Source organism: Pseudomonas sp. GG8 (genome assembly GCF_052976945.1).
Genome location: NZ_JBRIIP010000001.1, coordinates 568124 through 620177 on the forward strand (window position 1 = coordinate 568124; position 52054 = coordinate 620177).

Consider the following 52054-nt stretch of genomic DNA (forward strand, 5'->3'; position numbering starts at 1 on the left):
TATTTATTGCCCTGCCTGTGTGGGTGTTGCTGGCTTCCGGATGGAGTGTCCTGCGCGACAATCAGCCTTACAGGCTTCATGCGTTACTGGCCATCTATACCTTTGTGCCAATAGGGGTAGTGTTTTTAGTTTCGTTTAAACATTCGTTTTTTGTGCCCCGTTATTTCATGTTCGCGGTGATCGGGTTGCCGCTGATCCTGTCCATCGCACTGGATCGACTGGCGCATCGGTATCGAACGCTTGCCATTGTATGCCTGACAGTTTTAGTCAGTGGGGAGGGGGTAGGGCTCTACAACGTTTATAACCAGACGAATAAATTGAATGACACAGTCAATCAACCAGACAATCAGATCGACAAGACGACCGATTACATTAATCAGCACTTCGCTACGGGTGACCGCATCGTGGTAAACGATATTTATTGGTACTTGAGCGTTGCCTACTACAACAAAACCGGGACGATTCCGTTGCTCTACACCCCGCCGTTGCCGACTGGGGAGTCTGGACGTCCTGGCGAACAGGCTGAGGGTGCTCTGTTGTATCAAGATGCGGACGCGCTGTATGTCGATAACCTTGGCTCACTGCCTTCCGAGACAAGGCGGGTATGGGTGGTCCAGGGCAGTGAACCGGACGAAGCCATGACAGTCCCGAAAAACTGGCTGCCAGTCAGCGCGTTGACCACGGGTGACACGCAAGTCTGGCTTTACGCCGTCTGCACAACGGCCGTGTGTGGGCCGTTGAGAGCAGCCAGTAACTAAGTGCAGTGTCAGTAACGTTGAGCCTCGACCATCGTTCCTCGTCGGGGCTCAACGCATCAATCGGCCTCAGGCTGCGGCAGTGTTGGGCTCAAAACTGTCGGCTCGCGCCATCTGCCACATGTTCGAGTAGAACTCGCCATCCACTTCGCCGGTCAGCAATTCGCCAGGCTTGAGGAATACGTGGGACTGGGAGAACAGTTTGATCTCTGTGGCGGACATCCGTCGGACCAGATGCTTGGCCTCAAGCTGCGAAGGGTGATCGAGGCCGGCTGCAGCCAGCATTTCGGCCAATGCCTTGAGCGTGCTGCGGTGGAAGTTGAACACCCGCTGCGCTTTGTCTGGCACTACCAGTGCCCGTTGACGCAATGCATCCTGGGTGGCAACGCCGGTCGGACATTTGTTGGTGTGGCAGCTTTGCGATTGAATGCAGCCAATTGCGAACATGAAGCCGCGTGCCGAGTTGGCCCAATCGGCACCAATCGCCAGCACGCTAGCGATATCGAACGCGCTGACAATCTTGCCGCTGGCACCCAGCTTGATTTTGTCCCGCAGGTTCAGGCCGACCAGGGTGTTGTGCACGAACAGCAGACCTTCACGCATAGGCACGCCCATGTGGTCGGTGAATTCCACGGGTGCCGCGCCGGTGCCGCCTTCTTTGCCGTCGACCACGATGAAGTCTGGAAGGATGCCGGTCTCGAGCATGGCTTTGGCGATGCCCATGAACTCCCACGGATGCCCCAGGCAAAACTTGAAGCCCACGGGTTTGCCACCAGACAGTTCGCGCAGTTGAGCAATGAAGTGCATCAGTTCGCAAGGGGTCGAAAACGCACTGTGTCGCGAGGGTGAGATGCAATCTTCGCCCATCATGATGCCGCGGGTTTCGGCGATTTCCTTGGTCACTTTGCCTTTGGGCAAGATGCCGCCGTGGCCCGGTTTGGCGCCTTGGCTCATCTTGATTTCGATCATTCGCACTTGCGGATCTTTTGCCTGTGCGGCGAAGCGCACCGGATCGAAACGGCCATCCGATGTCCGGCAGCCGAAGTAGCCGCTGCCCAGTTCCCAGGTCAAATCGCCGCCGTTTTCCCGGTGATACGGGCTGATGCTGCCTTCGCCGGTGTCGTGGGCGAAATTGCCGAGTTTGGCGCCCTGATTCAGCGCGCGAATCGCATTGGCGCTAAGCGAGCCGAAGCTCATCGCCGAGATATTGAAGACCGAGGCCGAGTACGGTTGTTTGCACTGCGGACCACCGACCAGCACGCGAAAGGCGTGGGGATCGCTCAACGGTGCGGGGCGCATCGAGTGGCCGATGAATTCGAAACCTGTCTGATAGACATCGATCAGCGTGCCGAAAGGCTTGTCCGCCGTTTCATTTTTGGCGCGCGAATATACCAACGAACGCTGGGCCCGAGAGAAGGGCAGAGCGTCGCTGTCGGACTCCAGCAGGTATTGGCGGATCTCCGGGCGGATGCCTTCGACCAGGTAACGGATGTTGCCCAGAATCGGGTAATTGCGGCGTATCGCGTGCGGGGTCTGCAGCAGATCGCCGATGCCGATCAGGCTGAGTACACCGGTGACCAGGGTGAATGGCCAGAGCCATTCGTGGTGCCAGAACGGAATGCTGGCGAAGGTGAAACATACGCAAAACACAAAAAAAGCGTAACGACTGAGGAGGGACAGGCTCATGCGGAATCCTGGGGCTTTATGACGGTTAATGACGAAAATGCTGGCGCTGTTCCGCGCCTATCAATCAGTGGTTTCACCCCGGGTCTCTATGTACCGGCAATGAAACCTTCCCTCGGTGCAGACGAATGTAGCGCCGATAATACTCTGTCAGCTCAAAGTGTTTCGGCGAAGATCACGCTAAGCCCATCGGATAACGGCCTGTCTCTGCTTCCGGGGAGGCGCGAGCGGGCCGTACATCCTCACCTGACTGCACTCACCCCATCCAGCGTCGAGAACGAGGTGTCTTTGGCGGTCAGCAGGAAATCACGCATGTACGGCGCATCGAGCATGTCGGCGCGGATGCCGGCATACAGCGTGGCGAACAGGCCTTTTTCGCCTAATCGCTTGGCTTTCACATAGCCCCGCGAGCTGTATTCATGCAGCGCCCAATGGGGCATGCCACACACGCCGCGTCCGCTGGCGACCAGTTGCATCATCATCACCGTCAGTTCTGAGGTTCGCACCTGCGCCGGTTCAACATCGGCCGGCTCCAGAAAGCGGGTGAAGATGTCCAGACGGTCGCGCTCAACCGGGTAGGTGATCAAGGTTTCCTTGAGCAGGTCTTCCGGGACAACATACGCCTTGTTCGCCAGCGGATGCTGATTGGCCACCGCCAACATGGCTTCGTAGGTAAACAATGGGACGTAGGTGATGCCCACCAGCTCCAGTGGGTCGGAGGTCACCACCAAGTCCAGATCGCCGCGGGCCAGTGCCGGCAGCGGCGCGAAGGAAAACCCGGACGACAGGTCCAGCTCGACTTCCGGCCAGGCATCACGGAACTGGTCGATGGTCGGCATCAGCCACTGGAAGCAACTGTGACACTCGATAGCCATGTGCAGGCGCCCCGCAGTTCCGCCCGCCAGACGGGCGATGTCACGCTCGGCACCCCGCAATTGCGGGAGGACTGAATCAGCCAGCTGCAACAGGCGCAGCCCTGCACTGGTGAACCGTACGGGTTTGGTTTTGCGCGTGAACAGCGACATACCCATGCGCTCCTCCAGCTCCTTGAACTGATGGGACAAGGCAGATTGCGTCAAGTGCAGGCGCTCGGCCGCTTCCACAAGGCTGTCGGCCTCGCGCAAGGCGTGGAGGGTTTTCAGGTGGCGGATTTCCAGCATGGAGGTCTCCATGAATAAACTTTGTGATCAACACGAATACAATGAGTTTGTCTCATGTTGGTCGAGCTGTCGACAATAGCGCCATCTTTTATTGGGAGGACGTTGTCATGGCCTTGGCCCACACGCTTGGATTTCCGCGCATCGGCGCAGACCGTGAATTGAAAAAAGCGCTGGAAGCGTACTGGAAAGGCGACCTTGATCAAGCGGGCCTGCGTGCAGTCGGTCGTGAGTTGCGTGCTACCCACTGGCGTTTGCAGAAAGACGCCGGGATTGACCTGCTGCCAGTCGGCGACTTTGCCTGGTACGACCAGGTGCTGGCGCATTCGCTGACTTTCGGCGTGATCCCTGAACGCTTCGCTGGCGCCAAAGGCGATGCTGGCTTGCCAACCCTCGATACGTTGTTCGCCATGGCTCGTGGCGCCAGCGATCATTGCTGCGGCGATAGCCACGGCAAGGCGCAATACGCTCAAGAGTTGACCAAGTGGTTCGATACCAACTACCACTATCTCGTCCCTGAATTCACTGAGGACCAGCGTTTCCAGCTGAGCTGGGAGCAGTTGTTCGAGGAGGTCGACGAAGCCCGGGCGCTGGGTTATGCAGTCAAACCGGTATTGATCGGCCCTTTGACGTACTTGTGGCTGGGTAAAGCCAAGGGCGACAGCTTCGACAAACTTGATTTGCTGGAACGCCTGCTGCCGTTGTACGGCGAAATTCTCGGACGTCTGGCGGCGCAGGGCGTTGAATGGGTGCAGATCGATGAACCGATCCTGACCCTCGACCTGCCACAAGACTGGAAAAACGCGTTCGAGCGGGCATATCACAGCCTGCAATACTCGCCGCTGAAAAAACTGGTCGCCACTTATTTCGGTGGCCTTGAAGACAACCTTGGGTTGGCAGTGGCGCTTCCAGTAGCGGGTTTGCACATCGATCTGGTGCGTGCGCCGGAACAACTGGCGGCAGTGCTTGACCGTCTGCCGACCTATAAAGTGCTGTCGTTGGGCGTGGTCAACGGGCGTAACGTCTGGCGCTGCGACCTGGACAACGCACTGGAGCAACTGCAACACGCGCACGTCCGCTTTGGCGACAATCTGTGGGTCTCTGCTTCGTCCTCGCTGTTGCACAGCCCGGTGAGTCTCGACCGCGAAGACACGCTGGATGCCGAACTGAAAAGCTGGCTGGCCTTTGCCGTGCAGAAGTGCGAAGAAATCGCGGTGCTCAGCGCGGCCTTGAACGATCCGCAGGCTACGACAGTGCAGGCCGCTTTGGTTGAGAGTCGCGCTATACAGCTCAGCCGCCAGCAATCACCTCGTATTCACAAACCCCACGTCGAGGCACGTCTGGCGGCGATCACTACGGCTGACAGTCGGCGCCAGTCAGTTTTTGACGAGCGCATTGAGCAGCAACGTGCGCGGCTGAATCTGCCGCTGTTTCCGACGACTACCATTGGCTCGTTCCCACAGACCGCGTCCATTCGTCTGGCGCGTCAGGCGTTCAAACAGGGCACCTTGTCGGCCACTGATTACACCGAAGCCATGCACTGTGAAATTCGCCATGCGGTGGAGACTCAGGAGCGCTTGGGGCTGGATGTACTGGTGCATGGCGAGGCTGAGCGTAACGACATGGTCGAGTACTTCGCCGAGCAATTGGACGGGTATGCGTTTAGCCGGTTTGGCTGGGTCCAGAGCTACGGTTCGCGCTGCGTGAAGCCAGCGGTGATATTCGGTGACGTGAGCCGTCCGCAGGCGATGACCGTTGAATGGACGCGCTACGCGCAGAGCGTGACCGGCAAGGTCATGAAGGGCATGCTCACAGGCCCGGTGACCATGCTGATGTGGTCGTTCCCGCGTGAAGATGTTTCACGCAAGATTCAGGCGCAACAGCTGGCGCTGGCGATCCGTGACGAAGTGCTGGATCTGGAGCAGGCGGGAATCAAAATCGTGCAAATCGACGAAGCAGCCTTCCGCGAAGGATTGCCGCTACGCCGTGCACAGTGGCAGGAATATCTGGAGTGGGCGGTGGAGGCTTTTCGCCTGTGCGCGTCTGGCGTGCGTGATGAAACCCAGATCCACACCCACATGTGTTACAGCGAATTTAACGACGTGATCGAATCAATTGCTGCCATGGACGCCGACGTAATTACCATTGAAACGTCACGCTCGGACATGGAGTTGCTGGAGGCCTTCAACGCATTCGACTACCCGAATGACATCGGGCCGGGGGTCTATGACATTCATTCGCCGCGCGTGCCGGAGACCGCCGAGATGGTCAAACTGATGACCAAGGCGGTCAGGCACATCCCTGCTGAACGGTTGTGGGTCAATCCGGATTGCGGCCTGAAAACCCGCGGCTGGGTCGAGACAGAAGCCGCGTTGGCGAACATGGTGGCGGCGGCACGGCAACTGCGGTGCGAATGGGTTTGATCGCAGGCTGAACCCCGACCACCGGGCAGCATTCATCAAATTGTCATGAAACTGTGGCAGCGCGCTTTGAAAAACATCATCAAACTTCGCACCTACTGGGGATTTGCGGCTTGGTGTTTTTCATGCGGGTGTTAATTTTCTGGATCGCACTGTTGTGCGGCCTGCCGTCTTTTGCGGCTTCTCGATGCGATGTCAACGTCCCCACGCAAGTGGCCGACCTCAAAGAGGTGCACCTGGCGTATCAGAGCATCGGGCGTAACTCCGATCCGGCCCTGGTTTTGGTGATGGGGCTGGGAGGCCAGTTGATTCACTGGCCGGACGAGGTGGTGGTCGCGCTCTGTCAGCAAGGCTTTCGGGTCATCCGTTACGACAACCGCGACGTGGGTTTGTCCACCTGGACACAGGCGCCAGCCAGTCCCAACCTCACCTATGAAGTCCTGCGCTACAAGCTTGGCTTACCGGTTTCTGCACCGTATAGCCTGACAGATATGGCCGACGACGCCCTGGGCTTGATGGATTCGCTGCATGTTCGGCAATTCCATGTGCTGGGCGCGAGTATGGGCGGGATGATCGCTCAGCACCTGGCGGACATTGCGCCTGATCGCGTAGAAAGCCTGACCCTGATCATGACCAGTTCCGGCGCGCAGGGGTTGCCTGCACCGAGCCCGGCGTTGCTGCAACTGCTGGCCAGACGCAGTGCGCCGAGTCGCGAGGTGGCCATAGAACAACAGGCCGACTTGCTTGCCGCACTGGGCAGCCCTCAGGTGTTGGATGATCGCAAGAAGCTGTTGCAGCAGGCGGCAACTTCTTATGACCGCGCCTTCAATCCTGATGGCGTAAAGCGCCAGATTCTGGCGATTCTGGCCGAGTCCAGCCGTGTCGAACTGCTCGACCGTTTGCGCCTACCAACGCTGGTGGTGCACGGCACCGCCGATCCGTTGTTGCCGGTGATGCACGGCATCCATGTCGCTGCGCATATCCAGGGCAGTCAGTTGCGCTTGATTCCGGGGCTGGCTCATCGCTTTCAGGAAGCGTTCAAGGCGCCGCTCCTGGCGGCGGTTCTGCCGTATCTGAAAGCACATCAACACGACGGCAGTCACGTCGCGCAGTTGTAGCTCAGGTGAAAAGGACGCCGACGAAGGTGTAAGGTGCGAGCTTTCCCACTGCAATACGTGAGCGAGGGTTCCATGAGCACACCCCTGAAAATCGATTTCGTTTCTGATGTGTCCTGCCCTTGGTGTGTGATCGGCCTGCGCGCTTTGACCCAGGCGCTGGAAGGGCTGGGTGATGAGGTCAAGGCCGAGATCCATTTCCAGCCGTTCGAGCTCAACCCGAACATGCCCGCTGAAGGTCAGGACATCAACGAGCATATCTTCGAGAAATACGGTTCGACGCCCGAACAGTCCCGGCAGAATCGCGAAGTGATTCGCCAGCGCGGTGCCGAGCTGGGGTTTACCTTCTCACAGGGTGACCGACGCATCTACAACACCTTCGACGCCCACCGCCTGTTGCATTGGGCTGAACTGGAAGGCAAGCAGCAAGCGTTGAAAGAGGCCTTGTTTGCAGCGTACTTCACGGATCATGCCAACCCTTCGGATCATAACGTGCTGGCAGCCGTGGCTGAACGGGTGGGCCTGGACCGCCAGCGTGCCGAAGCAATTCTGGCTTCAGGCGAATATGCCGCCGAGGTCCGTGAGTTGGAACAGCTGTGGGTGTCGCGTGGGGTCAGTTCAGTGCCGACCATCGTCTTCAACGACCGCTATGCTGTGTCTGGCGGGCAACCGGTGGAAGCGTTCACCGACGCCATTCGTCAGATCATTGCGGAGGCTGCCGAGCCGCAATAACGCGTCTACCGGACAATCTTATCCACGTGGATGGCCAGTTTTTTCAGGCGATACCATAGGCTGCGCTCGGAGACCCCGATCAAGTGTGCGGCAGCGGCCTGGACGCCGTGGGTTTCATGCAGGGCGGCGAGGATGTAGGCTTTTTCCACTTCGGCGAGGGCCGCATCCAGATCTTTCGGGATATTTGCCCCTTCGCTGACTAGATTGATGACGCTGCTGTCTAGCGGGCGCGAGCCGAACAGGTAGGCCGGTAGGTCGCTTTCTTCAATGATGTGGCTGGAGGCGACGATGGTGGCGCGCTCTACACAGTTTTGTAGCTCGCGAATATTGCCCGGCCAAGGGTAATTGGTCATCGCCAGCATGGCTTCCGGGCTGAAACCGGTGATGCGTTTGCCTGCTGCGGCGCCCAGGGTGTGGGCAAAATGCATGGCCAGTGGTGCGATGTCGTCGGCCCGCTCGCGCAGGGGGGGCAGGGGGATCGGGAACACATTCAGGCGGTAGTAAAGGTCCTCACGGAACTCCTTTTTCGCCACGGCGTCGAGCAGGTCTTTGTTGGTCGCGGCAATCACCCGCACATCAACTTTGCGCTCACGTGAATCACCCACGGGCTCGATCACCCGTTCCTGTAAGGCACGCAGGATTTTCGCCTGCAGTGCCAGCGGCATGTCGCCGACTTCATCAAGAAATAGTGTGCCTTTGTCGGCCTGCATGAACCGTCCGACGCGATCAGCCACTGCGCCAGTGAAGGCGCCCTTGCGATGGCCGAACATTTCGCTCTCAAGCAAGCCTTCAGGGATTGCCGCGCAGTTGACCGCAATAAAGGGCTGGTCCGCGCGGTTGCCGTGTTTGTGGATCGCCCGTGCGACCATTTCTTTGCCGGTCCCGCTTTCGCCGGTCAGCAAGATGGTGGCGTTGCTTTCTCGCACCGAATCCACTGCCTGCAGCACCCGCTGAAAGGCCGGACTCTCGCCCACCAGGCTGTCGATCTGCTGATGCTGATCGAGTTCGGCGCGCAGACGTGCGTTGTCACGCAGGATGTCGCGAAATTGCAGGGCCTTGTTGACCGTGATGTCGAGTTCATCGATATCAAAGGGCTTGCTGATGTAGTCATACGCGCCGTTGCGCATCGACTGCACGGCATTTTTCACCGTGCTGTAAGCGGTCATGACGATCACCGGCAGCAGCGGGAAACGGAGTTTTATTTCAGCCAGCAATTGCGGGCCATCCATGCCTGGCATGCGCCAGTCAGTGATCACCAGATCGATCTCTTCGCGTTCGAGCACCGCCAAGGCATGCAGGCCGTTGCCGGCAGTGAACACCTGGATATCATTCTGGCTCAGGGCCGAAGCCAGCAGTTCGCAGAGCTTGGGCTCATCATCAACCACCAGCACGTTATGGCTCATGACCACTCTCCATCATAGGCTGGGATATACAGATTGAAGGTCGCCCCGACCCCCACCTGGCTGACGCATTCTACCCGGCCATCGTGGTTTTCCATGATCGAGAAGACCTTCGCCAGGCCCAATCCTGTGCCGGATGCCTTGGTCGTGACAAATGGGCTGAAGATACGTTCGATCATGTCCGGTTCAATACCGTGGCCTGTGTCGGAAATACTGATGACCGTAGTGTCTTCAACGATAGCAATACCGATCGTCAAGCGACCGCCCGAGGGCATCGCGTCGATCGCATTGAGGACCAGGTTCAGACAGGCCTGGGTCAGTTGCCGGGCGTCGGCATAAATCATGGCATTGGCATCGTGCTCGACGATCACCGCTTCGATATTATGGGTCGATAGTTCCGGCGCACAAAACCCCAGCAAGTCATCCAGCAGAGGCCTGGCCCGTTGCGTGGAGCGGATCGGCGCACTGGGTTTGGCGAAGTCGAGGAACTCGGTGATCAGGTCGTTGATCCGGGTGACCTCTGAAATCACATACTCCAGGTGGCGCTTGTCGGTTTCCGGCAGCTGCGCACGGCGGTGCAGCAATTGGGTGGCCGTTTTGATGATGCCCAGCGGGTTGCGGATCTCGTGGGCCAACCCCATCGCCACTTCGCCCAAGGTATGCAGACGGTCACGGCGGCGCAGTTGTGCTTCCAGATGCTGAAGCTCTTTGAGGCGTTCGGTCATGTCGTTGAAGGTCACGCTGAGTTCAGCCAATTCGTCAGTGCCGATGACCTCGACGCGCTGACGGTAATCGCCAGCGGTCACAGCCCTTACGCCTTCGGACAAACCGCGCAGTGGCTTGGTCAGTCGTTGTGAAATCAACCAACCGACGCTCAGCGACAGGGCCGAGCCCAACAGCAGGATCAGCATGAATAAATTGGTCTGATTGACCAGTCCGACCAGAGAGGTATGCCGTAGCAGGCCGCTGAAAATGATGCCTTGAAGCTCCCCGGTGTCATTGAAAATCGGCGTGTAAAGACCGGCATAGCTGGTGGTGAACTGCTCGCTGGGCTCTTTAGTCTCGCGCAATGTCTGTTCGATTTCGGGTGGCACGATCGCCGGGTGGTTCATAAAGCGCTGTGTTGAAAAAATCTCGCTGAAGCCGCCCGTGTCTTTCATGTACAGCCGCAGGTCGAGGGAGTGCACATCAGCCACGCTGGTAAGGAAGCTGTTGTCCAGATAGGTCCCGACCAGTAACTCATAATCGACGTCATCCTGAGTCGACTGATAGGTCGAAACAACGACGCCCGTGAACACGCTGCCGTTATGGATGGTTTGCATTACAGCGTTGGGCGCGATACTGATCTGCTCGATGATATTGTCGGCAACGGTGGAGAAAACCACTTTGTGGTCACTGCTGCGGATCAGCGCGACAACTTCGATGCCCATCGCATTAGCGAGGTCGGTGGTCAATTTGTTGTGCCGGGCGGCAGAGGGGGCCGACGGGCGGGTATTTTGCAGGAACAACTGAGAGACCCTGTTGTTAACCCGCAGGATTTCGCTGATCTCGTCCTGGACGATCCGGGTCGATTCCTGCAACCAAACACTGACGTTACTTTCAAAAATCTGCGACACGGTGGTCGCCGCCAATTCGGCGGCGATCATTGTCGGAATGACGCTGACCAGCCAGAACGCGAGGACCAGTTTGCGCTGTACGGTCCAGTGCGAAAGGGTAAACGTTTTTCGGGTGCGGCTTTTTTCTTCGCTCATCAACGCTCGCTTATTGCAGCAGCCGTGCCAGGGTCGAATCGCTCCTGTGTACAGCGAGTTTGCCCCGTTTCAATACAGTGCTCCAGCGCCCCGGGAAAACAATTATTGCAGGCGGCGCTGCTTGCCCAAAGACGGAAGAAGGCAGGTGGGGTGAGCATGTTGAGCTCAGGCCAGTTGCCGATGATCATTCAGAGGAACAGCCTGGAGGGACGGTTGCTCGGTCAGGCTGTCGATAAAGTCTGCGCTCAGCGTGATCACCTTACGGTACTGCAGGTCGACGGTAATCATGTGATAGCAGTTGTCGAGCAGTACTTTAGTGACCTTGCCGCCAAGGTGCTTCTCGACATAATCAGCATTCCAGCGGCTGGTGATGTCGTCTTCGATGGAGTGCAACACTAACGCAGGCGTGGTGACCGAAGGCATTTCTCGTTTCACGACGGCAACCAATCGATGCAGTTCGCGAACATTGACACCTGACATGGTCAGTAATCCGGCATTGCTGCTTTCGCCGGCTTTCATCTGGCGTTCGACGATAGCCCGCAAGCGCTTGTCTTTGATGCCGTAAGGCGATGTTTCGTTGAAACGGCACAGGTGCACGCCGAATGGAATGGCCATCAGTAGCGGTGTCAGTACCGCAGCTTTTGGCATGTTCCAGCCGTCGTAGCGCAAGGTCGTCGAATACAGCAGCAGGCCGGCGATTTGCCCCGGATGCTCGGCAGCCATGTGCATGGACATCACGGCGCCCATCGACAGCCCGCCGACGAACACCTGCGCGTGGCGTTGGCGGATGCCGACAAAGGCCTTGCGCGCGCTCTCGTACCAGTCTTTCCAACCTGTGGCTTGCAGGTCGGCGTTGTCGCCGCAGTGCCCGGCAAGCGTGGGTACGTACACGGTGTACCCACGCTTGGCCAAGCCTTGGGCAACCCGACGTAACTCCGTCGGGGTGCCGGTCAGGCCGTGGATCAACAACACCGCGACCGGACCACTGCCGAGAACGAAACTGGCGTTACCTTCGCCCATATCGATCTCTGGCAGGTTCACCGCTTCATGGCTCTATGCAGCAGGCGGTCGAGCAGGGCAATGCCCAGATCGATTTCTGCGTAGCTGATTTCCAGCGACGGAGCCAAGGTGATGACGTTCTTGTAGTAGCCGCCCACATCGAGGATCAGGCCTAAGCGCTTGCCGTCGATTTCGATGTCGCCCTTCATGCCTTCGTCAACCATGAAGTCGAGTGTGGCCTTGTCCGGGGTGAAGCCATCCGGGCCGCAGATTTCTGCGCGCAGTGCCAAGCCCAAGCCGTCGACGTCGCCGATGATCGGGTAGCGTTTTTGCAGGTCTTGCAGGCCAGCCAGGAAGTACTTGCCCTTTTCCATGACCATCGCGCCGTAGTCGACTTCGGAGGTCATTTTGAACATTTCCAGACCTACCGCAGTACCCAGTGGGTTGGAGGCGAAGGTGGAGTGAGTCGAACCTGGCGGGAAGATTTTTGGGTTGATCAGTTCTTCGCGAGCCCAGATACCGCCCAATGGGTTGAGGCCGTTGGTCAGCGCTTTGCCGAACACGATTACATCAGGTTTGACGTCGAAGTGCTCAATGGACCACAGCTTGCCGGTGCGGAAGAAACCCATCTGGATTTCGTCGACCACCATCAGGATGCCGTGCTGATCCAGCACTTGCTTCAGTTCTTTGTAGAAGTTCATCGGCGGGATAACGTAGCCGCCAGTGCCCTGAATCGGCTCGACGTAGAATGCCGCGTATTCACACTGGTTGGTTTTCGGGTCCCAGACACCGTTGTATTCAGTCTCGAACAGGCGGGCGAACTGCTGTACGCAGTAGCTGCCATATTCTTCTTTGGTCATGCCTTTCGGACCACGGAAGTGGTAAGGGAAAGGAATGAACTGCGCTCGCTCGCCAAAATGGCCGTAGCGGCGACGATAGCGATAGCTGGAAGTGATTGACGAAGCGCCCAGGGTACGGCCGTGATAACCGCCTTCGAAAGCGAACATCAAGCTTTTGCCGTTGCTGGCGTTACGGACCACTTTCAAGGAGTCTTCGATGGACTGCGAACCGCCGACGTTGAAGTGAACGCGACCGTCAAGACCGAACTTGTTCTTGGCGTCTACGGCGATCATTTCTGACAGCTCGATTTTGCCACGGTGCAGGTATTGGCTGGCAATCTGCGGCATGGAGTCGATCTGTTGCTTGAGTGCGTTATTCAAGCGTGGGTTGGCGTAACCGAAGTTGACCGCCGAGTACCACATTTGCAGGTCGAGGTAAGCCTGGTCACTGGTGTCGTAGACGTACGAACCTTCACAGCGATTGAAAATGCGCGGCGGGTCGATGTAGTGAACGGTGTCGCCAAAGGAGCAATACTTAGCTTCTTTCTCCAGAAGAATCTGGTCTTCAGGGGTTGCGATACGAATTTCAGACATGGTGGAAGAGTTCCTGCTGTTCAAGAGGGAGGCTGATTGCGCGGGCCGGTTCGCTGTGAGGCAAGCGGGCGAGCAAAGCGGGTAAGTCGGCGAACGAGTCGAAGCGGGCATACGGAATGCCAGTGCGTTCGCAATGTTCGGCCAGGCGATCTTTGGCGAAAACGAAGTCGGCGGTCCCGGCCACGCACATGTCGGATTGACCGTCACCGATCACCAGGATGCGTTTGCCTTTGGGGGCGGACTTGCATTTGCAGTTGCCGGAGGCTGCGCGGCAGGCATCGCTGGAATGCGGGAACTCGATGCGCCAGCTGTCCTGATCGACCTGGCGCAGGCGATTGGCAATGATTGGCAGCAGCGGGCACTCATGCCGCGAAAGAACGCGGGCGATGCCTTGTTCGATGCCGTCGCTGACGATGTCCAGCGTCGCGCCGCGACTCAGGATAAGTTCGACGAAGTCAGGAAATGCCGGGTCTATATCGACGGTGTCGAAATAGCCGAGGAGCTGGGATGGTGAGGCTTTCACCAGCGCGAGCTGCCGACCCAGGCATTCTCGCGAGCCGATCTTGCCAGAGAGCCATTCGTCTTCGATGGCCTCCCAGCTAGGGTCGGCGAAACGCTCGAGGATGTTATCCACAGCGTCGGTCCGGGTGACGGTCCCATCGAAATCACACACGATATGCCAGTGCATCATCTGCAGGTGCCTATTTGATAAGGTCGATCAGGTAAGTAGAGAGCGCGCTTTGCGCTTGCAGTGGGGTACAGCATGGACTGTGCCAATATGCGCAAATCCCTCTATCAGTGGTTTTTGGCAGCCGCCGCCGAGCACAGCAGACCAGCAAGCTACAATTTTTGTAGGTTGCTACAAACAACATAAGTGCTTGCATTGGGGGGGTGTTTAGGCATTGATGCGCGCATGTTTTTCTGTTTGAGTTAGTTTTTATGCCTACTTTCGGGCTAAATCGCTGTTTTTTACTCACAAGTTTTGCGTGTATTTTCGGTTTCAGCTCGCCTGGACAGGCTGAGCCAATCGTTGGCGATCTTGGTATGGCTCTTAGCTATGGACCTCATGATCCCAGCGGGAGCAGTTACGAAGTCCGGCCTTTGCCCTATATGGACCTGACCTGGGGTGACCTCGGTCTCAGTTCGGACGATGGCTTGTCCTGGAAGGCGCTGAAGGGGGGTGGCTGGAGCGCCGGGCCGTTCCTTAACTATGTTCCGGGCCGGAATGCCAATGGCTTATTGCGCGGCTTGCGTGATGTATCGGACATGGGCGAGGCCGGTGGTTTCGTGCAATACAGCCCTGATGATTTCTGGCGTGTATATGCCCAAATGGGGCATGCGCTGGGTGGTAGCGATGGTCAGGGCGGGGTGCTGGGCCGGATAGGTGGTGAGCTGGGTTATCCACTGGGGTTGGGCATTATTGGCGATACGTCGGTGACGGCGAATTATGCGGATGGCCGGCAAGCCCAAACTTTTTACGGCGTGAGTGCACAGGAGGCCCAGGCCTCGGGCATTCGTCAATACGACGCCAGCGGCGGCCTGCAGAACGTTACCCTGACCCAGAGCGCGCAGTTCCCCCTTGGCCGAGGCTGGCTACTGCTGACCAGCGCCAGCTGGACTCATCTGGTCGGTTCAGCTGCGGACAGTTCAATCGTCAAACAACGAGGCAACGATAACCAGGGCGAGGTCAGTATCGCCGTGGCTTATCATTTCAACGGCCTCTAGAGTCGTCGGTTAGAAGCGGGCACGACCCTTACGTGGCCGCTGGTTGTTGCCCTTCCGCCAGCAGCACAATCCCGCCAATGATCACGCACACACCCAGCCAGTGCATCGGGCTGATGGTTTCGCCCAAGCCGAGCCATGAGCCGAGCAGTACTACCACGAACACCAGTGAGCTCAAGGGAAAGGCCAGCGACAGGTTGCTGCGGCGCAGGATCAGCATCCAGCTGAGGAACGAGCCGATATAGCAGACAATTGCGACCATGACCGCCAGATTGCTCACCGCAGCCAGTAGCCAGCTCACACCGAACGGAATGGAGGCCAGTCCGTCTCCGCCCACTTTCAGTGATATTTGCGCGCCGCTTTCAAAGGCGATCAATAGTGCCCAGAGGCCAATGCTTGCGCCACGCCCTTCAATCCAACTCTTTGTCATAGAGGCCTCAAATGCCCGTTGCGCAAACCAGCATGACGCCGGTAGTGATGACGAAAGTGCCGAGCCAGCGCCGTCGACTGACGGTTTCGCCCAACACCAGGCGTCCACCCAGCACCACGCCGCAATAGCTCAGGCTGATCGCCGGAAACACCAGGCTCAGCGGTGCCAGTGACAGTACCTCCAGCCAGGCAACGAAAAGAACGGAATAACAGGCGACCCCACACCATAGCAGGGGCGCACCGGCGATTTGTCGCCAGAAATTGCGCAAACGAAAGCCGCCCACGTGCTCGGGCAGCCGATCCAGGCCGAGCTTGAAAGCGAGTTGGCCAATTACATCGAGCACGATGCATAGCGCGATCAGCAGGATCACGGTTGGGGTCAAGGGAGCAGCTCCTGCCAGTTGGCCGAGGGGAAGTGGGTCGGATGAATGCAAGGGATGGGCCAGTGCAGGAATGCGCCGGCCTGGGTACAGGCTGTGTGCGAATGTGTCGACGCGCTTACCCGTGAAACCGAATCCAGAATGTCACCAGCAAGGTTGCCGCGACCAGCCAGGCCAGTGCCGCAAGGGCAAGGGATACTTCCAGACGCCAGCGGTCGACCATCAGGTACAGCGCTGCCAGGTAGATGAAGTAGGGAATGATCGACCACATGCCGAACAGGATGGTGGTCTTCAAATCGTCCAGTGAGCGACCCTTACCGACGATGTAGTGGGCGATCAGGGCGAAGGTCGGGAACAGCGGCACCAGGCCGGCGATGTAGTAATTTTTGGTTTTTGCCAGCGCGGCCAGAATCACCACCACAGCAGCGCCCAGCAGGGCTTTGAAAATCAGGTCCACGATGGCCTCTTAATTCAGATGGCAAAGGGGGCGGGACGATCAACCCAACCCGTATTTTTTGACCTTGTCGAACAACGTGGTCTTGGCCATGCCCAGTTCCTGACTGGCCTGACTGAGGTTGCCGCCGCTGCGTTGCAAGGCATCGCTGAGCAGGTTCTTTTCAAATGCCTCCACCGCTTCGGCAAAGTCCAGGCTGTTGCCAGCTATGCTTGCGCCGGACTTCTTGAACGCCGGCAAGCCGAGGGCGTAACGCTCGGCGACGTTACGCAGTTCGCGCACATTGCCCGGCCAGTCGTGGCTCATCAGGCTCGACAGGGTTTGACGATCCAGCTCCGGGGTTTCGCGATCGAAGCGTAACGATGCGAGCTGTAAGAAGTGCTCGAACAACTGCAGGATGTCCTCGCGGCGTTCGCGCAACGGAGGCAATTCCAGAGTGACCACGTTCAGCCGGTAATACAGGTCGCTGCGAAACTGACCGACCTTGCTCAACTCATCCAGATCGGACTTGGTCGCGGCAATCACCCGGCAGTCCACTGCGACGCTCTGGTTCGAGCCCAGGCGTTCCAGCGTGCGCTCCTGCAACACCCGCAGCAGTTTGATCTGCAGGGTTATCGGCATGCTTTCGACTTCATCGAGAAACAGTGTGCCGTTGTGGGCATGTTCGATTTTGCCAATGCGACGCTTGCCTGCGCCGGTAAATGCGTTGGCTTCGTGGCCGAAGATCTCGCTTTCGAACAGGCTCTCCGGCAGACCGCCACAGTTGAGCGCGACGAACTGCTGAGAATGGCGGCGACTGAAGTCGTGCAGGCAGCGGGCAACCAACTCCTTGCCCGTGCCGGTTTCGCCTTCGATCAGGACGTTGGCTGAGGTGTCTGCAACATTGGTGATCAACGCCCGCAGGTTTTGCATGGCCGGCGATCGCCCGATGATTCGGCCTTCCAGTGAGTTTCGCTCGGCCAGTTGTCGGCGCAGCGACCACACCTCACGCGCCAGGCTGCGTTGCTCCAGAGCGCGTCGGGCAACGTCCACCAGACGCTCGGGGGAGAAGGGTTTTTCCATGAAGTCGTAAGCGCCGTCGCGCATTGCGTTGACGGCCATGGAAATATCGCCGTGACCGGTAATCAGCACCACCGGCAGGCTGCGGTCTCGCGCCTTGAGGCGGGTCAGCAATTCCAGTCCGTCGATTCCCGGCAAACGGATATCGCTGATGACGATGCCGGCGAAGTCCTCGCCAATCCTCGCCAGCGCCTCTTCGGCACTGCCCACGCCTTCGCTGGGAATGTCTTCCAGGGCCAAGGCTTGCTGGCAACCCAGGAGGACGTGTGGGTCGTCTTCGACGATCAGAACGGTCAGGTCGCTGTTCATGCTGTTCGGCTCATTAATAGCGGCTCATATCGGCTCGGCTTCAGGAGGTGCGGGCGTATCGAGCAGTGGCAGGCTCAGGATAAAAGCGGTGCCGCCGCTGGAAGGATGCTCGGCGCTGAGACTGCCCCCGGCTGCGGCAGCGAGGCTGGCAGAAAGGGTCAGGCCAAGGCCAAGGCCATGTTCACCGGGTTTGGTGGTGAAGAACGGTTCGAACAGATGCTTGCGCGCTTCGGGTCCGATACCGTGACCATTGTCGCGCACATAGAGGCGGTAGCGGCCGTCGGCGATTTCACCTTCGAGCCACAACTCGGGCAAGGGCTGGGCCTGCATTGCATCCAGGGCATTGCCGACGAGGTTGACCAGGATTTGTTCCAGGCGCGTTTGATCGATTCGCAAGGACACGTCTTCAAAATGCTCATGCAGCGTGAGGTCGAAGTTCTCCAGTCGGCCATTGAGAACCTGCAGTGCGGCGTCGACGGCCTTGCGCAACGACGCCTGGCCTTTGTCATCTCCACGTCGGGCAAAGGCGCGCAGGCTGGCGGTGATCCGGCCCATGCGATCGACCAGCTCATTGATGGTTCGCAGGTTAGTGCTGGCGGTGTCCAGTGCGCCGCGCTCAATGAAGCGTACGGTATTGCCGGACAAGGTGCGCAAGGCGGCCAAGGGTTGATTGAGTTCGTGGGCGATGCTGGTGGACATCTGGCCGATGGCGGCAAGTTTGCCGGCCTGGACCAGTTCATCCTGAGCGCGACGCAATGTGTCTTCGGCGAGGCGCCGTTCGCGGATCTGCGCTTTTAGGCGTTCGTTGCTGGCACGCAGATCGGCGGTTCGCTCGGCAATTTTGCGCTCGAGTTCATCGTTGGCTTCTTGCAGGGCTTCGCGGGCAGCCAGTCGAGTGGCGATCACTTTGCGTCGCTCATTCCAGGCGATCAGCAGAAACGCCACCAGTGCGCAGGCCACCGCGACCAACATTCCCTGGCGTGCGGCTTCGCTGCGCAACTCCTGCAATGGTGTCAGCAGGGTCAAGTGCCACGGCGTATCGTTCAGCCGTCGGGTCTGGGCCAGGTAGCTGACGTCGGTAGGGTCGTGATCGACGCTGGTATTGGCGGGGAAGGTCAGTTTCTCGACGCCCTCGGCCAGTTGCTCCCGGGCCAGCGGAACCAATTCATTCAGCGGCCACCAGTAATACTGCAGACTGCGCGCGAGCCGCTCCTTGGTTTCCGGCGTCAGCGGGCGAACCGATTTCAGCCGGCGCGACGGGTCGCTGGACAGAATGATGATGCCATTCTCATCGGTAACGAAGGCTTCCAGCCGAGCCCGTTGCCAGCGCTCCTCCAAGGCTTCGAGGCGCACTTTGATCACGGCGACGCCAATGATCTTGCCTTGCTGTTCCAGGCCATGGGCCAGGTAATAGCCGGGCTCTCCGGTGGTGCTGCCAATCCCGTAGAACCGACCGGGGAGGCCGCGCACCGCGTCCTGAAAGTAAGCGCGGAACGACAGGTCCTCGCCCAGATAACTGTCGGCATCACGCCAGTTGCTGGTGGCCAGCACGCGACCGGTGGTGTCGAGGACGTAAATCGCTCGGCTACGACTGCGGCGATTCAGGCCTTCCAGGTATTCGTTGACGTCCTGACGCAGCTCCGGCGCAGGGTCATTCAATAGACGCGAGACGTTGGCTTCGAGCTCGAGAACGCTCGGCAGGTAGGTGTATTTGCTGATCTCGCTTTCTACGGTGCGGGCGTGCAGCTCCAGTTGCCGTTCACCGTTCTCGCTCAGGGCTTGAACGCCGTTGTGCTCGCTGATCAGATAGCTGACATAGCCCAGCGCGACCATCAGCAAGACGACCAGCGGGGGCAAAAACAGATGGCGTATCAGGCGGGGTTTCACGGCAAGTGATGGCGGCGCGGCGCGATAGAGGTTGGGATCGCATTTCATCACAGTCGTCCGGGACCGACCAGCAGCCTGTGCCCAATAAAGGTGGGCACAGACAGCCGGACTTACTTAGTGTTGCAGGATCTTGGCAAGGAAGTGCTGGGCGCGCTCGGAGCGTGCGGTCACATCACCAAAGAACTCTTCTTTCTCGCAATCTTCGACGATTTGCCCCTGATCCATGAAGATCACTCGGTTCGCCACTTTGCGGGCGAAGCCCATTTCATGGGTCACGCACATCATGGTCATGCCTTCGTGGGCCAGTTGCACCATGACGTCGAGCACTTCGTTGACCATTTCCGGGTCCAAAGCCGAGGTCGGTTCATCGAACAGCATGACCACCGGGTCCATCGCCAACGCCCGGGCAATCGCCACACGTTGCTGCTGACCACCGGAAAGTTGCCCCGGGTGCTTGTTGGCATGCGCGGACAAGCCGACACGCTCAAGCAGCTTGAGGCCTTTTTCGGTGGCTTCGGCCTTGCTGCGGCCAAGGACCTTGATCTGGGCGATGGTCAGGTTTTCGACGATGCTCAGGTGCGGGAACAGTTCGAAATGCTGAAACACCATGCCGACCCGCGAACGCAGTTTGGGCAGGTTGGTCTTGGGGTCGCTGATCGAGGTGCCATCGACAATGATGTCGCCCTTCTGGAAGGGTTCCAGCGCGTTCACGCACTTGATCAGTGTCGATTTGCCAGAGCCGGATGGGCCGCAAACCACCACCACTTCACCTTTTTTGACCTCGGTGCTGCAGTCAGTCAGCACCTGGAAGTCTCCGTACCACTTGTTGATATTCTTGATGGAAATCATACGGCAAACCTTTTTTGCAGACGCTTCACCAGCAGCGAGGCGGCAAAGCTGATCGTGAAATACACCAGACCGGCGAAGATCAGGAACTCATTGGAACGGCCAATGATGTCGCCACTGGAGCGCGTGGCATTGAGGAAGTCCACCAGGCCGACTGCATACACCAGCGACGTGTCCTGGAACAAAATGATGCTCTGCTGCAGCAGCAGCGGGGTCATTTTGCGAAACGCCTGAGGCAGGATGATCAAACGCATCATTTGCCCGTAGTTCATCCCTAACGCCTGGGCTGCGCCCATCTGGCCTTTTGGGATGGACTGGACACCGGCCCGTACGATTTCGCAGAAGTACGCGGCCTCGAACATCATGAACGCCACCAGGCAGGAGGTGAACGCTCCGATCGGGGTGTCCTCGCCAGTGATCCAGCGCAGCACAAACGGCACCGCCAGATAGAACCAGGTGATTACCAGCAGCAGCGGGATCGAGCGAAAGTAGTTCACGTAAGCGCCAGCGAGCCTTGCCAGCAACTTGCTCGATGACAAGCGCATCAATGCCAGGACAGTGCCAAGCGCAATGCCGCCGATGACGCCCAGCGCCATCAGTTGCAGGGTCAAGATCATGCCGTTCCACATCCCCGGCAGGGCGGGAACAATTCCACTGAAGTCCATTATTTACCTCCCAGGGAAATCAGCCCGGGCACTGCAATTTTCTTCTCGATCATGCGCATCAACAGCATCAGGCTCATGTTCAAGGTGAAGTAGATCAGCGTCGCCAAGGTGAAGGCTTCGAACAGGTTGGCGGAGAACTCGGCGGTCTGTTTGGTCTGCGCAAGCAGCTCCATAAGGCCGATCAACGAGGCTACGGACGAGTTCTTGAAGACGTTCAGGAATTCCGAGGTCAGGGGTGGAATGATGATGCGATAGGCCTGGGGCAGCAGCACGTTCCAGTAGATCTGTGGCAGTTTGAAGCCCATGGCTCTGGCCGCCGATTCCTGGCCGCCAGGCAGCGCCTGGATACCGGTGCGCACTTGTTCGCAAACCCGTGCAGCAGTGAACAGGCCAAGACAGACCACGACGCTTAGAAAAGCCGATGTCGTGGGGTTGAGGTCTTGCTTGTACCACTGCTGAAGGTTGTCAGGCAGCAAATCCGGCACCAGGAAGTACCAGATAAACAATTGCACCAGCAGCGGAACATTGCGGAAAAGTTCCACGTAAACCGTGGCAATGCCCGACACCCAGCGGTTAGGCACAGTACGCATGACCCCGAGCACAGAGCCCAGCAGTAAAGCGATGATCCAGGCGGCGACGGCAATAGCGATGGTCCAGCCCAGACCGGTGAGGTACCAGTCCAGATAGATTTCTTTGCCGATACCGGTGGACTTGAGGAATACGCCCCAGTCCCAGTTGTAATTCATCAGGGTCTCCCCTCAGTTTGATCGATTCACAGGCACCGTCGTTCACTTGAGCGCGCGTTTGCGTGCCCAAGTGAAGATTAACCAGTGCTTAGATGGCTTTGTCGGGAGCTGGCTTATCGGTAGGGTTGGCGATCAGGTTTTTCAGCTCGTCGCTCATCGGGAAGTTCAGGTTCAGACCCTTCGGCGGGATCGGCTGCATGAACCACTTGGCGTAGATCGTGTTGATCTCGCCCGAGGTGAAGGTTGCCTTGATCGCGTCATCGACAGCTTTCTTGAACGGGGCGTCGTCTTTACGAACCATGCAGCCGTAGATTTCATAGGACTGCGCGGTGCCGGTCACTGCCCAGTCATCAGGCTTCTTGGCTTTGGCCATTTCGCCTGCGAGCAGTGCATCATCCATCATGAACGCGACCGCACGGCCGGACTCGAGCATGTTGAAGGATTCGCCATGGTCCTTGGCAGAGATGACATTCATGCCCATCTGCTTGTCGGCGTTCATCGATTTGATGATGCGCTCGGACGTGGTGCCCGCAGTGGTCACGACGTTCTTGCCTTTCAGATCGGCGAAGTCTTTGTACGGAGAGTCTTTTTTGGCCAGCAGGCGCGTCCCGATTTCGAAGATGCCTACTGAGAAGTCAACTTGTTGACCGCGTTCGGCGTTGTTGGTGGTGGAACCGCACTCAAGGTCTACAGTGCCGTTTTGCACCAGCGGGATACGGGTTTGCGACGTGACCAGGTTGTATTTGACCTTCAGGTCAGGCATGGCCAGGTCTTTCTTGATGGCTTCGACGACTTTCAGCTGGATATCGTGGGAGTAGCCGACCGGAATCCCGGAAGCGTCAGCGATATAGGAGAACGGGATGGAGGCGTCGCGGTGTCCGAGGGTGATGGTGCCAGACTCTTTGATTTTCTTCAGTGTGCCGGTGAGTTCGGCAGCGAAAACTGGAGTGCTAATCAGAGCGGCAGCGATTGCTGCGCCCAAAATATGGGGAACGATGCGCATCAGTTGATCCTCGGCTTTGTTTTTTTTATGGGGACCTGTGTGGAGGTCCTCTGAATAAACGAGTGTGTTCAACGGCGGCCCAATCAGGCGCACGCTACAGTCGGCACATTCGACATTGAGTGTAGAGCATGACTCATGCCAAAGCGGAGATAAGGATTAAACTATTGATTTGTATCGTTTTTATTTGATGCTATGACGCAGGAGAATCTGGCCGCGTCCGGCAGTCCGAACTAATCGGGGCAGCGCGTTCGGAAAACCGAATGACTTGAGGCTGCTGCACAACAACCTCCCCTTTGCGAGGAGGCTGTTGGCGGGGAGGGTCAGGCGGCTTCGATGCTGCTTTTATTGCGCGTGACCGTGTTGAGGTAGTCCTGCACGCGCACCTGCTCGCTCGGTGTGGTGAATAGACCCAACTTGCTGCGACGCCAAAGAATGTCTTCGGCATCCAGAGCCCATTCCTCGCTGCACAGATAATCGACTTCGCGGGTGTAGAGGCCGCCCCCGAGGTGCTCGCCCATATCGGCGAGGCTCTGCACACCTTCGAGCAGGCGCCAGCTGCGGCTGCCGTAGGTGCGGGCCCAGCGCTGGGCAACGTCGCTTGGCAGCCAGTCGAAGCGTTTCGTCAATTCATCACTCAGGGCCTGTGGCGTGCTCATGTCTTCGCCCCCGGGCAGGCTGGCAGTGGCGGTCCAGCTTGGTTTCATGTGCGGGAAGAAGGGCGCAAGGTGGGTCATCGCCGATTCAGCCAGCTTGCGATAAGTCGTCAACTTGCCGCCGAACACCGATAGGATCGGTGCTTCTTCAGCGCTGCCCGAGAGTGACAGCGTGTAATCGCGGGTCACCGCCGAAGGGTTGTCCGATTCGTCATTGCACAGCGGACGAACGCCCGAGTAGGTTCGCACGATGTCGCTGCGGCTCAGTTGTTTCTTGAAGTGCTCATTGACCACTTTGAGCAGGTAGTCGATTTCGTCTTCGGTAATCGTCACCTTGCTCGGATCGCCCTGATATTCACGGTCCGTGGTGCCAATGATGGTGAAGCGTTCCAGGTAAGGAATCGTGAAGACGATGCGCTGATCTTCGTTTTGCAGAATGAACGCGTTTTCGCCCTCGTACAGTTTGGGCACGATCAGGTGGCTGCCCTGAATCAGGCGGATCCCGTAAGGGGAGTCGAGTTTAAGGTCATCACGAATGAATTTGGCAACCCAAGGCCCGGCGGCGTTGACCAGCGCTTTGGCGCGAATGGAAAACAGGCTGCCGTCGGAACGTTCCATGTTCATGTGCCACAGGCCCTTACTGCGACGGGCGTTGATGCAGCGCGTTTGGGTATGAACGTGCGCGCCGTTTTCACGCGCGGCCATGGCGTTGAGTACCACCAGGCGGGCGTCGTCGACCCAGCAATCGGAGTATTCGAAACCACGGGTTATCGTCGCGTTTAGCGGGCTGTCGCTGCCAAAGCGCAGGCTGCGCGAGGCGGGCAGTTTTTCCCGCTTGCCCAGATGATCATACAAGAACAGGCCGGCACGGATCATCCACGCAGGGCGCAGATGCGGACGATGAGGGAGCACGAAGCGCATCGGCTTGACGATATGCGGCGCTTTGGCCAGCAGCACTTCACGTTCGGCGAGCGCTTCTCGTACCAGGCGAAACTCATAATGTTCGAGATAGCGCAGTCCACCATGGATCAGCTTGCTGCTGGCTGATGATGTATGGCTGGCCAAGTCATCCTTTTCGCAAAGGAACACCGATAAACCGCGACCGGCAGCGTCCGCGGCTATCCCTACGCCATTGATACCACCGCCAATGACGGCGATGTCGTAGATTTCGGAAAGCGGTGGCACGGGCAAGGTGGTGTGGGGCATTTGATGGCCTCCTGTCTGGATCTTCAAAACATAGCTTCGAACGGCGAATCCGAACATTTATGTTCAATTTCGAAAATCATAGCGCAATAAAGAGCGCGCATCCAGTCTGCATTCATTGAAAATACTGATGGGAGGGGAGGTAAGTGAATAAATTCGAACATTTTAATTCAGTGTGCCAGGCACGCGCGCGTCGCGTCCCTGGCGAATGAACTCGCTCCCATAGAGCGTTTGTGGTCTCTGGGGGGACGAATTTATTCGCGATGAAAGCTGAATGTCAGACGATAGATAGATGTCGGGAGGTCAGACCACTTCCAGACGAATCTTGTACTGGGTCAATAACTGCATCAGCGCAGGGACGGGGGCCTCGTCGGTGACCAGGCAGTCGATCAGGCTGATCGGTCCCAGGCGGACCATGGCGTTGCGTCCGAACTTGCTGGAGTCGGCGGCCAACAGTACTTTTCGGGCGTTGGCGATGATCGCCTGGGACACCCGTACTTCCTGATAATCAAAGTCCAGCAAACTGCCGTCTTCATCAATGCCGCTAATACCGACCAAGGCGAAGTCGACTTTGAACTGATTGATGAAGTCGACACAGGCTTGACCCACCACGCCGCCATCGCGGCGAACAGTGCCGCCAGCCAGCAGGACTTCAAAGTCATCCTTGGCGCTGAGGATCGAGGCCACATGCAGGTTGTTGGTGATGATTTTCAGGTTGTTGTGATTCAGCAGCGCGCGGGCAATGGATTCGGTGGTGGTGCCGATATTGATGAACAGCGAGGCGTGGTCCGGGATCTGCGCGGCAATGGCCTCGGCGATCCGTTGTTTCTCGTCGCGCATCTGGTCTGCACGCATGGCGTAGGCTGTGTTCTCGATGCTCGAGTCATAGGCTGCGCCGCCATGGTAGCGGCGCAACAGGCTCATTTCCGCCAATTGATTGATATCACGGCGGATGGTTTGCGGGGTCACGACAAACAGCTGAGCCATTTCTTCAATGCTGACATAGCCGCGTTCGCGTACCAGCTCGAGGATCTGCTGCTGGCGGGGAGGCAGGTTCATTGTTTTGATTTTCCTATCGGGCTGCCAAACGAATGGCGACCATCATGCCGCAGCCTAATAGCGCTGTCAGCCGGAAACTCATACCGCTCCCCGCCCTTGCGGGCAGTCGTCGATCAGTTGCTTTCTTCGTGCGGTTCCCAATCGCGGGTGCGGCTCACGGCTTTTTTCCAGCCGGCATAGAGTTTTTCTCTTTCCTCTTCGGCAAGTTGCGGTTCGAATTCGCGCTCGATCACCGCTTTGCTGCGCAACTCGTCCAGGCTGCCCCAGAAACCGATGGCCAGGCCGGCGAGATAAGCAGCGCCCAGTGCGGTGGTTTCACGCATTTGCGGACGTTCGACCATCGTCCCGAGAATGTCGGCCTGGAACTGCATTAAAAAGTTGTTGGCCACAGCGCCGCCGTCCACACGCAAGGCTTTGAGGCGCTCGCCGGAATCCTGCTGCATGGCGTCCAGCACGTCACGCGTCTGGTAGGCGATCGATTCAAGCGCGGCACGAATGATGTGGTCGACCTTGACCCCGCGCGTCAGGCCGAACAATGCACCACGGGCATACGGGTCCCAGTACGGCGCGCCCAGTCCGGTAAAGGCGGGGACGAGGTAGACGCCATTGCTGTCCTTGACCTTGCCGGCGAAGTACTCGGTGTCCAGCGCGTCATTGATGAGTTTCAGTTCGTCTCGCAGCCACTGGATGGTGGAGCCACCGTTGAACACAGCGCCTTCAAGGGCATAAGCGACTTCGCCGCGCGGTCCGCAGGCGATGGTGGTCAGCATGCCGTGTTGCGACTTCACGGCTTTCTTTCCGGTATTCATCAACAGGAAGCAGCCGGTGCCGTAGGTGTTCTTGGCCTGACCGGGTTCAACGCACATCTGGCCGAACAAGGCCGCTTGCTGGTCTCCCGCAATACCGGCGATAGGGATGCCGCTTTTGCTGTGGCCGTAAACCTCAGAGGAGGACCGTACCTCAGGCAGCATCTCGCGTGGAATATCCAGCACCTTCAGCATTTTTTCATCCCATTCCAGGGTATGAATATTGAAGAGCAGGGTGCGCGAGGCGTTGGTGTAGTCGGTGACGTGAACCTTGCCGCCGGTGAATTTCCAGATCAGCCAGCTATCAATGGTGCCGAACAGCAGCTCGCCTTTGCGTGCGCGCTCTCGGCTGCCTTCGACGTGATCGAGAATCCACTTGAGCTTGGTGCCGGAGAAGTAGGGGTCGGTGACCAGCCCTGTCGTTTCCTTGATGTAGTCTTCCAGTCCGTCACGCTTGAGTTGCTGACAGATTTCGGTGCTGCGGCGGCATTGCCAGACAATCGCGTTGTAGATAGGGCGGCCGGTTTCTTTTTCCCATACGACGGTGGTTTCCCGCTGATTGGTGATGCCGATGGCCGCAATCTGATCATGATGCAGATCAGCTTGCGCGAGTGCCTTGGTCATGCACGCGGTCTGGGTGGCGAAGATTTCCATGGGGTCATGTTCGACCCATCCCGCTTGCGGGTAATGCTGGACGAACTCGCTTTGCGCGGAACTGACCACGTTGGCATCGCGGTCGAAAATAATGGCGCGTGAACTGGTCGTACCCTGGTCAAGGGCAATGATGTAGTTCTTATTCTGTGTGTCAGTCATGTCGATTGCCTTGCACTGGATGGGTGAGGTTCAAGATGAAGCCTGAGCTTTGCTGCGAACGACGTTAGCGTCCTTATTCTCTACAACAAGGGCGCTGGGCAGGTGGCGAGCGATCAGCCCGCGATAGCTTGCAGCGCCCAGACAGGCACCAAGGATTGGCGCGAAAATCGGGATCAGAAAGTAGGGGATTTCACGGCCGCCAGTAAACGCCATCGGACCCCAGCCTGCGAAGAATGTCATGAGCTTGGGACCGAAATCCCGCGCCGGGTTCATCGCAAACCCGGTCAGTGGTCCCATGGCGCTGCCAATCACGGCGATCAACAAGCCAATCAGTAGCGGCGCCATCGGGCCTCGAGGCAAGCCGTTGTTGTCGTCGGTCAGGGACATGATCACGCACATGAGAATGGCGGTGATCACCACTTCAACCAAAAAGGCTTGTCCGGTGGATATCGCCGGATTGGGGTACGTGGAAAAGATTGAAGCCAGCTCAAGACTGGCTTGAGTCCCGCGAATCATGTGGTGTACGTGTTCGAATTCGAAGAACAGGCTGATGTAGAGCAGGTACACCAACGCGGCCGCGCAAAAGGCGCCGGTCACTTGGGCGAGAATGTAAAGTGGCAGCTTTCTCTTTTCAAAGTCACCGAAAATACATAACGCAATGCTTACTGCAGGATTGAGATGCGCGCCGGATACGCCGGCGGTCAGGTAAATCGCCATGCTGACGCCAATGCCCCAGATGATACTGATTTCCCACAATCCAAAGCTGGCGCCAGCGACCTTGAGCGCTGCAACACAACCGGTACCAAAAAAAATCAACAACGCGGTGCCCAGAAATTCAGCCAGGCATTGACCCGTCAGCGTGGGTTGTTGCAGGGGTTGCGGTATAGCCGTTGTCATGGAAACCTCTTTTTTTGTTGTTCTAAAACGCTGAAGGAAAGTCATCAGCGCTTATTTTTTTCCACATCAGAGAAGTCCTCGCCTCCGAGCAGCCAACGATCCTTAGTCACCACCAAATCGAAAATATTCGTTATCGAAAAAATATAGACAAGAAAGAATGCTGTCAAAGGTCGAAAGTGAACCATAGGCCATAATCTGACCGCCAGTCTTTAGTTCGTTGCCCATTTCTATGTAGGAAACATCTTATTGCTGACCTGAAATTTTTTTTGGTACCGTCCATGACGGCGACATAGCTTGAATATCGCTGCCGATAAGGTGTTTTGGCTGGAGATGTCCTAAAGTAGGCGTCTTGATCTCAACGTCCCGCGACATCCCGGAGAGCTGCATGACCCCCGCATTGGATTTGTTGAAAAAAGTTCGCGCAGATCACCGTGTGCACAGTTATGAACACGACCCGAAGGCGGCCTCTTATGGTCTGGAGGCGGCTGAGAAGCTTGGTCTGGAGCCTGCGCAGGTGTTCAAAACCCTGTTGGCAGTGACTGAAAAAGGCGAATTGCTGGTGGCGGTGGTCCCGGTCGTCGGAAGTCTTGATCTCAAAGCGCTGGCGCATGCAGCGGGGGCAAAAAAAGTCGAAATGGCTGATCCCGCAGCTGCTCAGCGCGCCACAGGCTATTTATTGGGCGGCATTAGCCCGTTAGGGCAGAAGAAGAGATTGCGTACTTTCATCGATCAATCGGCACAGTCCTTCGCCACTCTCTTCGTCAGCGCCGGGCGTCGAGGCCTGGAGGTGGAGCTTTCGGCTGCCGTACTGGCCGGGCTCACCCAGGCAACATTTTCCGGGATTGGTCGCGCCTAGCGCTCTGTATTGTCGATAACGACACGTTCTGTGACTGGCGGTGCATCCGGCGGACGCGCATGCTGGGGCAACTAATGTCAGGGATGGGCCCACTCATGCAGCTTGAATTTCACCAGGTTGACGCTTTCAGTAACCGCCCGTTCAGTGGCAACCCGGCGATGGTTTATCGACTGGATGCCTGGCTGGCGGATGAGTTGATGCAGCAGATTGCTGCCGAGCACAACCTGGCGGAAACCGCGTTTCTGGTCCGTGAAGCTCAGGGCTGGCACATCCGCTGGTTCACTCCAGCCACCGAAGTCCCATTGTGTGGTCACGCCACCCTGGCCAGCGCTTACGTGTTGTTCGAGGTCTACAAAGAGCCGGTCGAGCGGATAGATTTTATTGGCAAGTCCGGCGCCATGAGCGTCACCCGCGAAAACGATCGGTTGTTGCTGGACTTTCCGGCCCTGATGCCCCACGAAGTGGGGGTAACTGTCGAGCTTCAGCGCGCGCTGGGCGTCGATATCGTCGATGTGTTGGGCTCGACCGAGTTGCTGGTGGTCCTGGAGTCCGAACAGGCGGTGCGCGACTGCACGCCCGATATGGCCGCGCTGGCGCGTTTACCGTGGCCAGGCGTTATCGTCACGGCCATGGGCACCCAGCATGATTTTGTCTCCCGCTACTTCGCACCGGCCATCGGTATCCCCGAAGACCCGGTGACCGGCTCGACCCACTGCAGCTTGATCCCCTATTGGTCGAAGCGTCTTGGCAAGCAGGGGTTGACCGCCTACCAATGCTCGGCCCGTGGCGGCGAACTGTTCTGTCGACTGGAGGGAGGGCGGGTCAAAATCGGTGGGCATGCAACCTTGGTGGCGAGCGGGAAGTTATTGCTCGGTTGATGCCCCGATAGAGGCGTTAGATATACCTGAGACTGCCGGCGGCCTGGAACAGCACCAGATGATCAGCCGCCACACGAATCCCGACCTCGTCACCTGCGCGATAGTCGACGTGGCTGGGGAAGATCGCTTCCAGTTGGCTGCCTGTTGGCATTTGCAGTCGATACAGTGTCGAGGCGCCTTGAAAGGTCTTGCTCACAACGTGCGTCTTGAGTGTGCTGTCTGGCGCGTAGACGATGTCATCTGGTCTTAGCAGCACATCCACGGCGCTACCGATCGCCCACATGTAGGCGCGATTGCCACGCAACAGGCCCAGCTCGGTCTGCACTGCTTCCGGGCTGACGAGTTGCCCACGAATGAAATAGCCCTTACCGATAAAGCTGGCAACGAAGGGGGTCAGCGGTTCGTGATAGAGGTTGTAGGGCGTATCCCACTGCTCAAGGCGTCCCTCTTTGAAGACACCGACGTGATCGCTGACAGCAAAGGCTTCCTCCTGATCGTGAGTCACCAGAATTGCGCTGGTGCCACGTGCCTTGAGGATCTCGCGGACTTCATGACTGAGGCGCCGCCGCAGCTCACCGTCAAGGTTGGAAAACGGCTCATCCAGTAACAGCAGCTGAGGCTCCGGTGCCAAGGCTCGAGCCAGTGCGACACGCTGTTGTTGGCCGCCTGACAACTCATGCGGGTAACGTTTGCCCAGCGTGCCGAGGTTGACCAGTTCGAGCAGTTCGTCGGTGACCTGCTTGAGGCGGGGGTGTTTGCGAATGCCGAAGCCGATGTTTTCCGCGACACTCAAGTGCGGGAACAGCGCGTAGTCCTGAAAGACCATGCCGATCCGGCGCTTCTCGGGCGCCAGGGTGAAGCCTGGGCGCGAGATCACTTCGCCAGCCAGCGTGATTTCACCTTCATACACCGGCTCAAAACCGGCGATGGCTCGCAGTGTGGTGGTCTTGCCGCACCCTGAGGAGCCCAACAAACAGCCGATATCGCCGGTATTGAGGTGCAGGTTAAGGTCCTGCACCACCCGTTGATCCTGATAGCCACACGCCAGATTGCGCAGATTCAGCAGTAAAGGCTGGCTCATGCGTGGTGGTAGGCCGGCTCGACCAGAAACTCAAGCAGTGCTTTTTGCGCGTGCAGGCGATTTTCGGCTTGATCCCAGGCCACAGCCCGAGGGTCGTCGAGCAGATCGAGGCTGATTTCTTCGCCACGGTGAGCGGGCAGACAATGCATGAACAGGACGTCTTCGGCGGCCAGATCAAGCAACTCGCGCGTCACTTGGAAGGGGGCGAACAAGGCCAGTCGCTTGGCGGTTTCCTCTTCCTGACCCATAGAGGTCCAGACATCGGTGCTGACCAGGTGTGCTCCCGCCACGGCTAGCCGAGGATCTCGAACGACGCTGACCCTGTCACCGGCCAGTGCGAGGAATTCGGCGTTGGGCTCATAACCTTCGGGGCAGGCGACACGTAGCTGAAAATCGAACTGGATCGCGGCTTCTATATAGCTGTTACACATGTTGTTGCCATCGCCGATCCATGCCACGGTTTTGCCCTGAATCGAACCGCGATGTTCGAGAAAGGTTTGCATGTCTGCCAGCAGCTGGCAGGGGTGCAGGTCATCGGAAAGGCCGTTGATCACGGGCACGCGGGAGTTGGCGGCAAACTCCGTCAGGTTGCTATGGGCGAACGTCCGGATCATCACCGCATCGACCATGCGCGACATGACTTTAGCGCAGTCGCTGATCGGTTCGCCTCGACCCAGCTGGGTGTCGCGAGGCGACAAAAAGATCGCCTGACCGCCCAGCTGGATCATCCCTGCTTCGAACGAAATACGCGTCCGCGTCGAGGATTTCTCGAAAATCATGCCGAGAACCCGGTTTTTCAGTGGCTCGAAGAGTACGCCGCGGTTACGCAGGTCCTTCAGCTCTATGCCGCGACGAATCACGCTGACTAGCTCTTCTGGCGTGTAATCCATCATCGAGAGAAAGTGCCTTGCGCTCATCATTAACTACCTTTTTGCAACAGACCGCAGATACTCAAAGCCGGGTTTTATCAGGAAAACGGGCGAGACCTGCGGCGAAAGCCGCACGGGGCGACGAATAGGGAAAGGCGCGATGTTATAAGCAAATGTCGCGTATTGCCAATAGCGCCTTTGATCTGTAAGGGTTTCTAGCTGCTTCTAAATTGCCACGGGCCAATAGTGGGCCAAAGTGGACATTTATAGCTTACTCAGCTCAGCCCAATCCGACGTAGAGTTGATCCACTTCGCATAGGTCGAGAGCAGCATTTGTACACTGTGACCAAGCTGGTTGGCAATAAAGGCTGTGTTCATGTTCGCCATCAGGCACATCGTCGCGTAGGTATGGCGGCAGTCATATTGACGGCGACGGCGAATGCCAAGTCTGGATAGGGCTGCCATGAAATATTTCTTGGTCGTGCTGTCGGATGCAATCCAGCTTCCAGGTCCCTTTGCCGTGGCAAACACGAACTCCGCACCGTCGCGAGCCATCGAGCGCGCCACCTCGATAGCATGAAGTGCTCGATCATTCAGCAACACATCCCGAACAGTCTTGGTCTTGATTCGCTCGACCAGCTTGCCTTTCACGATCTGCCTGCAGACGTGCACCCTCTTTTTCTCCTCGCTTACCTCTGACCACTTCAGCGCCCGGACTTCACCGGGACGCATGCCTGTAAAAAAACAAAACTCAAAATAAGCTGCATAGATCCGCGTACGGCCAACAAGCGCTTCGTACATGCTGGCGATAATCCGCTCCGCCTCGTCACGTTCAAATGGGTCAACTTGGCGTTTCGGCAGCTTTGCGCGCGGCATGGACTTGCATGGGTTACGCGGCATATGGCCGTCCATCACGGCGGTGGCCAGCACGCTCGACAGCTTGTCCATCGCATTGCGGCGAATCCCCGGTGAATCCCACTCGATGGAAGCCACGATTTTGCGGATGTCGGCCGAGGTGATGTCATCGATTCGCCTGCTCGACAAAGTAGGCATCCACACGCCATTCAGGATCGTCAGGTAGTTGTCGCGCGTCTCCTTCACGATATCCCGGCTATTAAGCCATGTCTGCGAGAACTCCCCGAACGTCGGGGTCTTGCGGTCCAGGTTGTAATTCGAATTCGGGAACATCTGGGCGTACATATCGTCAGTCATGACGCCCAGCTTGATCATTTCCTTTACACGAGCACAGAGACTGCCTGCCGAGGCGAGCCCTTTCGCGGTCGGCTTATGGGGAGTCGGTTCACTTCGGCGCTGGCCGTTCCACGTAAAACGGATGCGGACCGCTTCGCCACGGGCCTCGACGCCATCAGGGAGACCCATTGATTTTCTGCCCATGCGTTGTATCGCTCCAAGCTGAACATGATGCGTCCGTTAACTTTCTCCCAGACGCCTTGCGGGATGATTCCGGTGAGCCGCTTGTACTCAAGCGCTCTGGAGGTTGTACCGATCAGCTCGGCCAACTTTGATTCAGGGATCTTATCGACCTGAAATGATTCAAGGCCATCCAAGAGCAATGGTTTTTTCGAAGACATACGCGTACTGCTCCATGCCGCGCGTGGCGACAGAAGGTGGTTATTGGGTAGCTTTGGCGATTACTGCTTCAGCGTGAGCAAGGGCCGCGTGGTACTTGCCGAGTTGCGCGGCGCCGAGCCTGGCCAGACCGACGAGGTTGGTGAGGCTTTCGAGCAGTTCTTTGCGCGCATCTGTCACCTTGATCAGCTCAGTGCGGAGCTGGTCAGCGTCGTCCATCCATTCCTCTGCCATGATTTCGAAGTGTTCGGCTGGCTCCCATGGGGAGGGGATAACGTTCGTTACCCAGTCGTTCCAGAGCTCAACACTTTCGCCGCGCGTGATGCGCTCAGCCTTCATCATGTCGCCCATAGCTCGAAGCTCTTGCGCTCGGCGCTCGGCGTCTTCCTTGTTGAGGCAGGGGTACTCCTCGCCCGGACCTACGCTGTGGATTGCCCAGAGCTCAACCTTCGGTTCGCTGAGTCTGGCGCGCAGGTAAACCACTACTGGTCGCAGTGGATCCTTTTCTTCAAGCTCGATCAGGATGCTCTCGACGGTTGATCGCTCAAGCGCCACGACCTCGACGGCAGGCTCAGGCGCCGCCGTCAGGGCTTCAATGATTCGTTCTATTCCGGACATGCAGAAATCCTCGGCCGCCATTCGCTGGCAGGCTGGTAGTTGAATTTGGGTTTAGGCTGAAGCGGTGGATTGCTGCTTCATGAACGTGAACCAGTGTGTCTTTTCACGCTTTCCAGATTTGTGGCCAAACAGCGGCTTCTGATCGGTGAGCGCGAGTAATTCGCTGACCAGCACCTGGGTCTCGTTCCATTTGAAGATCAGGATTCCTTCCGGCTCAAGGACGCGAAAGCATTCAGCGAAGCCTTGGCGGAGATCCTCGCGCCAATCACTGGTTAGCATTCCGTATTTGGCGCGCATCCAGCTGTCGACACCCGCCCGGGTCAGGTGTGGCGGGTCGAACACGACCAGCTTGAACGTGCCGTCTTCGAAGGGCAGCGAGCGAAAGTCCATGATCACGTTCGGCTCAACCTTCAGCACCCGGCCATCACACAGGATGTGCTGCTCGTCGCGGATATCGCCGAATAGGGCTCGCTGGTCATCCTTATCGAACCAGAACATGCGGCTTCCGCAGCAGGGGTCGAGGACTTGCGCATTCATGGCCTGGGCACCTTGTAGATGAAGACGCAGGCGAACCAGAGGGTGGTAATCATGGCGTCACCTCGCGCCACTCTTCATACCCCTCGCCATACTCCCAGCAGTACGTCGCAGGCCATGCGCCGCGCGTGTTCTGGTCGACGATGTTGTAGTTCCAGCCACCTTTCGCAGGTGTGGTTTTGATCCATACATGCTGGGCGCCTCCGAGATTCCAGCCGTCGTAATCCTTGACGACTTCGGCCATGAATTCGCGCAGGTCGTGGTGCCCGCGGCTCATCACGATGTAGGTGTCACCGCCGACGCTCTCGACGGCGAGCGGATATTTTTCTTTGGGCATGACTTCGTCCTTACCGCTATAGCGGCTGACTTTTAATTGGGGGAGGGGTTACTTGGTGTTGAGGCTGTTATTCAGCTTGCTGAGTGCGCCATATGCAGCCCATGCGTCGTCGCGGTTGGCGAACTGCATATTGATCCGGTACTTTCCTCCGGCCTGCTCCAGAGTATTGAACCCTTTGGCAAAGGCTTTAGCGGCATCAACCGCAACCGGCGCGGACTGCTCGGCGTAGAGGGCGACTTGTTGCCCTGGGTAAGCTTTCGCCAATTTCTCGCAAGCCTCGTGGTCGTACTGGATATCGAAGTCGCCTACTTCCGGTCCGTTGGTTCCGTAGAAAGTGTCTTCGAACGCGAGGTGCGCCACCGGCTCGCCCAGGTACTGGGCGGCTCGTTTATTCCAGTCTTCTGCCAGTGCCTGTAAATGCCATGCAGGACAGTCATTGCTCGAACAAGCAAACCAGCCCTGCTCGGTTCGCTCTTCGCATTTGTTGCCGCAGAAAGGGCACGGTAGCAACTCCCGCGACGCCTCAATCTTGTCGTTATTCATGGTCACTGGCCCCAATTGCTTAGCTCTTCATTAATCTCTTCGGCCGGATCACCAATTTCGTCAACTCGCCCTTCGTACTCGTAGTTGTCATAGATAACGGCGGCAGTTTCCCAGCAAAACGCCAGATTTCTCGGTGACCAGTAACCTGTGATGCTGCGCATATGCAGCGCTGCGCGAAGTATCCAAATGAGCTTGCTCATTCGCTTGCTCCCGATTCGGTGGAGTTGGTCAGCAGCGCATCAATGCGAGCCATGGTGGTAATAGGAAGGTCAAAATCCTCACCGAACCTGACCACGTTCACGCATTCCTGAAGCAACTCGACCAACTCCGCATTCCGCTGCTCGGCGATGGTCAGGCGCTTGCGCAGTTCGTCCTTCTCCAGCCTAGCGGCAAAACGACGGTCTTTAAATGACTCCAGCTCTTCACGCAACGCAGCCTCGCGAGCTAGTGCGGCGTCGTAGTCAGAGGCAAGGACGTACTGGCCATCTGTATCAGGGTAAAATTCTTGCATGTTCCAGTTGATTCTGAGCTTCACTTCACTCATACCTTCGCCTCCCCAGCCAGCGCATTATTCAACTGTAACTGAAGGTCAGCCACTTGCTCGGCGGTCATGCTGCCGCAAAGCTTCAGGTAGTCCTGATGATCTCGGGCGTAGCGTTGTTGTAGGGTTTCGTCTTGATTGGTGGGCATGGGGTGTCCTTAGGCTGGGGAGTGGCGGGGGTCTACGGGGATTCACGTAGACCTTGGGCGATATCGCCGTGCCGATAACGGTACGTAGGGCTATGCGGCCTCTTCGCCGGTATCGATTTTGCGCAAATCCATGATCGGGATTCGGTTGTCGCCGTCGACGATCACCCAGCAAGGCAAATCCAGGTGTCGGAACGTGCCGTGATAGTTGCGGTACGCGCCGAGCGCAGCTTTGCGGAACGATTCGGCGGCGACTTTGCCAATACCGACCGGGCTACCCCCCCCATCAAGCGTCAGGTCGAACGTGGTCAAGCTGCTGATCCGTCGACGGGCTGCGTATATGGCTGACTGGGAGAGCTTGAATTGAGCGGCAACATTCTCAGCAGGCTCACTATCAAGCATCGCGGCAATAGCCTGATCACGAGCAGCGTTCCGGAGCCCGGCATATAGGATGGTTTGCATGATTGATTTCCAGTCATATGCCGCCCTCCATAACTGGATGCGACAAAAATAGGGGGGGTGTTATTCGTTACAGATGCGAAGAGTCTTACGCCGGAAGTCGGCATCAAGCCGTCTAGCCATGTGCTCAGGCATCACGTACGGGGTACGTGGCGGCATTGCCAGAAAGGGTAGGGCGCGGGCCTTACCAGCGTCATGCAGCGCATGAATGACCAGCCGCATAGCTGAGCTTTGGTCCTGCGCACCAGTCCACTCAACCAGAGCTGACAGCGCCTCGCACGTCCCTGATCTAGCCCAGAAGCGGATCATCTCGCTACCCATGATTGGCGACACGTTTTCGCCATATTCCAAGCTGTGCCGCGAACCAATAAGCCGAATAACTCCAGCCCGGCCAAGACCCTGAACGTGATGAATCATCCAGGTGAGCGCCTCGCCTTGCTCCTTAATCCCAGCCCACTTCATCAGGTCGGCAAGCATCTTCTTGGTCGTAGCGCTGACCGTGTGGCGCAATTCCAATTCACCACACTCTTGGCGCTTGAGTGCAGTCTTGGCTGAGCGAGCCTTTCCTTCTACTGCCATTTCAAGCCACCATCCGGGCTGATTCCGTCTTGCCCACATAGCTGTCGACTGCGCCCCAGATGATGCTGTGCGGTGCGCTCGACTTGGCCGATAAGATGACGATTTGCTTGATTCCGGGATTCCATGTTCTAGCTGCAATTCGCTGCATGGCTGCCCGAAGTGTTCCTGCTGACTTATGGGTATGCGCAGCCAGGGCCAGAGCCAAGAATGCATCAAGATCAACCAGCGGCTTACACCCGGCTCGCCACCACAAATGCGCCTTGCCGATAGGCGCCCGCTCACGAGCTGCCTTTCCTTCCAGCTCAAGCCCGGCAAGATCGGCGCGAACAGCTTTTTCGCTCATCCCTGTCGCATCGGCCAGCAGCTTTGCTGTCATTCCTTCTGGATGGGTAAGGTGTCGCCATATTGGAGTCATGGGGTATCTCCTTGCTCAGATCTGCATGCGCGACTCTGCGCCGCGCTGCTGTGAGTTTGTATTTCGGCCTCACTTCTTGAATCCGTTCACGGCCTTCGGATAATCAATTTCGTAGTCGGCCAGCAGGCGCAGGAACTGGGTATTGCTGATAACCATCTGCTTTGCTGCCTGAGCCCGAGTTAGGCCGATTTCCTTGAATGCCAGAATGCGTTCGATCCGCACCGCATCCTGCGAACGATCCGTGCGTTCTTTCTGCGCCGAGATCATCTGCTCTCGGCCGGACTTGAAGGTGAATCCGTGCTTTTCTCCGAGAGAGAACAACCGCTTGCGAGTAATGCCGAGGGCCTGAGTGATATCCCTCTGCGTCATGGTCTTCGCCATCTCACGAACCTTGTCGACAAACGCCTCTTTCTCCTTGGCTGCCTTTCGCAATGCCAAGAATCTGTCACTCTCTGCTGGACGCTCAGTGTTGATCACCGGAATCACCGCTGCCAACTCCTTTGGCTTGATGGCTACCTGCGGAGCGATAAAGATTTCGCCTCCGCTCTCCAGAAATCGCAAGGTCTGCGCATTGATTTCTTCTGATATTGGTCGCAGGGCTGCAACCATTCCCAGGTGATTACTAATCATGCGTTACTCCGTTAGCGCATCAGCGCCGTGCGAACATATGGGTCGACATCGGCCTGCTTTAGCAGCCACGACCGGTAATCATTAGGAAGGTTGGCGAACGCCGCACCCTTATGCTTGCCAAAGCTAATAATTGTGGGGATGCGAGCCTCTTCTGACAGCAGCCACAAATCCTCCCAGTCTTCGACGACGTAGCCACGCTTAGCGGCCAAGGCATCAATGATCACGCCCAGCAATTTGCGGCAGTTGCGCACATCATCCAGCGCGGCATGGGCATTACGCAGAAGCTCTGTCGCTTGATCACGGAAGTGCAGGTAGATCATTGCTGACTGACTGTGAGAGTCGGCCAGCGGCCAGAGCAACGTGCTGAGCGCCTTGGTGCAGATGCGCTTAACGTCAGGCTGGCGAATGACGCGCCAGTCGTAGTCGACGTTGTGGCCGATGATGTATTGGGTATCGGCAGGCATGGAGAACGAGTCATGCGGCGGGCAGTCGGATAGCTCTTCGTCAAGGATATGGCTGGTCACCAGCGCGCCAAGCTCAATGCGTTTTTCTGGTTTGTAGCGACCGAGGAATTGCTCAGTTACTGGGAGTCCAGCTACCGCTCCAATCTTTAGCCAGGCCGCCTCGACCAATTGTGGGTCGGTAAGGCCGGTTGTTTCTGAATCGAAGATGTATGCGGTCATGCGGATTGCTCCAGCGGAGTGAGTTCAAGTTTTCGTTTGTCTTTGGCTATCACAACCTTTGACACAAGGTCTTCAAACCCGACGGCGACAACCTTGGCGGCATTGAAGGCCGCGTGCAGTGCGGGCATATCCTTGGCCGTGGCGATATCTGCCAGAGCATCAATCAGCAGTTCCTTGGCGCGATCCTCGGGGCTTATGCCTGAGTTCAGCCAAGCAAGCAGCTTGAGCCCGGTCTCATCGGTAATTAGCTCAGGGGCATCGAATAGCTTTGTCCGGTCTTTACTCGCTATAGCGGTATGGCCGTCATGGGTAAGATCCAGTACGACAGTGAATTCGTAATCGGTCCCATCACGCTGCTCTGACTTCATGCCGAGCTTTAGGATCTTCTTACCCTCACCTTGGACCGTTTCGGTCTTGCTCCGCATGGTGCAGATGATGTGCAGTGAACTGGTCAGGATTTTGTCCGTTAGGCGGCGGTGGCGGGGGGTCGTCTCATTCCACGCTGCCCAGGTATTGCCCCGGAACTTCTGGTGGGCAACAGCCTCATTGGCCTCCAGGCACCCACCAGATCCAGTCCACTCATGCGAGTAGCTATCGATGATCAGCGTGTCGTAACCGGCCTGCTCGGCTGATGTAATGGCATCGACGTAGCGCTCTGGCGTGTAAGGGGCGTGCAACTCCATAACGTCGAAGTCTGCGATGTCGGCATACAGCGATGCGCTGCCGTGCTCCGTATCGATTACTGCAATCCTGCCTCCCAGGCCCATGGCGAGGAGCAAGGCGGAGTAGGTCTTTCCCGACCCGGATGGCCCGGCAAGTGCCAACCGTAGTTTGGCCTGCTTGCGTTCGGCTTTCTTGAACATGATGCGCTACCTCAGTTCGGTTGGTTATCCCATTGCCGCTCAATCCGGGCAGCCTCGTCTTCGTACTCTTTGCGCTGATCGCCGGTGAATTGCAGCGGGTGAAACTCACCTTCTACCCGCCAATGCAGCTGGGCGGCCTCAGCAGGGGTAGCGTGCAAGCTATCGGCGATACTGATCCAGCCGCTCACGCCCGCACCTGATAGGCCAGCGTGCACATCCCACACAGAAACCAGCGATTGCTCCACGCCATGGCGTTCTCAATCCCAGCGATGCGAGCCTGATGCTGAGCGTCTTCCGTTGTCAGCCCCTTGAACACCATCAGCACCCGATCAGCCGGCAAGGCCATGTGCTCGGGCAGTTCTTCAATCTGCTCATCAATGAGCGACTTCACAATTGACTGACTCATCCGTACCTCCGCATCTTTTCCAATAGGGCCATCGTGTTGCGGGACTGGATAAACATCAGGCACTGGCCGTAACGCTTATGCTCCAGGCAGTCGATGGCGCCGAGGGCGTAGGCCATCTCTACCGCCATGGACGTTTCTGAGTGCAGGCTGATGTCATCGCCGCTCGCAATCAACTTGTCGATCCGTGAGTCGATCATGCCCACTGCTGTGTCGTGCCGGCTCATGGTTGAGCTCCTATTGGCGGGCAGATCGTTTCCATCTGCGCTATCACTGATTTGATTCGGGCAGATCGGCCTGCCAGCGCCTGTTCTGCATTTCGTTTGCACACGGCAGCCCACTCGGCATCGCCGCTCTCATCTAGATCGTCGCTGCCAGATCGAGGCGAGTACCGCCACCAGTCACCCCAGCCTGTATGCATTGCATGGTTCATGACTGCCTCCATCGGCGGTTATTCGGTTAGGAGTTCCGAGCGGCGAGCATGGCGTCGGCGAGCGAATATGCATGCTTGGCAAAATCCTCTGCATCCCACGTGGCCACATCTTCGCTGCTATAAGCGGAAGCGGTTGCAAGTGCTTTTGCCGCGAAGTAATCGCGAAGGGTTAGTCCCTGCAAGCCCTCATGCGCAAAGCTAGGCTCTTTAGCGTCCTTACTGGCATGACAAGCAGGAGGCTGCGAGAGAGACGCTTTCACTTCAGCGCTTGAAAGAAAGGCCTTGATGCTGCCGATGTCATATCTAGTTCGTCGCGGCCCAATCTTTAGTGGTCCGGGAAAGCCTTCTATCTTTTCCCATCGGTGGAGGGTGGCTCTGCTAATTCCAAGCGCCTCAGTAACCTCCCTTCCTGTGTCCTTATGCGTGTCAAATTTCATCATCAATTCCTCAGTTACCAAATCCATTCGTCCAGCCCTGGGCCGCTCGCTGTCTGCCGTTGGGCGCAAGGGGAGGGTTGGACGGATAGATTCGAAAGGGGTGCAAGCGCCGAGAGCTGCCCGGTATGCATCTGGACTGACCACTGTTCAGTTGAGTAGTGGTCCCGGATTCGCTTGCGGTGGTGTGGGAGTGATGCGGATGACAGGGCTCATCCTCGGGTCTGCCCTGCTGCCTCATGCTGTGCCGGCATTACCCGTTGCATGGAGGACTGCTACGTTGCATGCGCTATGCGCTCACCTGCATCGGCAGAACTTCTGTCGCCTTCTCTTGCTGCCCGTTTGCGGCTTCCGGCTGCCACACCGGTTATATTTGCTCGGGCATGCAGAGGACATTACGCAGAAGCTCTCCGATACAGCCTCCGAAGAGGTGTTCGGGCTTGCTTTTGGCTCACTGCAAGCTGGTGGTAGTAATCCCTAGTGAGACAGGGACGCCTTTCCTTGCTACCGATACCCGGCAAGGCTGGTCGAGAAATCGTCTAGTAGCTGCTGAAACAACTACCTCACAGATCGGCTCTATGGATTGACGCAGGGGGCCGACTTAACGGCTTGTACTCATCCGCATCCCAAAGCCCACTCGCTGAATGGACAGAGGTGATGCTGGCGATCTATTCAGCGGCCTCGTCAATGTTGATGACGTACCCGCCAAAGGCCTTATAGAGCGGAACATCGTGCAGGTACTCTTCAGCCAACTCCTTGCTGTTGAATATCTCGATACAGCCATCGTCTTCCTGGGTCATGCACGGAACGACAATCTTGTCTTCGCGCTCGATCAGGGCTATCCATCTGCTCATCTATTACTCCCTCTTGCCCATAGGGCGGTTATGCGGTGGCTTTGGCAATCTCGGCAGCGGCCCGAACGATGAGGCGGCGAGCCTCGGCGGCATTGCCTGCTTGGTAATTGCCAACTACTCGGTTCGCTCTTCCATCCCTGCGCCAATGCGCAATACCGGTAAATTCGTCACCATCCAAACGAAGACTGATATCCAGCTTCACGGCCAGCCGAAGCGCATCACCGTCGTCATTCAGCGCATTCCAACGAGGCCAAACCTTCGAGCCGTCGTTGATCCAGACACCGCCACCCTTGGCTATGCTTACATCGTATCCAGCAGCCCTTGCTGCCATCTCAAGCAGCTTGCGATCCTCTTCACTCATTGGCTTGCTCCGTTGTGTTGATGGGGTGGGTTAGGCGGAAGGCTGATAAACGTCTTCGCCATACTCTCTGGCGTAGGTTGCTGGGAAAGCGCCGCGAGTCCCTTTATCAACGAAGTGAAAGAAGCAGCTGTGGTCGCTGTTCCTTCCGGCTGGCACTCGCTTCACCATTTCATGGGTTGGCGTACAGACCTGAGTGCTCGTGCCGTACTCACGCAGGGCCTTCATGAACTCATGTGGATTGTGATGCCCCTTGCTCATATAGATGCGCTCGTCATCGGTGTGCACGGCTTCAATCTCAAGCGGATACACTTTGATCTTCATATCCCTTACCCCTCTATTCGTGAATGGCTGCCGGGTGAGCGGCGGCGGTGATTAATGCAGTCGCTCAAGCTGCTCTTCGACATGCCTTTCAACCATGTCGCCGATCTTGAATATGTCGTCGATTGAGTAGTGTGGGTTGCATTCGGAGCAGTGTCCGGCCACCTCAATCTCGATTGCATGCCGAACCAGCTGCTGATCACGGAAGCAAGCTGGGCACCGAACAGCTTCATTTCCAAGCGACTTGACGCTGTTAATGCAGCATTGCTCCGCATCGTCTTTCTCGTCGTGCGCGGCATCGCAGATATCGCATAGCCACACGTCGCCGACCTCTGGCCTGCAGCAATCCTCTGCGGCGTAATGTGTGCTGTGCACTTCGCTGCAGGATCCGCATTCGTAAGCTTTCTTTGGCATCTCGGTATCCTCCGTTACTTCCCGCTGCACCCGTCACCAGGTGCAGAGGTGAAATGTTCGGTGTTGGGTTTGCCTGTTTTTACAGGGCCAGGCTCCCTGTTTCCTCGCTTTCCACAGTCGATGGAAACCCATATGCTTCGGCCTCCACAGTCGAAACAAGGAATGTAGTAATGGCGAATTACATGGTTCGAGTTGAGCTTTTTAAGGCTGGAGGCGAGGACTACAGCGAGCTTCATCAAAAGATGGAAGCGCTTGGATTAAAGAGAACAGTCTTGTTCGATGACGGTAAGCCCCATGCAATGCCAACAGGTACTTACTTTGGGAGTAGTAATCTGGATCTGGAGCCACTGAGAAACAGAATCACAGCAATTTCAAATCCGCTTAGCCCATTAAAGGATGCAGCTATTTTTGTGTGTCTCGCTCAAAGCAATCATGAGCAATGGTCTGCGTTTCTATACCCTGTCTAGCTTATAGCTCCGCCTGACCCGCCTGATGCCTTCCTACCTTTTGGCATCTCGCTGACCCAATAGGCCAAATAATTCGACGCGATTGCAAAAGCCTCGTCAAAAGTGACTTTCTCGTCAGTCGATATCTCCTGAACGATTTGGCGAAACCGCTCTATCTGATCTTCGTTCATCTTCCTCTCCTGCTTTCCGCGTGGTCCTGAGTAGGGCCACCTGGAGAGCATCCGACCCACTATTGATGGGCCGGAAATCTCTGAATCTCCCTTCATCCGCTGGGATTCGCGGGGCGTATTGCTTGCCGGGTCGTTCTCGCGGTTCTGGCTTGTCGCCATCGATCAGCCGTAAAGGGTGTTCCCTTTCGTGGGCGGGCTATCTGACCCGTCTGATCGCCGGTCGCCGGTAGAGGCAATGCGGTCTGTTGGTATTTCTGTGTTACGCAGCAGGGTTAAAGAGCGAAGACCTTAATGAGGCCCTATCGCTGCTTCGGTGGTTTGTCGCTGCGATGGGGTGAATATAAGCCTGCTTATTCGTCGAGTCAATAAGGAAGCTTATATATTTTCATGGAGGCGCAAAAAAGCCCGCTCAGTCGGCGGGCTCATCTATCAGGTCAGGCGGGGAGGGCGAATCGCAGGCAATAAAAAGCCCGGTGGTTGGCCGGGCTACACGCGACTACAAATTTATTTATCCAGTCGCTTGAATTCTTTACTGGAAGCCTTCAAATCGCCCTTAACCTGCTTTAGATCGCGAGACAGCGGAAGGCTCTCCGGAGTATCACCGCTGATCTCCATCATGGTTTGCCTGACCTTTCTGCCGACAGCCTCTGCCGCTCGCTCAGCATTCTTCTGTCCGCGTATCCCTTCGTTCTCCATCTTCGCTTCCGTCTGGGTAACCCGGAAGAGATTGGCGGCTAGCTCTTGCTTGCCCATAAAATCAAGGAGGGATCTGCTTGAGTCTTTTCCTACCAACCCTTTACGATTTTTAAGGTCGGACATATTCATATTGTACAGGCCTCGGTAGCCCGCGTTTTGGAAGTACTGGTACTGCGTAACGCCAGCCCGCATCGCTACGCCGCTTAGAGTTTTCTCATGAACCGAAAGCTCGTCACGAATTAGGACTCGCTCAACATCTTCAGCTTGGTCAATATAACGCTTGAACGTCTCGGCGATAGCGGCGAAGTAGGCCTGCGCCCTAGCAACTTCTGGCTTTTTGCCGTCGCCGTTCATCGCGGTCAAATAGCACGCAAACCGAGATAGCTTGTAATCCCGCTCAATCTTTCCGTCTATCTCTCGGTCGACTTGCTGGAAATTTTCCAGGATGTCGATACCTAGGGTGGTGCAAGACGAAATAGCTTTCTGCATAGCCTTTTGAAAGTTGGCGAAGGTTTGGTAACCGATCATCTGCATGAAGTCACGGGCAAACCAGTACGTAATGCCGTTTTTACGACATAGCCCGTCGAAATGAGGGCGTGAGTCATCAAAATGGAATACGTCTTCTGCGTTCATTGGAAAGGCCAGGTCGAGTTGGTAACTCTCAATTTTACTCATACTTTGCGATCCTTGCTTTGCGTTTGTCGATTAAATTCAAAATAGCCGGCAGGCGCCGCCAACCCTACAAATCCCCTCCACCCATCCCACCTACCCGACACCGCCGCCGCGCCAGATCGGCTAGAGCCCGGTCACTTTTACATCTACCACCCGACCAATCACCTGCCACTCATCAGCATCAAGCTCAATCGTCTTATAGGCAGGATTGAGCGGGGCCAGGTACTCAGCTCCGGCGTCATAGATGTACTGCTTGAAAGTCGTCTCGCCATCCATGTGTTTTGCGATGTAGTACTTCCCGCTAATCAGATCAAAGCCTTCTGGCTGAACAAGGACGAATGTGCCCGGCAGGAAGCTAGGGCTCGAATCTGAAGTCATCGACTTCCCCTTCACTTCAAGCCAGTAGCCGCAATCCCCTGCGTTTTGATCTGAAACAAGCCACACGTCCGCATCCCCTGGATTGAAATTGTCGGGCGACTCCGCCCTGCTTCCTGCTGCAACCCAGCTTATTACCGGGTACGGAATTGACTTCCTTTGACGCAAAAACGTTGGCTTTACGTTCGATCCCTCGCGAGAAATTGCAGGATCTTCATCTGCCGTATTTCCATCGACCATTTCCCCGACATTGTCCGAAAGCCATATAGAGCTGACTCCACAGACATGGGCAATTTTTGATAAATGAACGCTTTGCAGGTTCTTTCCTGTCTCCAGTTGAGAAATTACAGGCTGCTCAACGCCAACCCTAGAAGCCAATGCCTTCTGGGTTAGGCGCGCATGAGCGCGGGCTAATTTGACGCGTTCGGCGAGTGTGCTCATGGCGTTAAATTTATAAGTTCCCTTATCTGCTTGCAAATAAGCCTCCTTCTTCATACGATATAAGCAGGCTTATCAGGAGGGCTCTCACATGACCCCCATCGAAAAGCTCGTCGAACACTTTGGCGGGCAAACCAAAACAGCTTTAGCTCTCGGCGTTTCCCAGGCCGCTGTTTCGTACTGGATGGCCGGGATTCACTTTATGAGCGCCCAAAAGGCGTTCAGGGCGGAAGAGCTTACCGGCGGGAAAGTTACCGCTCGGGAGCTTTGTGCTCGACCTCAATCATCTCTTTCAGCCGCTTAAACCAATTTCACCAAAGCAAGGAGCAACACAGATGGCCTACGACAACCCCGACCACCTACACGACAAGGCTACGAAAGTGCGTCTGGCCGAGGACGCAGACAACCTTCTGACGGCAATTGCGCTGTTCCGAAGAACACAAAAAGCAGTGTTAGCCCGCGATATTTTGGAGCGCGGCCTTAACCAAATGATGGAAGAGCTTAACGCGAAGACTGATGTGGCCTGAAGTGGCTAAGGAGGGACTGTGCCCGAAACAAAAGAGCTGGTTGTCCAGCTCGACCGAAGAGGCGAGGACAACCTGGGGCTTCTATCCAGGCTGAGAGGCATTACTCCGGAAGAGCTGGCAGCAGAGATTATCGACAAAGCATTGGATCGGATGACAAGCACCTATCCGTCACGCAGCAACGTAAAGGCGTTTCGCAAGGGCTGAATAGCCCCTGAGGGACTCAAAAGGAACTGACAGTGAAAGGCAAGACCACGAAACACCAAATAGCAGGCACAAAAAAACCGACGTTCGAGGTCGGCTTTTTGTGCAGCACTTATTGCAACATTCTGGGGCTGATTATATGCAAGTCATGACCAATAGCAATACCCCCGCCAAATCCGCGACACGTTTTCTTCAAACGCAAAACGTGTCGCGGACTATTTCCATGACCAGTCTTGAGCTTGTGGATTTTCTCAACGGTACCCGGCAGGAAATTGGGGATGGCTCGGTTTTGCGCCACGACCACTTTATGGTCAAGGTGCCAAAGGTCCTGAAAAAAGATGCCCCGAAGTTTCGGGATATCTATAAGGATGCCCAAAACCGCACTCAGGACTGCTATCGCTTCCCGAAACGCGAAGCTTGCTTGATGGCGATGTCTTACAGCTATGAGCTGCAGGCGGCCGTGTTCGACTATATGACCGAGCTTGAGTCGAAGATTGCGCAGCCCGTCGCACTTCCTTCCTACGCCGAAACCCTTCGCCTGTACGCTGACCAGATCGAGCAGACCGCAGTCCTTCAGATCGCGAACATCCAGCAGGCCAAGAAGATAGAGAGCCTTGAGCATCTATTTATGGCCGGTGAGACGCCGAGCCAGTTTGTGAAGCGCCTGAATGGTGTGAACGCACAGAAGATCAACGCGACCCTTCTTGAGCTTGGCTGGATCTACAACGCCGAGAGCGAGCCTGATCGCAGCCCTAAATACCGCACCACCTCCAAGGCCCGCAGCCAACTTCTGCTGACCGAGCGACCGCGCAAGATCGATGGCGAAGGTTTTGACAAGCCATTCATTCGTTATGACCTGCAAATGCTGGAGAGCGGCGCTACCAAGCTCCACAACCTCTATCTCGACCTGCGCCTGACTATGAAGAAGACGTGGGATCAGCAGTTCTTCTACGCCAAGTTCGCAGAGGAGGCGCCCCAGTGAGCAAAGTCATTAAGTCTCCAGCCGCAACTGAAGCTCATCCAGAGGTAATCAACGAAGCTTTTTTCGAGAAATACGCGGATGCGCCATTGCTGCTCAGGGCGTGGGAGGTCGTGAGTGATGCGCTTGAGGCTATAGATGAGGGCGTAAAGATTCGAGAGGAGGACGACACGCATGTCGGGCTTATTTCTGCCTATTGGGTTCTCAAGGTCTTGTTCCGCCGCGCCACTGGAGCCGATGTAAAGATCGCCTCAGATACGCACTGGGAATCCGTAAGGCGCGAACTGCTGAGCGGAACCGATACCCCTACAACCCCTTGCGGGAAGCCATCTAGCCATCAAGAAGAGATAACCGCTCGCAATCGGGCAATCGTTGAATTCGTGATGATGGACGATGCAGATAACCCTGATCGGGAGACGCTGCAATGAGCTTTCAAGCAATGGCATGGGCAGTCGGTCAGAAGCTGCCTACCATGCAGAAATTCGTTCTGCTGATGCTGGCAAACCGAACGAATCACGATACCGGCCGATGCGATCCGTCGCACCGGCGCATCGCTGATGACTGCGGGATGAGTCCAGCGAGCGTAAAGCGCGCAATCAAGTCACTGGTAGACGACGGATATATGTCCGTAGAAGGCCGAGTTAAGAACGGTGAAAAGCAGCCAAACCAGTATCTCCTGCATCTTGACCGGGTAGGGTCACACAGACCTAACCCCCCTGAAAATGATGGGGGGGTAGGGTCACAGGGAGCTGAGGTAGGGTCACACGGACCCGACCTTGGGTCAGAGAGACCTGAGGGGGTAGGGTCACAGGGAGCTATAAAACAGGAATCTTCTAAACAGGAAGTAAACACAGGAAGTAAACCTGAAAAGACTTCCGGATGCCTTCCGGCACCGGCATTGGTAAAACCTGCCAAGCCTCTAGTGAAAGCCAAGGCTGATCCGGTAGAGCTAGAGCGCCAAGAGGCATGCCGCAACATCTGGTCTGCATACGCTGCCGCTTACTTCCAGCGCTACAACACCGAGCCTGTTCGTAATGCCACCGTCAACGGCCAGGTCAACAACCTGCTGAAGCGCCTTGGTCGAGACGAGGCCCCAGCTGTAGCTGCCTTCTATGTCTCGATAAATGACGCCTACCTGATCCGCGCTTGTCACGATCTGGGCTCGCTGCTTGTCAAGGCAGAGGCATATCGCACCCAGTGGGCAACCGGCCGGCAGATGAACGGAACCACCGCCCGCCAACTGGAAAGCACTCAGGCCAACATGAACGCGGCCCAACAAGCCAAGGACATGATTCGTGAAGGGGGTAAGCGCAATGCTTTCCTTTGACGAAACAGCGGAACTGGCCGGGGCGATCTGCGCTACGGCTGAAACCCTGGGCCAGACCATCAGTGCCAATGCCGCAAAGCTGATGGCTGAGGATCTGTCTACTTTCGACCCGAACGATATCCAGTCCGCGCTGCGCTCATGCCGAAAGGAGTTGAGCGGCAAGCTCACTCTCGCTGCGATCCTGTCTCGCATCCAGGCAGTCGATGGCCGTCCGGGCAAGGATGAGGCGTGGGCTATCGCGCTGACCTCCAGCGACGAAACCGACACCGTTGTGATGACTGATGAAATCCAAGTCGCCCTGGGTGCCGCTCGGTCAGTCCTGAATATTGGCGACAAAGTTGGGGCTCGGATGGCCTTCATCGGAGCTTACGAAAGACTCGTCTCCAAGGCTCGTGACGAGTCGATTCCTGTCAACTGGCACGTCTCCATCGGTTTTGACGCCAATCGCCGTATCGAAGCGATCAGCGCGGCTGTGCAGATGAAACGGATCACCCAAGAGGCTGGAATTTTGTATCTGTCCGATCTCAACGTGGTTCCGGTCACTCAGGACGGCCTAGCTATCGCCGGATTGATCACTGGGAAGGTTGCCACTCCATCGCCAGAAGTTCGCGAACGGCTCAAGGCAATCAGCCAAGGATTGAAGGTCAAGGCTCGCCAGAAGGAAGCGGTGAAAGCCCATCAATCCCGACTGGTTCGCAAGGATCTTAACGACCGCATCAATCGGCAGCTCAAGGCTGCGGACGAGTATCAAGCGAGGGTTTCGCCATGAGTATCCGGATAGATCTTGAATCGATGAAAGCGCTGCTTGACGCCTGCCGCATTGAAAACTGCGCGACGGCGAAGGTATTCCGGTCCGCCGTAGACAGTCTGTTCGAAGAGTTCTCGATAGAAACCATTTCGAGCCTGATTACTGAAATCGAACGCCTGAAGAAATTTGAAGACTGGTTTACCCGTCTGGAATCCGCAACCACCGCAATCGATGAATCCTTCCGCGATGAGCGCGATCTGGCTCTCTTCAGCGTTTATTGGGCTGCGCGCCTGTACATGGTTCCGGGCGAAGTTACTGAATCCGACGACGATGAGTTTTGCGAGAAGACCATCAGAAGCGGCGCCGAGACCCTGATGGTTGGCGGAAGAAGACTTCGAGATGCAGCCGAAAAGGACGAGAAGGGCAAGCCAATCATTCCATTCGACTGGCAGTACCGGTCAAGCAAGGAGCAGTCGAAATGACCCCCGCTCAAAAATCCACAGTCTCCGAACTCCAGCTCCAAGGCTTCTCAATCACTGCCAAGCACAAGGACTTCATCGCCATGCAAAAGGGTGCAGATAACCGACTTGTGCGGGTGGACGGTAGTCAGAAGCGGGCGAGTGGGGTGAAGGCATGAGCGAATCAAAAATGCGCGAAGAGTTTGAGAAGGCCGTGGCGCTTGAGGCTGGCGAGCCGATTTTAGCTGTGTACCTGAGCCGCAGGAACGACACCTACAGCACAAGCACCCTCCATTTCGCATGGTGGGCATGGAAGCAGTCACGGGAGGCGCTGGTGATTGAGTGCCCCGAAAAATGCGAGTTCGCCGAGCCTGATGGTTCGTATCACAAAGGATATCGCCAAGGGATGCGCAGCATGGTCGACGCCATCGAAGCCGCGGGCCTGAAGGTTTCGCAATGAGCGATTACGCGAAGCTGAAGGAATTGGCTGAGGCATTCCCGGACTACGACTACGACAGTAACGAGACGCCATTCTTCAATGGCCCTTCTGGCGAGTCATTGGGTGGCGAATCTACCGGGTTCTACTGCGTGTACGGGCCGGACTTCGAAATCGAGGGCGAGCAGTACGACGGCGTAACTCTTGTCGAAGCGACAACTCTGGCTCAGGCGAAATTCATCTGTGAGGCCAAGGCTGCCGTTCTGGGGCTGACCGCCGAGAACGAGCGCCTGAAGTCTGAAATCGAAGCGTTTCAGACCGCCAATCGCGAACTCTCAGAAATCAATGTCGCCCGCCGTAACCACTTGGCTAACGCGAAGAAGGCTGCTGGCATTGAGTGGGATGACGATCTTGTTGGTGCTATCGAAGGGCTTCTCGCTACCGCAAGCATCAAGGCCGTACTTGCTGAGCTAGACGATGCGCTAGAAAACCTTGAGATCCATGGGCGTCACAGCGATCAGGGATATCGGAAGCTCAAGGATTGGTATCGCAAGATGATCCTAGCCTTCCGCGTAGTTGAGGCTCCCGTTTTCAATGTTGAGCACGGCGAGCTCGTATCGCAGAACACATGGCTTCGAAAAATCGTAGAGAGCTATGCCCAGCAGCATGCCCCACTTGAGGAAATCCCTGATTCAGATGGCTGGTCTACCAGGTTGCCGGGGTATGACCTTCCTTCACTGCTGAGGGATGCGGAGCGGTATCGCTACTCGCGGGACATCGCATATAGCGCGATTACCGAGGAGGGCCATCGGATTATCGTTGAGCTGCCTATGCCTTCTTGCCAAGCGTCCGGGGCGGGTGAGTACCTGGACATATCCATCGACGCCGCCATGGGCAAGGGAGAGCGGTCATGAGTCTCCCAACCTTCAATCCAAGCGGAATCCGGCCTTGGATGATCAAGTATCGCCTGGCCGCTCGCGTCTTCTGCATCGTGATGCTTCCGGTTTCGCCAATCGTGTTCGCTGCCGCAATCCTCTGGGAAAACCGTGGCGACTTCTCCGAAATGAAAGTGCTCGCCAAGGCAGCTTTCCTGCCGTGGAAGGTGAAGTAATGGCTGACCTCATGCTCCGCAACGAATCCGACCGCACCCGGGTAATCGGCTACCTGCATAGCGTTGACCTGACCAAACCCAAGAAGCTGAGCATCAAGGACGAAGACCGCAGCGGCGAGCAGAACAAGTATCTGCATGCACTGCTCGGCGATATCGCGGGTCAAGTCGAGCACGCCGGGAAGAAATGGGACGTCCTGATCTGGAAGCGCCTGCTGACGGCCGCATGGCTGCGCG

General features: G+C 56.9%; 68 protein-coding genes (2 of these 68 cut by a window edge). 21 read left to right on the plus strand and 47 right to left on the minus strand.

Annotation, left to right across the window (positions count from 1 at the left end; translation table 11 throughout):
• Positions 1-758: the end of a glycosyltransferase family 39 protein gene (locus ACVBEG_RS02735; protein ID WP_447107324.1), read on the plus strand. The gene continues 835 nt to the left of window position 1, outside the view; 758 of the gene's 1593 nt are visible here — the last part of the coding sequence; its start codon lies off the left edge, out of view; it ends in the stop codon at positions 756-758.
• Positions 759-824: 66 nt separating this feature from the next.
• Here ACVBEG_RS02735 and ACVBEG_RS02740 read toward each other — a convergent pair whose 3' ends face one another.
• On the minus strand, positions 825-2441 hold the full coding sequence (locus ACVBEG_RS02740) for an FMN-binding glutamate synthase family protein (protein WP_322181484.1): 1617 nt from the start codon (positions 2439-2441) through the stop codon (positions 825-827).
• Between the two features lie 239 nt (positions 2442-2680).
• A complete protein-coding gene (gene metR, locus ACVBEG_RS02745; protein ID WP_322181482.1) occupies positions 2681-3598 on the minus strand; it encodes a transcriptional regulator MetR in 918 nt (305 codons plus the stop codon).
• Positions 3599-3705: 107 nt separating this feature from the next.
• On the opposite strand from metR, the gene metE reads away from it, so the two are divergent.
• The 3 genes from metE (at position 3706) to ACVBEG_RS02760 (ending at position 7862) form a co-directional block, all read left to right on the plus strand.
• Positions 3706-6018: a 5-methyltetrahydropteroyltriglutamate--homocysteine S-methyltransferase gene (gene metE / locus ACVBEG_RS02750; RefSeq protein ID WP_447107325.1), complete on the plus strand. Its 2313-nt coding sequence runs from the start codon at positions 3706-3708 to the stop codon at positions 6016-6018.
• 122 nt (positions 6019-6140) lie between these two features.
• Positions 6141-7133, plus strand: a complete 993-nt coding sequence (locus tag ACVBEG_RS02755) for an alpha/beta fold hydrolase (RefSeq protein ID WP_322181478.1) — start codon at positions 6141-6143, stop codon at positions 7131-7133.
• Between the two features lie 72 nt (positions 7134-7205).
• A complete protein-coding gene (locus ACVBEG_RS02760) occupies positions 7206-7862 on the plus strand; it encodes a DsbA family oxidoreductase (RefSeq protein ID WP_323565661.1) in 657 nt (218 codons plus the stop codon).
• Positions 7863-7867: 5 nt separating this feature from the next.
• Here ACVBEG_RS02760 and ACVBEG_RS02765 read toward each other — a convergent pair whose 3' ends face one another.
• The 5 genes from ACVBEG_RS02765 to ACVBEG_RS02785 all read right to left on the minus strand — a co-directional run bounded on the left by ACVBEG_RS02765 (position 7868) and on the right by ACVBEG_RS02785 (position 14136).
• Positions 7868-9265: a sigma-54-dependent transcriptional regulator gene (locus ACVBEG_RS02765; RefSeq protein ID WP_322181474.1), complete on the minus strand. Its 1398-nt coding sequence runs from the start codon at positions 9263-9265 to the stop codon at positions 7868-7870.
• A complete protein-coding gene (locus tag ACVBEG_RS02770) occupies positions 9262-11013 on the minus strand; it encodes an ATP-binding protein (RefSeq protein ID WP_322181472.1) in 1752 nt (583 codons plus the stop codon). Before ACVBEG_RS02770 ends, ACVBEG_RS02765 begins: the two co-directional genes overlap by 4 nt.
• A gap of 165 nt (positions 11014-11178) precedes the next feature.
• On the minus strand, positions 11179-12054 hold the full coding sequence (locus tag ACVBEG_RS02775) for an alpha/beta hydrolase (RefSeq protein WP_322181470.1): 876 nt from the start codon (positions 12052-12054) through the stop codon (positions 11179-11181).
• Positions 12051-13445 carry an aspartate aminotransferase family protein gene (locus ACVBEG_RS02780; RefSeq protein ID WP_322181467.1) on the minus strand — a complete coding sequence of 465 codons (1395 nt, stop codon included), beginning with the start codon at positions 13443-13445 and terminating at the stop codon, positions 12051-12053. The genes ACVBEG_RS02775 and ACVBEG_RS02780 overlap by 4 nt, the downstream gene beginning before the upstream one ends.
• On the minus strand, positions 13438-14136 hold the full coding sequence (locus ACVBEG_RS02785; protein WP_322181465.1) for an MtnX-like HAD-IB family phosphatase: 699 nt from the start codon (positions 14134-14136) through the stop codon (positions 13438-13440). Before ACVBEG_RS02785 ends, ACVBEG_RS02780 begins: the two co-directional genes overlap by 8 nt.
• A 248-nt stretch (positions 14137-14384) precedes the next feature.
• Here ACVBEG_RS02785 and ACVBEG_RS02790 point away from each other — a divergent pair, with 248 nt between their 5' ends.
• Entirely contained in the window at positions 14385-15170 is a 786-nt protein-coding gene (locus ACVBEG_RS02790) for a MipA/OmpV family protein (RefSeq protein ID WP_322181463.1), read from the plus strand.
• 28 nt (positions 15171-15198) lie between these two features.
• Here ACVBEG_RS02790 and ACVBEG_RS02795 read toward each other — a convergent pair whose 3' ends face one another.
• The 13 genes from ACVBEG_RS02795 to ACVBEG_RS02855 all read right to left on the minus strand — a co-directional run bounded on the left by ACVBEG_RS02795 (position 15199) and on the right by ACVBEG_RS02855 (position 28376).
• Complete coding sequence (locus ACVBEG_RS02795; RefSeq protein ID WP_322181460.1) at positions 15199-15597, minus strand: EamA family transporter; 399 nt, start codon at positions 15595-15597, stop codon at positions 15199-15201.
• Positions 15598-15604: 7 nt separating this feature from the next.
• On the minus strand, positions 15605-15979 hold the full coding sequence (locus ACVBEG_RS02800) for a transporter (RefSeq protein WP_322181458.1): 375 nt from the start codon (positions 15977-15979) through the stop codon (positions 15605-15607).
• A 115-nt stretch (positions 15980-16094) separates the two neighbouring features.
• Positions 16095-16424 carry a GlpM family protein gene (locus ACVBEG_RS02805; protein WP_219062347.1) on the minus strand — a complete coding sequence of 110 codons (330 nt, stop codon included), beginning with the start codon at positions 16422-16424 and terminating at the stop codon, positions 16095-16097.
• 48 nt (positions 16425-16472) lie between these two features.
• Positions 16473-17798 (minus strand): two-component response regulator AauR, encoded by a 1326-nt coding sequence (locus tag ACVBEG_RS02810; RefSeq protein WP_322181456.1) that lies wholly within the window; start codon positions 17796-17798, stop codon positions 16473-16475.
• A gap of 24 nt (positions 17799-17822) precedes the next feature.
• Positions 17823-19733, minus strand: coding sequence for a two-component sensor histidine kinase AauS (locus tag ACVBEG_RS02815; protein ID WP_322181455.1), 1911 nt, complete (start codon positions 19731-19733; stop codon positions 17823-17825).
• A 66-nt stretch (positions 19734-19799) separates the two neighbouring features.
• Positions 19800-20534 carry an amino acid ABC transporter ATP-binding protein gene (locus tag ACVBEG_RS02820; RefSeq protein WP_219062062.1) on the minus strand — a complete coding sequence of 245 codons (735 nt, stop codon included), beginning with the start codon at positions 20532-20534 and terminating at the stop codon, positions 19800-19802.
• Positions 20531-21199, minus strand: a complete 669-nt coding sequence (locus ACVBEG_RS02825) for an amino acid ABC transporter permease (protein ID WP_322182827.1) — start codon at positions 21197-21199, stop codon at positions 20531-20533. Before ACVBEG_RS02825 ends, ACVBEG_RS02820 begins: the two co-directional genes overlap by 4 nt.
• Positions 21196-21942 (minus strand): amino acid ABC transporter permease, encoded by a 747-nt coding sequence (locus tag ACVBEG_RS02830; protein ID WP_322181454.1) that lies wholly within the window; start codon positions 21940-21942, stop codon positions 21196-21198. The genes ACVBEG_RS02825 and ACVBEG_RS02830 overlap by 4 nt, the downstream gene beginning before the upstream one ends.
• A gap of 88 nt (positions 21943-22030) precedes the next feature.
• Positions 22031-22945 carry a glutamate/aspartate ABC transporter substrate-binding protein gene (locus ACVBEG_RS02835; RefSeq protein ID WP_322181453.1) on the minus strand — a complete coding sequence of 305 codons (915 nt, stop codon included), beginning with the start codon at positions 22943-22945 and terminating at the stop codon, positions 22031-22033.
• 320 nt (positions 22946-23265) lie between these two features.
• Entirely contained in the window at positions 23266-24804 is a 1539-nt protein-coding gene (glpD, locus tag ACVBEG_RS02840) for a glycerol-3-phosphate dehydrogenase (protein WP_322181451.1), read from the minus strand.
• A gap of 300 nt (positions 24805-25104) precedes the next feature.
• Positions 25105-25860, minus strand: a complete 756-nt coding sequence (locus ACVBEG_RS02845) for a DeoR/GlpR family transcriptional regulator (protein WP_219062058.1) — start codon at positions 25858-25860, stop codon at positions 25105-25107.
• 113 nt (positions 25861-25973) lie between these two features.
• Positions 25974-27479 carry a glycerol kinase GlpK gene (gene glpK / locus ACVBEG_RS02850; RefSeq protein WP_322181448.1) on the minus strand — a complete coding sequence of 502 codons (1506 nt, stop codon included), beginning with the start codon at positions 27477-27479 and terminating at the stop codon, positions 25974-25976.
• A 30-nt stretch (positions 27480-27509) separates the two neighbouring features.
• Positions 27510-28376 (minus strand): MIP/aquaporin family protein, encoded by an 867-nt coding sequence (locus ACVBEG_RS02855; RefSeq protein WP_322217606.1) that lies wholly within the window; start codon positions 28374-28376, stop codon positions 27510-27512.
• Between the two features lie 385 nt (positions 28377-28761).
• Here ACVBEG_RS02855 and ybaK point away from each other — a divergent pair, with 385 nt between their 5' ends.
• Positions 28762-29232, plus strand: coding sequence for a Cys-tRNA(Pro) deacylase (ybaK, locus tag ACVBEG_RS02860; protein WP_322181444.1), 471 nt, complete (start codon positions 28762-28764; stop codon positions 29230-29232).
• Between the two features lie 95 nt (positions 29233-29327).
• A complete protein-coding gene (locus ACVBEG_RS02865) occupies positions 29328-30110 on the plus strand; it encodes a PhzF family phenazine biosynthesis protein (protein WP_322181442.1) in 783 nt (260 codons plus the stop codon).
• 16 nt (positions 30111-30126) lie between these two features.
• On the opposite strand, the gene ACVBEG_RS02870 is transcribed toward ACVBEG_RS02865, so the two are convergent.
• The 24 genes from ACVBEG_RS02870 to ACVBEG_RS02985 form a co-directional block, all read right to left on the minus strand.
• Positions 30127-31191: an ABC transporter ATP-binding protein gene (locus ACVBEG_RS02870; RefSeq protein ID WP_322181440.1), complete on the minus strand. Its 1065-nt coding sequence runs from the start codon at positions 31189-31191 to the stop codon at positions 30127-30129.
• Complete coding sequence (gene argF / locus ACVBEG_RS02875) at positions 31188-32108, minus strand: ornithine carbamoyltransferase (RefSeq protein ID WP_322181438.1); 921 nt, start codon at positions 32106-32108, stop codon at positions 31188-31190. Before argF ends, ACVBEG_RS02870 begins: the two co-directional genes overlap by 4 nt.
• 216 nt (positions 32109-32324) lie before the next feature.
• A complete protein-coding gene (locus tag ACVBEG_RS02880; RefSeq protein ID WP_447107326.1) occupies positions 32325-33455 on the minus strand; it encodes a tyrosine-type recombinase/integrase in 1131 nt (376 codons plus the stop codon).
• A gap of 237 nt (positions 33456-33692) precedes the next feature.
• Positions 33693-34268 (minus strand): hypothetical protein, encoded by a 576-nt coding sequence (locus tag ACVBEG_RS02885; protein WP_447107327.1) that lies wholly within the window; start codon positions 34266-34268, stop codon positions 33693-33695.
• A gap of 51 nt (positions 34269-34319) precedes the next feature.
• Entirely contained in the window at positions 34320-34805 is a 486-nt protein-coding gene (locus ACVBEG_RS02890; protein ID WP_447107328.1) for an SAM-dependent methyltransferase, read from the minus strand.
• A gap of 49 nt (positions 34806-34854) precedes the next feature.
• A complete protein-coding gene (locus ACVBEG_RS02895; RefSeq protein WP_447107329.1) occupies positions 34855-35139 on the minus strand; it encodes a hypothetical protein in 285 nt (94 codons plus the stop codon).
• A gap of 48 nt (positions 35140-35187) precedes the next feature.
• On the minus strand, positions 35188-35682 hold the full coding sequence (locus ACVBEG_RS02900; RefSeq protein ID WP_447107330.1) for a hypothetical protein: 495 nt from the start codon (positions 35680-35682) through the stop codon (positions 35188-35190).
• 2 nt (positions 35683-35684) lie between these two features.
• A complete protein-coding gene (locus ACVBEG_RS02905; RefSeq protein ID WP_447107331.1) occupies positions 35685-35882 on the minus strand; it encodes a hypothetical protein in 198 nt (65 codons plus the stop codon).
• Positions 35879-36226, minus strand: a complete 348-nt coding sequence (locus ACVBEG_RS02910; protein WP_447107332.1) for a hypothetical protein — start codon at positions 36224-36226, stop codon at positions 35879-35881. Before ACVBEG_RS02910 ends, ACVBEG_RS02905 begins: the two co-directional genes overlap by 4 nt.
• Positions 36223-36372, minus strand: a complete 150-nt coding sequence (locus ACVBEG_RS02915) for a hypothetical protein (RefSeq protein WP_447107333.1) — start codon at positions 36370-36372, stop codon at positions 36223-36225. Before ACVBEG_RS02915 ends, ACVBEG_RS02910 begins: the two co-directional genes overlap by 4 nt.
• 90 nt (positions 36373-36462) lie before the next feature.
• The gene (locus ACVBEG_RS02920) at positions 36463-36831 is read right to left on the minus strand and encodes a hypothetical protein (protein WP_447107334.1); all 369 of its coding nucleotides are present in this window, start codon (positions 36829-36831) and stop codon (positions 36463-36465) included.
• Between the two features lie 60 nt (positions 36832-36891).
• The gene (locus ACVBEG_RS02925; protein ID WP_447107335.1) at positions 36892-37407 is read right to left on the minus strand and encodes a hypothetical protein; all 516 of its coding nucleotides are present in this window, start codon (positions 37405-37407) and stop codon (positions 36892-36894) included.
• 1 nt (position 37408) lies between these two features.
• A complete protein-coding gene (locus ACVBEG_RS02930; RefSeq protein ID WP_447107336.1) occupies positions 37409-37822 on the minus strand; it encodes a DUF7740 domain-containing protein in 414 nt (137 codons plus the stop codon).
• 69 nt (positions 37823-37891) lie between these two features.
• Complete coding sequence (locus tag ACVBEG_RS02935) at positions 37892-38452, minus strand: hypothetical protein (RefSeq protein WP_447107337.1); 561 nt, start codon at positions 38450-38452, stop codon at positions 37892-37894.
• Positions 38453-38463: 11 nt separating this feature from the next.
• Positions 38464-39135, minus strand: a complete 672-nt coding sequence (locus ACVBEG_RS02940; RefSeq protein WP_447107338.1) for a 3'-5' exonuclease — start codon at positions 39133-39135, stop codon at positions 38464-38466.
• On the minus strand, positions 39132-39998 hold the full coding sequence (locus ACVBEG_RS02945) for an ATP-binding protein (RefSeq protein WP_447107339.1): 867 nt from the start codon (positions 39996-39998) through the stop codon (positions 39132-39134). Before ACVBEG_RS02945 ends, ACVBEG_RS02940 begins: the two co-directional genes overlap by 4 nt.
• Before the next feature lie 11 nt (positions 39999-40009).
• Positions 40010-40186 carry a hypothetical protein gene (locus tag ACVBEG_RS02950; RefSeq protein ID WP_447107340.1) on the minus strand — a complete coding sequence of 59 codons (177 nt, stop codon included), beginning with the start codon at positions 40184-40186 and terminating at the stop codon, positions 40010-40012.
• Positions 40183-40404, minus strand: coding sequence for a hypothetical protein (locus ACVBEG_RS02955; RefSeq protein WP_447107341.1), 222 nt, complete (start codon positions 40402-40404; stop codon positions 40183-40185). The genes ACVBEG_RS02950 and ACVBEG_RS02955 overlap by 4 nt, the downstream gene beginning before the upstream one ends.
• Positions 40401-40628 (minus strand): hypothetical protein, encoded by a 228-nt coding sequence (locus ACVBEG_RS02960; protein WP_447107342.1) that lies wholly within the window; start codon positions 40626-40628, stop codon positions 40401-40403. The genes ACVBEG_RS02955 and ACVBEG_RS02960 overlap by 4 nt, the downstream gene beginning before the upstream one ends.
• A gap of 232 nt (positions 40629-40860) precedes the next feature.
• The gene (locus ACVBEG_RS02965) at positions 40861-41298 is read right to left on the minus strand and encodes a helix-turn-helix transcriptional regulator (protein WP_447107343.1); all 438 of its coding nucleotides are present in this window, start codon (positions 41296-41298) and stop codon (positions 40861-40863) included.
• A 638-nt stretch (positions 41299-41936) separates the two neighbouring features.
• Positions 41937-42122, minus strand: coding sequence for a hypothetical protein (locus ACVBEG_RS02970; RefSeq protein ID WP_447107344.1), 186 nt, complete (start codon positions 42120-42122; stop codon positions 41937-41939).
• Positions 42123-42150: 28 nt separating this feature from the next.
• Positions 42151-42483 carry a hypothetical protein gene (locus tag ACVBEG_RS02975; RefSeq protein WP_447107345.1) on the minus strand — a complete coding sequence of 111 codons (333 nt, stop codon included), beginning with the start codon at positions 42481-42483 and terminating at the stop codon, positions 42151-42153.
• A 30-nt stretch (positions 42484-42513) separates the two neighbouring features.
• Positions 42514-42804, minus strand: coding sequence for a hypothetical protein (locus ACVBEG_RS02980; RefSeq protein ID WP_447107346.1), 291 nt, complete (start codon positions 42802-42804; stop codon positions 42514-42516).
• 51 nt (positions 42805-42855) lie between these two features.
• Entirely contained in the window at positions 42856-43215 is a 360-nt protein-coding gene (locus ACVBEG_RS02985; protein WP_447107347.1) for a hypothetical protein, read from the minus strand.
• Positions 43216-43385: 170 nt separating this feature from the next.
• Here ACVBEG_RS02985 and ACVBEG_RS02990 point away from each other — a divergent pair, with 170 nt between their 5' ends.
• Positions 43386-43682 carry a hypothetical protein gene (locus ACVBEG_RS02990; protein ID WP_447107348.1) on the plus strand — a complete coding sequence of 99 codons (297 nt, stop codon included), beginning with the start codon at positions 43386-43388 and terminating at the stop codon, positions 43680-43682.
• Here the strand turns inward: ACVBEG_RS02990 and ACVBEG_RS02995 are convergent.
• From ACVBEG_RS02995 to ACVBEG_RS03005, 3 genes are all read right to left on the minus strand, one after another.
• On the minus strand, positions 43679-43852 hold the full coding sequence (locus tag ACVBEG_RS02995; protein ID WP_447107349.1) for a hypothetical protein: 174 nt from the start codon (positions 43850-43852) through the stop codon (positions 43679-43681). The genes ACVBEG_RS02990 and ACVBEG_RS02995 overlap by 4 nt on opposite strands.
• A gap of 504 nt (positions 43853-44356) precedes the next feature.
• Positions 44357-45223, minus strand: coding sequence for a BRO family protein (locus tag ACVBEG_RS03000; protein WP_447107350.1), 867 nt, complete (start codon positions 45221-45223; stop codon positions 44357-44359).
• 120 nt (positions 45224-45343) lie between these two features.
• Positions 45344-46072: a helix-turn-helix domain-containing protein gene (locus tag ACVBEG_RS03005; RefSeq protein WP_447107351.1), complete on the minus strand. Its 729-nt coding sequence runs from the start codon at positions 46070-46072 to the stop codon at positions 45344-45346.
• A gap of 52 nt (positions 46073-46124) precedes the next feature.
• Between ACVBEG_RS03005 and ACVBEG_RS03010 the strand changes: the two genes are divergently transcribed.
• The 13 genes from ACVBEG_RS03010 to ACVBEG_RS03070 all read left to right on the plus strand — a co-directional run.
• Positions 46125-46337 carry a transcriptional regulator gene (locus ACVBEG_RS03010; protein ID WP_330200443.1) on the plus strand — a complete coding sequence of 71 codons (213 nt, stop codon included), beginning with the start codon at positions 46125-46127 and terminating at the stop codon, positions 46335-46337.
• A gap of 31 nt (positions 46338-46368) precedes the next feature.
• Positions 46369-46560: a hypothetical protein gene (locus tag ACVBEG_RS03015; RefSeq protein ID WP_447107352.1), complete on the plus strand. Its 192-nt coding sequence runs from the start codon at positions 46369-46371 to the stop codon at positions 46558-46560.
• 18 nt (positions 46561-46578) lie between these two features.
• Positions 46579-46764 carry a hypothetical protein gene (locus tag ACVBEG_RS03020; protein ID WP_447107353.1) on the plus strand — a complete coding sequence of 62 codons (186 nt, stop codon included), beginning with the start codon at positions 46579-46581 and terminating at the stop codon, positions 46762-46764.
• 136 nt (positions 46765-46900) lie between these two features.
• Positions 46901-47743 (plus strand): Rha family transcriptional regulator, encoded by an 843-nt coding sequence (locus ACVBEG_RS03025; protein WP_447107354.1) that lies wholly within the window; start codon positions 46901-46903, stop codon positions 47741-47743.
• On the plus strand, positions 47740-48168 hold the full coding sequence (locus tag ACVBEG_RS03030; RefSeq protein WP_447107355.1) for a hypothetical protein: 429 nt from the start codon (positions 47740-47742) through the stop codon (positions 48166-48168). Before ACVBEG_RS03025 ends, ACVBEG_RS03030 begins: the two co-directional genes overlap by 4 nt.
• The gene (locus ACVBEG_RS03035) at positions 48165-49067 is read left to right on the plus strand and encodes a helix-turn-helix domain-containing protein (RefSeq protein WP_447107356.1); all 903 of its coding nucleotides are present in this window, start codon (positions 48165-48167) and stop codon (positions 49065-49067) included. Before ACVBEG_RS03030 ends, ACVBEG_RS03035 begins: the two co-directional genes overlap by 4 nt.
• On the plus strand, positions 49054-49836 hold the full coding sequence (locus ACVBEG_RS03040; protein ID WP_447107357.1) for a hypothetical protein: 783 nt from the start codon (positions 49054-49056) through the stop codon (positions 49834-49836). The genes ACVBEG_RS03035 and ACVBEG_RS03040 overlap by 14 nt, the downstream gene beginning before the upstream one ends.
• A 23-nt stretch (positions 49837-49859) precedes the next feature.
• Complete coding sequence (locus tag ACVBEG_RS03045) at positions 49860-50297, plus strand: hypothetical protein (protein WP_447107358.1); 438 nt, start codon at positions 49860-49862, stop codon at positions 50295-50297.
• Positions 50294-50452 (plus strand): hypothetical protein, encoded by a 159-nt coding sequence (locus ACVBEG_RS03050; RefSeq protein ID WP_447107359.1) that lies wholly within the window; start codon positions 50294-50296, stop codon positions 50450-50452. The genes ACVBEG_RS03045 and ACVBEG_RS03050 overlap by 4 nt, the downstream gene beginning before the upstream one ends.
• On the plus strand, positions 50449-50733 hold the full coding sequence (locus tag ACVBEG_RS03055) for a hypothetical protein (protein ID WP_447107360.1): 285 nt from the start codon (positions 50449-50451) through the stop codon (positions 50731-50733). The genes ACVBEG_RS03050 and ACVBEG_RS03055 overlap by 4 nt, the downstream gene beginning before the upstream one ends.
• Positions 50730-51623 (plus strand): hypothetical protein, encoded by an 894-nt coding sequence (locus ACVBEG_RS03060; protein ID WP_447107361.1) that lies wholly within the window; start codon positions 50730-50732, stop codon positions 51621-51623. Before ACVBEG_RS03055 ends, ACVBEG_RS03060 begins: the two co-directional genes overlap by 4 nt.
• Positions 51620-51820: a hypothetical protein gene (locus tag ACVBEG_RS03065; protein ID WP_447107362.1), complete on the plus strand. Its 201-nt coding sequence runs from the start codon at positions 51620-51622 to the stop codon at positions 51818-51820. Before ACVBEG_RS03060 ends, ACVBEG_RS03065 begins: the two co-directional genes overlap by 4 nt.
• Positions 51820-52054: the 5' portion of a recombination protein NinB gene (locus ACVBEG_RS03070; protein ID WP_447107363.1), read on the plus strand. Its footprint extends 185 nt past the window's final position; the window shows 235 of its 420 coding nt (coding positions 1-235); it begins with the start codon at positions 51820-51822; the stop codon falls past the right edge of the window. The genes ACVBEG_RS03065 and ACVBEG_RS03070 overlap by 1 nt, the downstream gene beginning before the upstream one ends.

Excerpts from the sequence above, each read along its gene's own strand:
- ACVBEG_RS02740 (WP_322181484.1), bottom strand. The coding sequence starts at position 2,441 with ATGAGCCTGTCCCTCCTCAGTCGTTACGCTTTTTTTGTGTTTTGCGTA.
- metR (WP_322181482.1), bottom strand. The coding sequence starts at position 3,598 with ATGCTGGAAATCCGCCACCTGAAAACCCTCCACGCCTTGCGCGAGGCC.
- metE (WP_447107325.1), top strand. The coding sequence starts at position 3,706 with ATGGCCTTGGCCCACACGCTTGGATTTCCGCGCATCGGCGCAGACCGT.
- ACVBEG_RS02755 (WP_322181478.1), top strand. The coding sequence starts at position 6,141 with ATGCGGGTGTTAATTTTCTGGATCGCACTGTTGTGCGGCCTGCCGTCT.
- ACVBEG_RS02760 (WP_323565661.1), top strand. The coding sequence starts at position 7,206 with ATGAGCACACCCCTGAAAATCGATTTCGTTTCTGATGTGTCCTGCCCT.
- ACVBEG_RS02765 (WP_322181474.1), bottom strand. The coding sequence starts at position 9,265 with ATGAGCCATAACGTGCTGGTGGTTGATGATGAGCCCAAGCTCTGCGAA.
- ACVBEG_RS02770 (WP_322181472.1), bottom strand. The coding sequence starts at position 11,013 with ATGAGCGAAGAAAAAAGCCGCACCCGAAAAACGTTTACCCTTTCGCAC.
- ACVBEG_RS02780 (WP_322181467.1), bottom strand. The coding sequence starts at position 13,445 with ATGTCTGAAATTCGTATCGCAACCCCTGAAGACCAGATTCTTCTGGAG.
- ACVBEG_RS02785 (WP_322181465.1), bottom strand. The coding sequence starts at position 14,136 with ATGATGCACTGGCATATCGTGTGTGATTTCGATGGGACCGTCACCCGG.
- ACVBEG_RS02790 (WP_322181463.1), top strand. The coding sequence starts at position 14,385 with ATGCCTACTTTCGGGCTAAATCGCTGTTTTTTACTCACAAGTTTTGCG.
- ACVBEG_RS02795 (WP_322181460.1), bottom strand. The coding sequence starts at position 15,597 with ATGACAAAGAGTTGGATTGAAGGGCGTGGCGCAAGCATTGGCCTCTGG.
- ACVBEG_RS02810 (WP_322181456.1), bottom strand. The coding sequence starts at position 17,798 with ATGAACAGCGACCTGACCGTTCTGATCGTCGAAGACGACCCACACGTC.
- ACVBEG_RS02815 (WP_322181455.1), bottom strand. The coding sequence starts at position 19,733 with ATGAAATGCGATCCCAACCTCTATCGCGCCGCGCCGCCATCACTTGCC.
- ACVBEG_RS02820 (WP_219062062.1), bottom strand. The coding sequence starts at position 20,534 with ATGATTTCCATCAAGAATATCAACAAGTGGTACGGAGACTTCCAGGTG.
- ACVBEG_RS02830 (WP_322181454.1), bottom strand. The coding sequence starts at position 21,942 with ATGAATTACAACTGGGACTGGGGCGTATTCCTCAAGTCCACCGGTATC.
- ACVBEG_RS02835 (WP_322181453.1), bottom strand. The coding sequence starts at position 22,945 with ATGCGCATCGTTCCCCATATTTTGGGCGCAGCAATCGCTGCCGCTCTG.
- glpD (WP_322181451.1), bottom strand. The coding sequence starts at position 24,804 with ATGCCCCACACCACCTTGCCCGTGCCACCGCTTTCCGAAATCTACGAC.
- ACVBEG_RS02845 (WP_219062058.1), bottom strand. The coding sequence starts at position 25,860 with ATGAACCTGCCTCCCCGCCAGCAGCAGATCCTCGAGCTGGTACGCGAA.
- glpK (WP_322181448.1), bottom strand. The coding sequence starts at position 27,479 with ATGACTGACACACAGAATAAGAACTACATCATTGCCCTTGACCAGGGT.
- ACVBEG_RS02855 (WP_322217606.1), bottom strand. The coding sequence starts at position 28,376 with ATGACAACGGCTATACCGCAACCCCTGCAACAACCCACGCTGACGGGT.
- ybaK (WP_322181444.1), top strand. The coding sequence starts at position 28,762 with ATGACCCCCGCATTGGATTTGTTGAAAAAAGTTCGCGCAGATCACCGT.
- ACVBEG_RS02865 (WP_322181442.1), top strand. The coding sequence starts at position 29,328 with ATGCAGCTTGAATTTCACCAGGTTGACGCTTTCAGTAACCGCCCGTTC.
- ACVBEG_RS02870 (WP_322181440.1), bottom strand. The coding sequence starts at position 31,191 with ATGAGCCAGCCTTTACTGCTGAATCTGCGCAATCTGGCGTGTGGCTAT.
- argF (WP_322181438.1), bottom strand. The coding sequence starts at position 32,108 with ATGAGCGCAAGGCACTTTCTCTCGATGATGGATTACACGCCAGAAGAG.
- ACVBEG_RS02880 (WP_447107326.1), bottom strand. The coding sequence starts at position 33,455 with ATGGGCAGAAAATCAATGGGTCTCCCTGATGGCGTCGAGGCCCGTGGC.
- ACVBEG_RS02885 (WP_447107327.1), bottom strand. The coding sequence starts at position 34,268 with ATGTCCGGAATAGAACGAATCATTGAAGCCCTGACGGCGGCGCCTGAG.
- ACVBEG_RS02890 (WP_447107328.1), bottom strand. The coding sequence starts at position 34,805 with ATGAATGCGCAAGTCCTCGACCCCTGCTGCGGAAGCCGCATGTTCTGG.
- ACVBEG_RS02895 (WP_447107329.1), bottom strand. The coding sequence starts at position 35,139 with ATGCCCAAAGAAAAATATCCGCTCGCCGTCGAGAGCGTCGGCGGTGAC.
- ACVBEG_RS02900 (WP_447107330.1), bottom strand. The coding sequence starts at position 35,682 with ATGAATAACGACAAGATTGAGGCGTCGCGGGAGTTGCTACCGTGCCCT.
- ACVBEG_RS02905 (WP_447107331.1), bottom strand. The coding sequence starts at position 35,882 with ATGAGCAAGCTCATTTGGATACTTCGCGCAGCGCTGCATATGCGCAGC.
- ACVBEG_RS02910 (WP_447107332.1), bottom strand. The coding sequence starts at position 36,226 with ATGAGTGAAGTGAAGCTCAGAATCAACTGGAACATGCAAGAATTTTAC.
- ACVBEG_RS02915 (WP_447107333.1), bottom strand. The coding sequence starts at position 36,372 with ATGCCCACCAATCAAGACGAAACCCTACAACAACGCTACGCCCGAGAT.
- ACVBEG_RS02920 (WP_447107334.1), bottom strand. The coding sequence starts at position 36,831 with ATGCAAACCATCCTATATGCCGGGCTCCGGAACGCTGCTCGTGATCAG.
- ACVBEG_RS02925 (WP_447107335.1), bottom strand. The coding sequence starts at position 37,407 with ATGGCAGTAGAAGGAAAGGCTCGCTCAGCCAAGACTGCACTCAAGCGC.
- ACVBEG_RS02930 (WP_447107336.1), bottom strand. The coding sequence starts at position 37,822 with ATGACTCCAATATGGCGACACCTTACCCATCCAGAAGGAATGACAGCA.
- ACVBEG_RS02935 (WP_447107337.1), bottom strand. The coding sequence starts at position 38,452 with ATGATTAGTAATCACCTGGGAATGGTTGCAGCCCTGCGACCAATATCA.
- ACVBEG_RS02940 (WP_447107338.1), bottom strand. The coding sequence starts at position 39,135 with ATGACCGCATACATCTTCGATTCAGAAACAACCGGCCTTACCGACCCA.
- ACVBEG_RS02945 (WP_447107339.1), bottom strand. The coding sequence starts at position 39,998 with ATGTTCAAGAAAGCCGAACGCAAGCAGGCCAAACTACGGTTGGCACTT.
- ACVBEG_RS02955 (WP_447107341.1), bottom strand. The coding sequence starts at position 40,404 with ATGAGTCAGTCAATTGTGAAGTCGCTCATTGATGAGCAGATTGAAGAA.
- ACVBEG_RS02960 (WP_447107342.1), bottom strand. The coding sequence starts at position 40,628 with ATGAGCCGGCACGACACAGCAGTGGGCATGATCGACTCACGGATCGAC.
- ACVBEG_RS02965 (WP_447107343.1), bottom strand. The coding sequence starts at position 41,298 with ATGGATTTGGTAACTGAGGAATTGATGATGAAATTTGACACGCATAAG.
- ACVBEG_RS02970 (WP_447107344.1), bottom strand. The coding sequence starts at position 42,122 with ATGAGCAGATGGATAGCCCTGATCGAGCGCGAAGACAAGATTGTCGTT.
- ACVBEG_RS02975 (WP_447107345.1), bottom strand. The coding sequence starts at position 42,483 with ATGAGTGAAGAGGATCGCAAGCTGCTTGAGATGGCAGCAAGGGCTGCT.
- ACVBEG_RS02980 (WP_447107346.1), bottom strand. The coding sequence starts at position 42,804 with ATGAAGATCAAAGTGTATCCGCTTGAGATTGAAGCCGTGCACACCGAT.
- ACVBEG_RS02985 (WP_447107347.1), bottom strand. The coding sequence starts at position 43,215 with ATGCCAAAGAAAGCTTACGAATGCGGATCCTGCAGCGAAGTGCACAGC.
- ACVBEG_RS02990 (WP_447107348.1), top strand. The coding sequence starts at position 43,386 with ATGGCGAATTACATGGTTCGAGTTGAGCTTTTTAAGGCTGGAGGCGAG.
- ACVBEG_RS02995 (WP_447107349.1), bottom strand. The coding sequence starts at position 43,852 with ATGAACGAAGATCAGATAGAGCGGTTTCGCCAAATCGTTCAGGAGATA.
- ACVBEG_RS03000 (WP_447107350.1), bottom strand. The coding sequence starts at position 45,223 with ATGAGTAAAATTGAGAGTTACCAACTCGACCTGGCCTTTCCAATGAAC.
- ACVBEG_RS03010 (WP_330200443.1), top strand. The coding sequence starts at position 46,125 with ATGACCCCCATCGAAAAGCTCGTCGAACACTTTGGCGGGCAAACCAAA.
- ACVBEG_RS03015 (WP_447107352.1), top strand. The coding sequence starts at position 46,369 with ATGGCCTACGACAACCCCGACCACCTACACGACAAGGCTACGAAAGTG.
- ACVBEG_RS03025 (WP_447107354.1), top strand. The coding sequence starts at position 46,901 with ATGCAAGTCATGACCAATAGCAATACCCCCGCCAAATCCGCGACACGT.
- ACVBEG_RS03035 (WP_447107356.1), top strand. The coding sequence starts at position 48,165 with ATGAGCTTTCAAGCAATGGCATGGGCAGTCGGTCAGAAGCTGCCTACC.
- ACVBEG_RS03040 (WP_447107357.1), top strand. The coding sequence starts at position 49,054 with ATGCTTTCCTTTGACGAAACAGCGGAACTGGCCGGGGCGATCTGCGCT.
- ACVBEG_RS03045 (WP_447107358.1), top strand. The coding sequence starts at position 49,860 with ATGAAAGCGCTGCTTGACGCCTGCCGCATTGAAAACTGCGCGACGGCG.
- ACVBEG_RS03050 (WP_447107359.1), top strand. The coding sequence starts at position 50,294 with ATGACCCCCGCTCAAAAATCCACAGTCTCCGAACTCCAGCTCCAAGGC.
- ACVBEG_RS03055 (WP_447107360.1), top strand. The coding sequence starts at position 50,449 with ATGAGCGAATCAAAAATGCGCGAAGAGTTTGAGAAGGCCGTGGCGCTT.
- ACVBEG_RS03060 (WP_447107361.1), top strand. The coding sequence starts at position 50,730 with ATGAGCGATTACGCGAAGCTGAAGGAATTGGCTGAGGCATTCCCGGAC.
- ACVBEG_RS03065 (WP_447107362.1), top strand. The coding sequence starts at position 51,620 with ATGAGTCTCCCAACCTTCAATCCAAGCGGAATCCGGCCTTGGATGATC.